This is a genomic window from Hyphomicrobium sp. (genome assembly GCF_035687085.1).
Taxonomy (GTDB): Bacteria; Pseudomonadota; Alphaproteobacteria; order Rhizobiales; family Hyphomicrobiaceae; genus Hyphomicrobium_B.
Genome location: NZ_DASRYS010000009.1, coordinates 1 through 56,968 on the forward strand (window position 1 = coordinate 1; position 56,968 = coordinate 56,968).

The 56,968-nt window shown below is 60.5% G+C and carries 51 protein-coding genes and 1 tRNA gene (1 of these 52 cut by a window edge); 25 read left to right on the forward strand and 27 right to left on the reverse strand.

Features of this window, described 5'->3' with window-relative positions; all coding sequences use genetic code 11:
• Positions 1 to 114: 114 nt before the first annotated feature.
• The 4 genes from rplM to argC all read left to right on the forward strand — a co-directional run bounded on the left by rplM (position 115) and on the right by argC (position 2,939).
• Positions 115 to 576 carry a 50S ribosomal protein L13 gene (gene rplM, locus VFG26_RS06870; protein ID WP_325023600.1) on the forward strand — a complete coding sequence of 154 codons (462 nt, stop codon included), beginning with the start codon at positions 115 to 117 and terminating at the stop codon, positions 574 to 576.
• A 5-nt stretch (positions 577 to 581) separates the two neighbouring features.
• Positions 582 to 1,061 carry a 30S ribosomal protein S9 gene (gene rpsI, locus VFG26_RS06875; RefSeq protein WP_325023603.1) on the forward strand — a complete coding sequence of 160 codons (480 nt, stop codon included), beginning with the start codon at positions 582 to 584 and terminating at the stop codon, positions 1,059 to 1,061.
• A 161-nt stretch (positions 1,062 to 1,222) separates the two neighbouring features.
• A complete protein-coding gene (locus tag VFG26_RS06880; protein ID WP_325023605.1) occupies positions 1,223 to 1,981 on the forward strand; it encodes a TerC family protein in 759 nt (252 codons plus the stop codon).
• 22 nt (positions 1,982 to 2,003) lie between these two features.
• Positions 2,004 to 2,939, forward strand: a complete 936-nt coding sequence (gene argC / locus VFG26_RS06885; protein WP_414653266.1) for an N-acetyl-gamma-glutamyl-phosphate reductase — start codon at positions 2,004 to 2,006, stop codon at positions 2,937 to 2,939.
• On the opposite strand, the gene VFG26_RS06890 is transcribed toward argC, so the two are convergent.
• Entirely contained in the window at positions 2,914 to 4,029 is a 1,116-nt protein-coding gene (locus VFG26_RS06890) for a COX15/CtaA family protein (protein ID WP_325023609.1), read from the reverse strand. The genes argC and VFG26_RS06890 overlap by 26 nt on opposite strands.
• Positions 4,030 to 4,150: 121 nt before the next feature.
• Here VFG26_RS06890 and VFG26_RS06895 point away from each other — a divergent pair, with 121 nt between their 5' ends.
• Entirely contained in the window at positions 4,151 to 4,360 is a 210-nt protein-coding gene (locus tag VFG26_RS06895) for a DUF2842 domain-containing protein (RefSeq protein WP_325023611.1), read from the forward strand.
• Here VFG26_RS06895 and VFG26_RS06900 read toward each other — a convergent pair.
• Together VFG26_RS06900 and VFG26_RS06905 are read right to left on the reverse strand one after the other, a co-directional pair.
• The gene (locus VFG26_RS06900) at positions 4,313 to 5,440 is read right to left on the reverse strand and encodes a polysaccharide deacetylase family protein (protein WP_325023613.1); all 1,128 of its coding nucleotides are present in this window, start codon (positions 5,438 to 5,440) and stop codon (positions 4,313 to 4,315) included. The genes VFG26_RS06895 and VFG26_RS06900 overlap by 48 nt on opposite strands.
• A gap of 33 nt (positions 5,441 to 5,473) precedes the next feature.
• Positions 5,474 to 7,720, reverse strand: a complete 2,247-nt coding sequence (locus VFG26_RS06905; protein ID WP_325023615.1) for a GumC family protein — start codon at positions 7,718 to 7,720, stop codon at positions 5,474 to 5,476.
• 194 nt (positions 7,721 to 7,914) lie between these two features.
• On the opposite strand from VFG26_RS06905, the gene VFG26_RS06910 reads away from it, so the two are divergent.
• The 4 genes from VFG26_RS06910 (at position 7,915) to VFG26_RS06925 (ending at position 12,131) form a co-directional block, all read left to right on the forward strand.
• Positions 7,915 to 8,598 carry a polysaccharide biosynthesis/export family protein gene (locus VFG26_RS06910; protein WP_325023617.1) on the forward strand — a complete coding sequence of 228 codons (684 nt, stop codon included), beginning with the start codon at positions 7,915 to 7,917 and terminating at the stop codon, positions 8,596 to 8,598.
• Positions 8,599 to 8,640: 42 nt separating this feature from the next.
• Complete coding sequence (locus tag VFG26_RS06915) at positions 8,641 to 9,807, forward strand: glycosyltransferase family 4 protein (protein WP_325023619.1); 1,167 nt, start codon at positions 8,641 to 8,643, stop codon at positions 9,805 to 9,807.
• A gap of 345 nt (positions 9,808 to 10,152) precedes the next feature.
• A complete protein-coding gene (locus tag VFG26_RS06920; protein ID WP_325023621.1) occupies positions 10,153 to 11,517 on the forward strand; it encodes a HAMP domain-containing protein in 1,365 nt (454 codons plus the stop codon).
• Positions 11,514 to 12,131, forward strand: a complete 618-nt coding sequence (locus tag VFG26_RS06925) for a response regulator transcription factor (protein ID WP_325023623.1) — start codon at positions 11,514 to 11,516, stop codon at positions 12,129 to 12,131. The genes VFG26_RS06920 and VFG26_RS06925 overlap by 4 nt, the downstream gene beginning before the upstream one ends.
• A 56-nt stretch (positions 12,132 to 12,187) precedes the next feature.
• Here the strand turns inward: VFG26_RS06925 and VFG26_RS06930 are convergent, their stop codons facing one another.
• Together VFG26_RS06930 and VFG26_RS06935 are read right to left on the reverse strand one after the other, a co-directional pair.
• Positions 12,188 to 12,724, reverse strand: a complete 537-nt coding sequence (locus VFG26_RS06930; RefSeq protein WP_325023626.1) for an SRPBCC family protein — start codon at positions 12,722 to 12,724, stop codon at positions 12,188 to 12,190.
• Between the two features lie 170 nt (positions 12,725 to 12,894).
• Positions 12,895 to 13,698, reverse strand: coding sequence for a response regulator (locus VFG26_RS06935; protein ID WP_325023627.1), 804 nt, complete (start codon positions 13,696 to 13,698; stop codon positions 12,895 to 12,897).
• A gap of 245 nt (positions 13,699 to 13,943) precedes the next feature.
• On the opposite strand from VFG26_RS06935, the gene VFG26_RS06940 reads away from it, so the two are divergent.
• Both VFG26_RS06940 and VFG26_RS06945 read left to right on the forward strand, forming a co-directional pair.
• Entirely contained in the window at positions 13,944 to 14,183 is a 240-nt protein-coding gene (locus VFG26_RS06940) for a NepR family anti-sigma factor (RefSeq protein ID WP_325023629.1), read from the forward strand.
• Complete coding sequence (locus VFG26_RS06945; protein ID WP_325023631.1) at positions 14,180 to 14,704, forward strand: sigma-70 family RNA polymerase sigma factor; 525 nt, start codon at positions 14,180 to 14,182, stop codon at positions 14,702 to 14,704. Before VFG26_RS06940 ends, VFG26_RS06945 begins: the two co-directional genes overlap by 4 nt.
• Positions 14,705 to 14,761: 57 nt before the next feature.
• Here VFG26_RS06945 and VFG26_RS06950 read toward each other — a convergent pair whose 3' ends face one another.
• A complete protein-coding gene (locus VFG26_RS06950; RefSeq protein WP_325023633.1) occupies positions 14,762 to 15,265 on the reverse strand; it encodes a ferritin-like domain-containing protein in 504 nt (167 codons plus the stop codon).
• Positions 15,266 to 15,519: 254 nt separating this feature from the next.
• On the opposite strand from VFG26_RS06950, the gene VFG26_RS06955 reads away from it, so the two are divergent.
• The 3 genes from VFG26_RS06955 to VFG26_RS06965 all read left to right on the forward strand — a co-directional run bounded on the left by VFG26_RS06955 (position 15,520) and on the right by VFG26_RS06965 (position 26,055).
• Positions 15,520 to 21,432 carry a HAMP domain-containing protein gene (locus VFG26_RS06955; protein WP_325023721.1) on the forward strand — a complete coding sequence of 1,971 codons (5,913 nt, stop codon included), beginning with the start codon at positions 15,520 to 15,522 and terminating at the stop codon, positions 21,430 to 21,432.
• A 10-nt stretch (positions 21,433 to 21,442) separates the two neighbouring features.
• Complete coding sequence (locus tag VFG26_RS06960; protein ID WP_325023636.1) at positions 21,443 to 23,371, forward strand: HWE histidine kinase domain-containing protein; 1,929 nt, start codon at positions 21,443 to 21,445, stop codon at positions 23,369 to 23,371.
• Between the two features lie 776 nt (positions 23,372 to 24,147).
• Entirely contained in the window at positions 24,148 to 26,055 is a 1,908-nt protein-coding gene (locus tag VFG26_RS06965) for a glycoside hydrolase family 15 protein (protein ID WP_325023638.1), read from the forward strand.
• Here VFG26_RS06965 and VFG26_RS06970 read toward each other — a convergent pair.
• Positions 26,048 to 27,106, reverse strand: coding sequence for an HWE histidine kinase domain-containing protein (locus tag VFG26_RS06970; protein ID WP_325023640.1), 1,059 nt, complete (start codon positions 27,104 to 27,106; stop codon positions 26,048 to 26,050). The genes VFG26_RS06965 and VFG26_RS06970 overlap by 8 nt on opposite strands.
• A 306-nt stretch (positions 27,107 to 27,412) precedes the next feature.
• Between VFG26_RS06970 and VFG26_RS06975 the strand changes: the two genes are divergently transcribed.
• From VFG26_RS06975 to otsB, 4 genes are read left to right on the forward strand one after another with little or no spacing between them, the layout of a single operon-like run.
• Complete coding sequence (locus VFG26_RS06975; RefSeq protein WP_325023642.1) at positions 27,413 to 28,888, forward strand: alpha,alpha-trehalose-phosphate synthase (UDP-forming); 1,476 nt, start codon at positions 27,413 to 27,415, stop codon at positions 28,886 to 28,888.
• Positions 28,888 to 29,688 (forward strand): ROK family protein, encoded by an 801-nt coding sequence (locus VFG26_RS06980; protein ID WP_325023644.1) that lies wholly within the window; start codon positions 28,888 to 28,890, stop codon positions 29,686 to 29,688. Before VFG26_RS06975 ends, VFG26_RS06980 begins: the two co-directional genes overlap by 1 nt.
• 2 nt (positions 29,689 to 29,690) lie before the next feature.
• Positions 29,691 to 30,785 (forward strand): carbohydrate kinase family protein, encoded by a 1,095-nt coding sequence (locus VFG26_RS06985; protein WP_325023646.1) that lies wholly within the window; start codon positions 29,691 to 29,693, stop codon positions 30,783 to 30,785.
• Between the two features lie 22 nt (positions 30,786 to 30,807).
• On the forward strand, positions 30,808 to 31,638 hold the full coding sequence (otsB, locus tag VFG26_RS06990; RefSeq protein WP_325023648.1) for a trehalose-phosphatase: 831 nt from the start codon (positions 30,808 to 30,810) through the stop codon (positions 31,636 to 31,638).
• 4 nt (positions 31,639 to 31,642) lie between these two features.
• On the opposite strand, the gene VFG26_RS06995 is transcribed toward otsB, so the two are convergent.
• The 4 genes from VFG26_RS06995 to VFG26_RS07010 form a co-directional block, all read right to left on the reverse strand.
• Entirely contained in the window at positions 31,643 to 33,442 is a 1,800-nt protein-coding gene (locus VFG26_RS06995; protein WP_325023650.1) for a hypothetical protein, read from the reverse strand.
• Between the two features lie 170 nt (positions 33,443 to 33,612).
• Positions 33,613 to 35,388, reverse strand: coding sequence for an ABC transporter ATP-binding protein (locus tag VFG26_RS07000; protein ID WP_325023652.1), 1,776 nt, complete (start codon positions 35,386 to 35,388; stop codon positions 33,613 to 33,615).
• A gap of 224 nt (positions 35,389 to 35,612) precedes the next feature.
• Entirely contained in the window at positions 35,613 to 36,455 is an 843-nt protein-coding gene (locus tag VFG26_RS07005; RefSeq protein WP_325023654.1) for a glycosyltransferase family 2 protein, read from the reverse strand.
• 398 nt (positions 36,456 to 36,853) lie between these two features.
• Positions 36,854 to 37,333: an ester cyclase gene (locus VFG26_RS07010; protein ID WP_325023656.1), complete on the reverse strand. Its 480-nt coding sequence runs from the start codon at positions 37,331 to 37,333 to the stop codon at positions 36,854 to 36,856.
• Positions 37,334 to 37,440: 107 nt separating this feature from the next.
• On the opposite strand from VFG26_RS07010, the gene VFG26_RS07015 reads away from it, so the two are divergent.
• Entirely contained in the window at positions 37,441 to 38,358 is a 918-nt protein-coding gene (locus tag VFG26_RS07015; protein ID WP_325023658.1) for a LysR family transcriptional regulator, read from the forward strand.
• A 105-nt stretch (positions 38,359 to 38,463) separates the two neighbouring features.
• On the forward strand, positions 38,464 to 38,967 hold the full coding sequence (locus VFG26_RS07020; RefSeq protein WP_325023660.1) for a DUF6790 family protein: 504 nt from the start codon (positions 38,464 to 38,466) through the stop codon (positions 38,965 to 38,967).
• Positions 38,968 to 39,004: 37 nt separating this feature from the next.
• Here the strand turns inward: VFG26_RS07020 and VFG26_RS07025 are convergent, their stop codons facing one another.
• From VFG26_RS07025 to VFG26_RS07035, 3 genes are all read right to left on the reverse strand, one after another.
• On the reverse strand, positions 39,005 to 39,751 hold the full coding sequence (locus tag VFG26_RS07025) for an SDR family oxidoreductase (protein WP_325023662.1): 747 nt from the start codon (positions 39,749 to 39,751) through the stop codon (positions 39,005 to 39,007).
• Between the two features lie 174 nt (positions 39,752 to 39,925).
• Positions 39,926 to 40,003, reverse strand: a tRNA-Pro gene (locus tag VFG26_RS07030).
• A gap of 194 nt (positions 40,004 to 40,197) precedes the next feature.
• Complete coding sequence (locus VFG26_RS07035; RefSeq protein ID WP_325023664.1) at positions 40,198 to 41,229, reverse strand: alpha/beta hydrolase; 1,032 nt, start codon at positions 41,227 to 41,229, stop codon at positions 40,198 to 40,200.
• 331 nt (positions 41,230 to 41,560) lie between these two features.
• On the opposite strand from VFG26_RS07035, the gene VFG26_RS07040 reads away from it, so the two are divergent.
• Both VFG26_RS07040 and VFG26_RS07045 read left to right on the forward strand, forming a co-directional pair.
• Positions 41,561 to 42,883 (forward strand): APC family permease, encoded by a 1,323-nt coding sequence (locus VFG26_RS07040; protein ID WP_325023723.1) that lies wholly within the window; start codon positions 41,561 to 41,563, stop codon positions 42,881 to 42,883.
• Between the two features lie 23 nt (positions 42,884 to 42,906).
• Positions 42,907 to 44,166, forward strand: coding sequence for a hypothetical protein (locus VFG26_RS07045; RefSeq protein ID WP_325023666.1), 1,260 nt, complete (start codon positions 42,907 to 42,909; stop codon positions 44,164 to 44,166).
• 5 nt (positions 44,167 to 44,171) lie between these two features.
• On the opposite strand, the gene VFG26_RS07050 is transcribed toward VFG26_RS07045, so the two are convergent.
• The 7 genes from VFG26_RS07050 to VFG26_RS07080 form a co-directional block, all read right to left on the reverse strand.
• Entirely contained in the window at positions 44,172 to 44,888 is a 717-nt protein-coding gene (locus VFG26_RS07050; protein WP_325023668.1) for a phosphopantetheinyl transferase, read from the reverse strand.
• 25 nt (positions 44,889 to 44,913) lie between these two features.
• Complete coding sequence (locus VFG26_RS07055; RefSeq protein ID WP_325023670.1) at positions 44,914 to 45,432, reverse strand: MerR family transcriptional regulator; 519 nt, start codon at positions 45,430 to 45,432, stop codon at positions 44,914 to 44,916.
• A 71-nt stretch (positions 45,433 to 45,503) separates the two neighbouring features.
• Complete coding sequence (locus VFG26_RS07060; RefSeq protein WP_325023672.1) at positions 45,504 to 45,809, reverse strand: integration host factor subunit alpha; 306 nt, start codon at positions 45,807 to 45,809, stop codon at positions 45,504 to 45,506.
• 128 nt (positions 45,810 to 45,937) lie between these two features.
• Entirely contained in the window at positions 45,938 to 46,915 is a 978-nt protein-coding gene (locus VFG26_RS07065; protein WP_325023674.1) for a beta-ketoacyl-ACP synthase III, read from the reverse strand.
• Between the two features lie 2 nt (positions 46,916 to 46,917).
• Positions 46,918 to 48,003: a phosphate acyltransferase PlsX gene (gene plsX / locus VFG26_RS07070; RefSeq protein ID WP_325023676.1), complete on the reverse strand. Its 1,086-nt coding sequence runs from the start codon at positions 48,001 to 48,003 to the stop codon at positions 46,918 to 46,920.
• Positions 48,004 to 48,240: 237 nt separating this feature from the next.
• A complete protein-coding gene (locus VFG26_RS07075; RefSeq protein WP_325023678.1) occupies positions 48,241 to 48,762 on the reverse strand; it encodes a DUF177 domain-containing protein in 522 nt (173 codons plus the stop codon).
• Positions 48,759 to 49,526 carry a ubiquinol-cytochrome C chaperone family protein gene (locus tag VFG26_RS07080; protein ID WP_325023680.1) on the reverse strand — a complete coding sequence of 256 codons (768 nt, stop codon included), beginning with the start codon at positions 49,524 to 49,526 and terminating at the stop codon, positions 48,759 to 48,761. The genes VFG26_RS07075 and VFG26_RS07080 overlap by 4 nt, the downstream gene beginning before the upstream one ends.
• Positions 49,527 to 49,543: 17 nt before the next feature.
• Here VFG26_RS07080 and VFG26_RS07085 point away from each other — a divergent pair, with 17 nt between their 5' ends.
• Both VFG26_RS07085 and VFG26_RS07090 read left to right on the forward strand, forming a co-directional pair.
• Positions 49,544 to 49,981 (forward strand): outer membrane protein assembly factor BamE, encoded by a 438-nt coding sequence (locus tag VFG26_RS07085; protein ID WP_325023682.1) that lies wholly within the window; start codon positions 49,544 to 49,546, stop codon positions 49,979 to 49,981.
• 178 nt (positions 49,982 to 50,159) lie between these two features.
• Entirely contained in the window at positions 50,160 to 50,414 is a 255-nt protein-coding gene (locus VFG26_RS07090) for a hypothetical protein (protein ID WP_325023684.1), read from the forward strand.
• An 88-nt stretch (positions 50,415 to 50,502) separates the two neighbouring features.
• Here VFG26_RS07090 and VFG26_RS07095 read toward each other — a convergent pair whose 3' ends face one another.
• The gene (locus VFG26_RS07095; protein ID WP_325023686.1) at positions 50,503 to 52,659 is read right to left on the reverse strand and encodes a sodium-translocating pyrophosphatase; all 2,157 of its coding nucleotides are present in this window, start codon (positions 52,657 to 52,659) and stop codon (positions 50,503 to 50,505) included.
• Positions 52,660 to 52,918: 259 nt separating this feature from the next.
• Positions 52,919 to 53,281 carry a VrrB protein gene (locus VFG26_RS07100; RefSeq protein ID WP_325023687.1) on the reverse strand — a complete coding sequence of 121 codons (363 nt, stop codon included), beginning with the start codon at positions 53,279 to 53,281 and terminating at the stop codon, positions 52,919 to 52,921.
• 259 nt (positions 53,282 to 53,540) lie between these two features.
• Here VFG26_RS07100 and VFG26_RS07105 point away from each other — a divergent pair, with 259 nt between their 5' ends.
• The gene (locus VFG26_RS07105) at positions 53,541 to 54,374 is read left to right on the forward strand and encodes a DUF937 domain-containing protein (RefSeq protein WP_325023689.1); all 834 of its coding nucleotides are present in this window, start codon (positions 53,541 to 53,543) and stop codon (positions 54,372 to 54,374) included.
• An 80-nt stretch (positions 54,375 to 54,454) separates the two neighbouring features.
• Here VFG26_RS07105 and VFG26_RS07110 read toward each other — a convergent pair whose 3' ends face one another.
• The 4 genes from VFG26_RS07110 to VFG26_RS07125 all read right to left on the reverse strand — a co-directional run.
• On the reverse strand, positions 54,455 to 54,802 hold the full coding sequence (locus tag VFG26_RS07110) for a hypothetical protein (protein ID WP_325023691.1): 348 nt from the start codon (positions 54,800 to 54,802) through the stop codon (positions 54,455 to 54,457).
• Between the two features lie 197 nt (positions 54,803 to 54,999).
• The gene (locus VFG26_RS07115) at positions 55,000 to 55,347 is read right to left on the reverse strand and encodes a RidA family protein (protein WP_325023693.1); all 348 of its coding nucleotides are present in this window, start codon (positions 55,345 to 55,347) and stop codon (positions 55,000 to 55,002) included.
• 78 nt (positions 55,348 to 55,425) lie between these two features.
• Complete coding sequence (locus VFG26_RS07120) at positions 55,426 to 56,013, reverse strand: GDYXXLXY domain-containing protein (protein ID WP_325023695.1); 588 nt, start codon at positions 56,011 to 56,013, stop codon at positions 55,426 to 55,428.
• Positions 56,010 to 56,968, reverse strand: partial view of a DUF2157 domain-containing protein gene (locus tag VFG26_RS07125; RefSeq protein ID WP_325023697.1) — the 3' portion only. 148 nt of this gene lie beyond the right edge of the window; 959 of the gene's 1,107 nt are visible here — the last part of the coding sequence; its start codon lies off the right edge, out of view; the stop codon is at positions 56,010 to 56,012. Before VFG26_RS07125 ends, VFG26_RS07120 begins: the two co-directional genes overlap by 4 nt.

The window sequence follows — 56,968 nt, forward strand, 5'->3', positions numbered from 1 at the left end:
TAAATTCTCCTTGCAACGCTGCGGTGATTTCGAGTATGCACGCGGCTTCTCGGAATGCAGCGCGCAGTGGACGATTGAAGCGTGCGCAGCCATCCGCCAAGGAGCTTCAACATAATGTCTACCTATGTCGCCAAGCCGGCCACGGTGGAGAAGAAGTGGGTTCTCATCGACGCCGAAGGGCTCGTTGTCGGCCGACTTGCCGCTCTCATCGCGACCCGCCTCAAGGGCAAACACAAAGCGATTTACACGCCTCACGTCGATTGCGGCGACAACATCGTCGTCATCAACGCTGAGAAGGTCGTCTTCACCGGCGCCAAGCGCGAAGACAAGGTCTACTACCGCCACACCGGCTATCCGGGCGGCATCAAAGAGCGCACGCCGCGCCAGATCCTCGACAGCAAGCATCCCGAGCGGATCATCGAGAAGGCCGTCGAGCGCATGCTTGCACGCGGTCCTCTGCACCGTCAGATCATGCGCAACCTCCGAGTCTATAAGGGTGGCGCGCATCCGCACGAAGCGCAGAACCCGGAGAAGCTCGACGTCGCGAAGCTCAACCGTAAGAATGTGAGGGTCTGAGATCCATGGCTACTGAAACAAAGACCCTGGCCGATCTCGCCGCCGTCAAGGGCGACGAACCGCAGGCCGCGCCTGTCCGGACCCAGAAGCTCGACAAGCTTGGCCGCGCCTACGCAACCGGCAAGCGTAAGAACGCTGTCGCCCGCGTCTGGCTGAAGCCCGGCAAGGGCCTCATCACGGTCAACGACAAGGACTTCAAGGCCTATTTCGCCCGTCCGGTTCTGCAGATGCTTCTGCAGCAGCCGCTGAACCTCGCCAACCGCTCGACGCAGTACGATATTCGTATTTCGGTCGCAGGCGGCGGACTTTCCGGCCAGGCCGGCGCTGTCCGTCACGGCATCTCGAAGGCCCTCACCTATTATGAGCCGGATCTTCGTGGCGTGCTGAAGAAGCAGGGCTTCCTGACGCGCGACAGCCGCGTTGTCGAACGTAAGAAGTACGGCAAGGTCAAGGCTCGCAAATCCTTCCAGTTCTCGAAGCGCTAGTCGCTCGGGACCTCTGGAACGTTCAAGACGAAAGCAGCCCGTCCATTTGGCGGGCTGTTTTATTGTGTGGCAGGAGGGTTGCGGGTGCTCCGCAGCAATGCCACATACCGTCGACAAGCAAGCGCGGCTCGGCCGTTTCGGCGAGGGGATTTGGAGACACTATGGACTGGCTGCTGAACGGCATGCACGAGCTTATCTCGACGCTTGTTACCGATATTGGCTACCTCGTGACGCCCGACTGGTGGCGCACGCATTGGGTCGCCCTCTTCAACATCCTCATGATCGACCTGACGCTTGCCGGCGACAACGCGATTGTCGTTGGTATGGCGGCTTCGCGCGTTCAGCAGTCCATGCGCACCAAGGTGATCTTCTGGGGCATCCTCGGTGCCGTCGTCCTCCGGATCCTTTTCTCAGGTGTTGCGCAGCAGATGCTGCAGGTGATCGGACTGACTCTGGCGGGCGGTCTTTTGCTGCTTTTCGTCTGCTGGAAGATGTGCCGGCAGATCGTCGAAGGCGAAGAGCATTCCATCGACGAAGTGGAAAAGAAGCTCGCCTCGGGCGCGCCTGACCCAGCCCATCAGGCGACGTTCTGGAGCGCGCTCTGGACGATTATCCTCGCCGACCTGTCGATGTCGCTCGACAACGTGCTGGCGGTTGCCGGCGCCGCGGGCGAATCCACCCTGGTTCTGGTCATCGGCTTGGCGGTTGCCATTATCCTGATGGCCGTCGCCTCCACCTACATCGCCAAGCTTCTGGCTAAGTATCCCTGGATCGCCTGGATCGGCCTTCTCATCATCCTCTATGTGGCGCTCGACATGATCTATCGCGACAGCCACCGCATCGTGTGCGAGGCCTACGGCGTCGGCTGCTCCGAGACGATCCTGCAAGGCATCAAGCACCGGCTTGGGTTCGGCGGATAGTTTGGCGGTTAAAGCTATGACCATGACGACGGCAAACACCAAGCTGGCCCGCATCTTCATCGACGGGGAAGCGGGTACGACCGGTCTCGAGATTCGGGACCGGCTGGCAAACGTCGGCCAGATCGAAGTTCGCAGCATCGACCCGGCGAAGCGGAAGGACCGCGAGGCGCGGGCTGAGATGCTGCGTAATGTCGATCTCGTCGTGCTGTGCCTGCCGGACGATGCGGCCAAGGAGACGGTGGCGCTTGCCGATGAGCTGGGTACGAACGCGCCCAAGATCGTCGATGCTTCGACGGCGCATCGTGTGGCTGAAGGCTGGGTCTATGGCTTCGCCGAGCTGGCGCCGAGCCAGGCTGAGGCGATCCGCAATGCGACGCGTGTTGCCAATCCCGGCTGCTATCCGACTGGCGGCATCGCGCTCATCCGCCCGCTCGTCGAAGCCGGGCTCATCGAGCCCGATTACCCGATCAGCGTCAACGCGGTGTCGGGATATTCGGGCGGCGGCCGCAGCATGATCGAGGCCTATGAAGCGGGTACCGCGCCTGCGTTCGAGCTGTACGGGCTTGGCCTTGAGCACAAGCACGTGCCGGAATTGCAGAAGTATTCAGGCCTGACGCGGCGGCCAATCTTCGTGCCGAGCGTGGGCAACTTCCGCAAAGGCATGCTTGTGTCTCTGCCCCTCCACCTCGATACGCTGACAGGGCGCCCGAGCGTGGCCGATATCGAAGCCACGTTCCGCGCCTACTACAAGGGCGCCGCGCTCGTTAGCGTTGGCGCGGCCCCGGCTGCCGGACGGATTGTAGCGGAAGGCTTGAACGATACCGACCGGCTTGAGCTCTTCGTATTCGGGAAGCCTGAGCTTGGCCAAGCCGTGCTGGTTGCGCGGCTCGACAATCTGGGCAAGGGGGCCGCAGGTGCGGCCGTTCAGAACATCAAGCTGATGCTCGGCCTCGACTAGAGAAGTCGCGGGGCACGATGCCGGCGCGGCGCGTCGCATAGAGATGCACTACGGCGGCCGCGAAGACGATGGCGCCGACGGCCTGGTGGGCAAGCCCCAGATCCAACGAAACGTGGCTGAGAAGCGTGGCGATACCCAGCGCGACCTGCAGGATGATCGCGCCGCCGAGCCAGACGGCCGTCAGCCGGATGCGATCATCGACCGGCTTCAGGTAGGTCAGTCCGATCTGCACCAGGACCAGCGCGGTGACGATATAAGCCATCACGCGATGATTGAATTGCGTAGCGGCATGTCCTTCGAAGAAGCTGAGGTATGCCGGATTGGTCCAGTAGTCGCTCGGGAACCACTGGCCGTCCATGGTCGGCCACGTGTTGTAGATATATCCGGCCCGAAGGCCTGCGACGAACGCGCCGAGAACGACCTGCAGGGTGATGGCCGCGAGGATGATCACGGCCATGCGCTTGATGAGCGGGGTCGCAACTTCGCCGGTGACGTGGGGTTCTGAGGGCCACTCCTCGAGTGCCAGCCAGACGAGCAGGCCGAGGATCAGGAAGGCAGTCGTGAGGTGCAGCGCGAGCCGATACTGGCTGACCTCGGTGCGGTCAACCAAGCCGGACTTCACCATGTACCAGCCAATCACGCCCTGAAGCGCGCCGAGCGCGAGGATGCCCAGAAACTTGATGCCCGTGCCACGGTCGAGACGCCCGGTCCACCAGAAGAACGCGAGCGGCAGCGCGAAGACGATGCCGATAAAGCGGCCGAGGAACCGGTGGCTCCACTCCCACCAGTAGATGAACTTGAATTCCTCGAGCGACATGCCGTGGTTGAGGGCGGTGTACTGAGGGATCTGCTTGTACTTCTCGAAGGCGGCTCTCCAGTCGGCTTGGTCAAGCGGGGGGAAAGCGCCAAGCAGCGGCTGCCATTCGGTGATGGAGAGGCCGCTCTCCGTCAGCCGGGTCGCTCCGCCGACGACGACCATCGCAAAAACGAGCAGGGCGACGAACCATAGCCATAGGGAAACGGCCCGGTTGCCCGCGTCACGCGAAGGGGCTGCGAATTCCCGGGTTCCGGAAAGTTGCGTCATCGTCATCGGTCGGACATATCCTCAAAGCCGTCCCAGTGCGGGTGTGATACTCAATCACCCGGTCAGGACCAATGCGCCTATCAGCGCGCCGTCGCAAAACCCAAAGTTCGGGGGCAAATTCGAAAATATGACGCAACGCAAAAGGAAGCTTGTGGGGACGGTCGCGCTGCTTTTGCTGATCGCCGGTTATGCGGTTCTGGCTGTCGCAGTGGCCGTCGTCCTGCAAGTGCGCAACGTCAGCAAGGCCGCCGAGCTCGTTTACTACGTCGTGGCTGGACTGCTCTGGGTTCTACCCGCCGGCTGGCTCATTTCCTGGATGCAGCGCCCCGACGCGTGAGTCCCCTGCCCTTCCCGGTCCCAGCAACGCCCGCGCGCGCTTCGCGCGATCGCGAAGGGCAAACGGCAGGCCGGACAAGAGGACGCTGACAAAGCGCTGATCCTGGAAGTCGCCATTGAGGGAGAGACGTGGCAGCGCCGTGAGCGCTTGGGTGTGCGCCGGCTGGATCAGTCCCTTACGTGTCGTGACTGCAGTTTCGAGCCCTAGGCTTTCAGCAAGTTCGAATTCCCGTTCACCCGCACTCGTCTCATCGCCGTAGGGATAACTGAAATGGCGGCAGGGCTTGCCCAGCTCTTCACTGACTCGGGCGATGCTATCGGCCATTTCTCGCGTTGCATCGGCCAGGGGCAATTTGGCGAGCGCGAAATGGTTGCACGTGTGCGCGGCGATCGTGACGAGCGGGTCCTTCGCCAGCGCGCGGATTTCGTCCCAGTTCATCACCAGCTTGCGGCAGAGTGCGATGGGATCGAAGCCAGCCTGTGAGGCGAGGTCGCGAGTGATGGCGCGCGCCCGCGCTTCCGGCATTCGGCGCAGCCACCAGTAAATGTCTTCGAACGCGGCCGTCTTTTGCGCGTCGTCGACCAGCGTGTAAATCTTTGGAACGCCGTCGCGGTCGATCTTGGCGTTTGGAAGCAGCCTCAGTGCCTCTTCGAGCACGAGCCACCAGAGATCGCCCTCTCCATCCGCGTAGGCTGCCGGCACGTAGATCGTGAACGGAACGTTGTGACGCTTGAAAATCGGATAGGCGAAATCGCGGTTATCCCGATAGCCGTCATCCAGCGTGAAGACCGCGAATGGCTTGTCGTTGATGGACGGGCTCTCAAGCCGCGCCTTGACCTCGTCCAGACTGATAATTTCGAAGCCCTCGCGGCGGACAGTGGCAATGACCTCTTCTAGAAAATCGGGCGTGACCTTCAGGATGCCATTTGGCTCAAAGCCACGGGGCGCATCGGGCGTCACGTGATGCAGCATCAGCACAACGCCGCTAGGCCGGGACTTGCGGGCCGCGAGTTTCGCGAAGCCGGAATAATGGAGGGCGCCAAGAATAGCTTTCAGCACCTTGGTTGTTTGACGCCCCATACTCCCCGCTCCCTACATGTTGACCGGATGGTTCTAGGCTTGGCGCGCCACTGGCTCGCGCGGTTGCGTGACGCGCGCAAGGCGCTGTACCAGCGTGTCAGGGAATTCCTCCTGCCGCTCGTAGCGGATGACATCGATTTCGGCGACCTCGAAGCCGAGGAACATGTTTGCCTGTGCTTGGCTCGGGGGCCCGCCTCGATATGAGGTTGCGACGGCAATGCCCGCATCAAACCGGCCTTCCATGTCTTCGAAGAGGTTTCTCGCCTCCTCGTGGCGGCCGGCCACGACGATATGATCGTAGGTCTCGTCGAGCGCGTCGAGAATGAGGTTCAAACGGTCGACATCAATCTCGTTTTCATCGCTCAATGCCTCGCCGCTCGCGACGACGTGCGCGTGCGTTCCCGGAAGGCGTTGGATGATCTCGTCGAAGCCTGCGTTACCGGCGAGCAAATCGTTGAAGCCTGCGCTCATGTCCAGGCCGGCTTCACGTGCAAGGCCGTCGCCGCTCGGGCTCCAATCGATGAGGATGGGCTGAGCGCCCCCTCTCGCCAGTTCCTTCACGAGTTCGATCGCCTCGGTGTAGGGCGTAATTTCGTCGGTCTCACTCGTAATCAACGTACGATAGCCGCCGCTCGCGGTGCGCCGTTCCTTGATCCGTTCGGCCAACTCCCGCATCTCGCCGCCCTTGAAGACGACAGGCAGCGGGCCGTGCTCCGGCATCTCCAGGTCACCTGCCAAAGTCTCCAGCTCCGGCGCTGCGGCGGTAGCGGGCTTTGCAAACACCGGCGGCTCCGGAATGACTGGCTCGACGGGTTCGTCGGGCATTTCGGTGATGAGCGGCTCGTCCCGGCCGGCGGGCAGCATCGGTTCGCGATGACGCCGGTCGGTTGCATCCTTCCTGCGATATCCCTGCGGCGGCACAGTTTGGAACAGGGCGCCCATGACGATCCAGGCCGTTCCGAACATCAGCGTGGCAAAGGCGACGAGCGCGGAAAGCTGGCCTTTCTTCGGGAAGATCGGCACGCTTTCAGGCTGCGCCTTCGAGATGATCTGCGCCTCGACAGGCTGGGCGCGCGCATCGAGCTTCTTGCGATTGGCCTCGAGCTGCGCCTGCAGGTTTTCAAGCTCGGTGCGCTTGGCTTTGGCGTTGGCTTCCAACTGACGAAGCTGCGCCTCTTCCGGCGCATTCGTCACGATGCGGGTTTTGATGTCGGCAAGGCTTTGGGCAATGCTCGTCTCGCGGCCTTGCGCAACCTTTGCTTCCTTTTCGAGGCTCGCAACGATCTTGCGAATTTCAGAGTCGATCTGCAGTTTCAGGCCGGCCAGATCCGCATTGAGCTGACGCATGCGGGGATGGCCTGGAAGGAGCGTTGCTGAAAGCTCCGAGATCTGGCGTTCGATGCGTACGCGCTGCTGTACGAGATTTTGAATGAGCGGGGATTTCTGCACGTCGGCCAGGGCATCGGCGGAGCCCGCCTTCATCATCTCGCGCGCTGATGCGGCGCGCGCTTCCGCCTCGCCGCGAGCCGCCTTGGCCCGCGTCAACTCTGCGGTCAGCTCCGACATCTGCTGCTCATTAAGACCCGTATTCTGAGAGCCGCCGCGGAAGCCGTCGATCTTGCCGCGATAGCGGTCAACCTCAGTTTCCGCGCTTGCGACCTCGGCCGACAGCTTGTCTATTTTCGTCTTCAAGACGGTCTGCAGATCGTCGATCTCGGTCACGCCCTGCTCGGCGAGCGACGCGCGGTAGGTTTCCGTCAAAGCGTTGGCAATCTGGGCCGCGAGTTCGGGATCGAGCGACGTCATGCGGACGCCGATGAAGCGGCTTTCCTTCGCCGAGTAGACTTCAAGTCGGCTGCGAAAGGCCGACATGACGCGGTCGCGTTCGCTTTCGCCGCTGCGCGGTCCGCCGATGCCAATCATGCGAAGCGCGGCGTCGATCTTATCCACCGGCCCCAGCGCACTGTTGAATTCGGGGCGCTCGTTGAGCTTCAGTTCGCTTGCGATCTGCTGCATGAGATCGGGCGATTGGAGCGCCCGCACGTGCGTGTTGATGGCTTCTTTGTCCATCCGCGTCGTAACGAGGTCCGGACCCGCCGTTGCGCTGCGAGGATCTGAGAACGTGCTCGATGCACCCTTCGCCACGATGGCCAGCTCGGCTTCGCTTTGATAGCGCGGCGCCATCATCGTCAGCAGGAAGAATGTTGCAGCGCCGAGCGCCAAGCTTGAAAGGACAAGCCAACGGCCCTTGCGTAGCAAGGCGCCGAAGACAGTCGACATTTGGATTTCGTCGGGCGAAGCGGAGGTTCGCGGCGGCATATCTGTGCTCGGTCAAAGGTTTCAGCGCACTGCCAATAAGCGGTTGCCGAGGTTAGCAACTGCTTAAGCGCGTCGAAAAAATACAGCCTCTCAGATTTTGTTAACCTCACCCTCCTAATGTTCCGGCTGTTCATTTAGTGCCGGAAATGTTGCCGATGTCAGTCCGCCTGCTTTCGATGTTTGTAGCCACCCTATCGGTGCTCGCAGGCGCCTGCTCGCCCGGGGACTTCATCGATCCACGCATCGCCGGCGATGTCGCGATCTACGATGACGGGGCTTCGGTGAAGGATGGATATCCGCTTCCCGTTACGCGAGCATCGGCAGAGACGGTCGTATGGGGCACGCCTGCCGTCTACACGGAAGTTGCAGGGCCCGCCGAGGGTCCATACCTGCTGGATACCGGCGACCGGCTGCGCATTTTCGTTTATGGCCAGCCAAATCTTTCCCGCCTCTATATCGTCAATCAGGAAGGCAAAATTTCAGTGCCGCTGATCGGCAACGTAACCGCGCGCGGCAAGACGACGAACGAATTGCAAGGCATCATCCGTTCGCGGCTCGGCAGCGAATACGTCAAGGACCCCCAAGTCACCGTCGACATTCAGCAGAACCGCCCATTCTTCATTCTGGGAGAGGTGAAGAATGCGGGCCAATACCCCTATGTTTCGGGAATGACGGTTGAGACCGCTGTCGCCATCGCTGGTGGCTATACGGAACGCGCGAGCGAACGCAGCTTCCGCGTGAAACGGCGCGTCAACGGCTTCGTGCAAGACCTCGAAGTGCCCGGCGACTTCCCCGTGAGACCCAGCGACACCGTCTACGTATTCGAGAGATTTTTCTGATCGCTCGTCCCCTCCCCCGAATAGAAGTCGAGAAAGCAAGAGATGCGGATACTTCACTGCTTCCGGGCACCCGTCGGTGGTCTATTCCGTCATGTTCTCGACCTTGCTGAAGCGCAGGCGAGCCGTGGGCACGATGTCGGCATTCTCGCCGGGAGCACAGCCGAAGATCGCTTGACGGCCGGAAAGTTCGCAGCGCTCGCGCCCAAACTCACCCTCGGCATCGCGCGAATCCCGATGAAACGCATGCCGGGTATGGGCGATTTTGCGGCCGTGCACGCGACCTTCCGGCATGCGCGCCAACTTGATCTCGACGTCATTCACGGACATGGCGCCAAAGGCGGCGCGTATGCGCGTCTCGCGTCCTATGGGCTCTCGGTTTCGGGCCGCGATGTCAAATCATTCTACACGCCGCACGGCGGCAGCCTGAACTTCAAGCCAGGCACGCTGGAGAGCAAATTCTTGCTCTCAGTCGAGCGTAACCTCGACTCGATGACGACCGGCATCATCTTCGAGAGCGAGTACGCGGCGCAGAAGTATGCGTTGCACGTCGGAGGCATGGTGGCTCCGCAACGCATCATTCCGAACGGACTTGGAACCAGCGACTTCACGCCTGCTGTTGCCGACGCCCATGCGAAGGACGTGCTTTTCGTCGGCGAACTCCGGCAACTCAAGGGCGTCGACGTTCTCCTGAAGGCCATTGCAGACGTGAGAAGATCGCGCGCGATCACAGCGGCAATCGTAGGCTCGGGTCCCGAGGGCGAGGACTTGCGCAGCCTTGCGACGAGCCTCGGCCTTGATGACGTCGTGCATTTTACCGGTGCCATGCCTGCACGCGAAGCATTCAAGCTCGGCCGCGTCATGGTCGTCCCGTCTCGTGCCGAAAGCTTCCCGTACATCGTGCTTGAGGCGTCGGCGGCCGGTCTGCCGCTGATTGCAACCAACGTCGGCGGCATTCCCGAGATTGTTGCCGGCATGGATACTCAGTTGATCGAAGCTGGCGACGTCGATCAACTCGCGCGCGCTCTCATCGATACACTCGACAATATGGAGGCGGCGCGGGAACGCGCGAGCCGCCTGAAGGCGAAGGTCCAGACGACATATACGGTTTCTGCAATGACCGATGCGGTTCTGGATTTCTATGAGAAGGCTGAGATCCGACGCGCGCAGCTACCGCTCCGAGCTTCCAAGCTTCTGGGCCAGCGTGGTTAATTCCCGAGGCTCTGCCCGCAGGTCAGAACCTCGATTCAACTCGTCTCGGGAATTTTGCTCGAAGGGTTCGCCCACGATCGAAAGCCGAATGTTGGCCCGCCGTGCCAAAGCCGCTTGTTCCGCAATCAACTGCGCACGCAGCACTCGGTTCAAGTTCGAGACATATAAATTAAAATTCGACATAAACCGGCACAGCCCCGTGCAATGATCATCCCTCAAGGGAGAAACATGCAGAAACTCTGCCAATCGGGCGGACGGGAATTTTTCCCTTCACGTTCTAGAACTTGACGGCAAACTCAGTGTAGCTCAAAGCTACAATATTACACAGCTTCGGCGAAATTTAGGATGCCACTGAGACGCCGCCTTCTCGCGTTTGTCGCGCTCGTCCTGGCGCTTTGCCTTCTCGCCGGAGGCGCCCTTTCCTATTGGAATGGTCTTCGGAAGGTTGACCTCGAAATGTCATCCGCGGTCGACGTGGCTGCGAGCGCCGTCAGCGATGCGCTTTTGACGATTACTGCCGGCAGCGACGCCCGCTCGCAGGTGCTTCGGCTGGTTTCGTCGTTCGACGGCGACCGCCATGTCAAGGTAAGCCTCATCTCTCGCGATGGAAAATTCGTTCATGCCTCCCGCCTACTGCCGCCGGCGGACCCGCCGCCGCGTTGGCTCTACCGGCTGCTTTCGGGTGCGCCGCGAGAGCGCACGTTCGATCTTCCGGGCGACCTGAGGAACATCGGCACGATCACGATCGCTGCGGACTCGCACAGCGAAGTGGGCGAGGTCTGGGAAGATCTCCAACTCAAGTTCGCCATCATCGGTAGCTTCTGCACAATCGTCCTGGCGCTGATCTACGCATCGCTCGGCCGTGCACTGCGGCCGCTCGAGCAGCTCTCATCGGCGCTCGATCGCGTCGGAGAAGGCGATTACACCGCGCACGTTGCCGAAGACGGGCCCGACGATCTGAAGCGTATCTACCGCGCTTTCAATCGCATGGCCGAGCAACTGCGGGACGCCGAGCAGCAGAACCAGCGGCTCAACGAGCAGCTTTCGACCGTGCAGGAGGAAGAGCGGTCCGAAATCGCGCGGGATCTCCACGATGAGATCGGCCCATTTCTTTTCGCTGCAGATGTCGATGCGCAGTCGATCCCCTTACTCGTATCGCGGAATGCATCCGACGAGATCATCGATCGCAGTCACGCCATCCGGCAGTCTGTCCAGCATATGAAGGTACATCTGCGCGGGGTGCTGAGCCGATTGCGCCCAGCCCATCTGATCGATCAGGGATTGGCAATCGCGGTCGAGCAACTCGCCGGCTTCTGGAAGGCGCGGCATCCGCAAATCAATTTCCAGTTGGACATCGAAGATGAGCGCTTTCCGACAGCGATCGAAGAGGTGGCCTTCCGCGTTCTCCAGGAAGGCACCAGTAATGCCGTTCGCCACGGACAGCCCAGCGCGATCGGACTTTCCGTGCGGCGTACCGAAAGCGGAACACTGCGCATCGTCGTCGCCGACAATGGATGTGGGATTACTGCGAAGACCGGCAGAGGTTTCGGCCTTACTGGAATGCGCGAACGCGTGGGCTCTCTCAACGGAAGGCTCAGCATCGCCGATCAGGAGGAAGGCAAAGGCGTCATGCTGATCGCTGAACTCCCCCTCCCCGCCACGAACGGCAAGCCGAACAGACAAGAACCACTAACAACGAGTGCGGCATGAAAATTCTAATCGTCGACGATCACGGCGTAGTTCGTGAGGGTCTGAGGAAGCTCTTTGTTGCGCATTTTGAAGCCGAAGTGCTTGAGACAGCCGGCATCGACGATGCGCTCGCCGTCTATACTGCGCAGCGTCCCGATGTGGTCGTTCTCGACCTCAACCTCGAAGGCGCGGGCGGGCTTGAGGTCTTGAGACGGATCATGGCCGCCGACAGCGCAGCGCGCGTCGTGGTCTTCAGCATGCATCATGAACCGCTTTATGCCGTTCGCGCGCTTCGCGGCGGGGCTCGCGGCTACGTCAGCAAGAGCGCGCCTGTCGAGGAGCTGATCAGCGCCATTCGTAAAGTGCGGACGGGCGAGCAATACATCGACCGCGATCTCGCCTCGCGCATTGCGGTCAGTCAGATTTCCTCCGACGATCCCCTGCAGGCGTTGTCGATACGCGAGGTCGAGATCCTTCGCATGCTCGGCCAAGGCAAGAGCATGACAGCCATTTCCGACAGTCTCGGCATTGCCTACAAAACTGTCGCGAACATCTGCACGCAGATGAAGGTCAAGCTTGGCGTCAATCGTACGGCTGATCTCATCCGCCTCGCGCTTGAGACTTTAAAGACCTGAAGCAGAAAAGGCGCTGCATGAGCAGCGCCTTTCTCACAATCCGGAATTGACAGCGATCAGTCGTTGTCGGGCACGCCGCCTGCGGTTGCCTTGATGTTGTCGAGGCCCGCCTTGAAGACACCGTCGATCACGTCCTTGGCTTCCTTGTCGGTGCTGCCGTCCTTGGCATCGAAAACGGCCGACCAGGCGAAGTTGATTTCGTCCTCGTCGTCGTCGTCGGGCGTCAGCGCAAACTGGGCCTGATAATCTTTGACCGGGAATGGGCTTTCTAGGATTTCGTAGCGGTAGAAGTTCGGCTTTTCATCGAGGAGCTTTTCCTTGATCTTACCGCCGTCCTTCAGCGTCAAAATGCGCAGCTTCGCGTCGCCCTCAGTCAGTTCCTCGCACTCCGCTACGGCCGGGTGCCAGTCTTTGATCGAACACCAGCCACCGAACTGGGCCCAGAGCCGCTGGCGCTCTTCGTTCATCTTCTTGGCATCAACCCGAAGCTCCAGCTTCTTGCCAACAGCAATGCCCGCGGCGTCCGCCAGCGGGGCCCCAATGAGCATCCCGGCAACCGCGCCAGCGATCACCAAGCCCTGAGCGAGTTTCATCGATGTTCTCCCCTTCATTTCTACCCTCCGCTCTTACCGAAGAAACCACGGCGGGCGGATTCACATCTGTGTTACTGTATTACAAGGGGAGATGCGCACAACGGTCAAGTTTGGCCTGCCAGCTCCGTGAACGGCTTGCCGAAGAATTGCCCAAGCTAACCACGCGCCCGTTAAGCCGCAGCGGTTCGCGGGTGCGCTTTGGTGTCAAAAAAAAGAGCCTGGCTGATAATCGCCATGACCGTGTCGCGCTGGAACGGCTTGGAGATGAGGAATGTCGGTTCTGGCCGCTCGCCAGTCAGGACCTTCTCAGGGTAAGCCGTTATGAAAATGATCGGCACTTCGTTTTCCGCAACGATCTCCTTGGCCGCCTCCAAGCCACTGCTGCCGTCAGCGAGCTTGACGTCGGCAAGGATTAACCCCGGCATCTGACGCTTCACCGCCGCGAGCGCCTCGGCCTTCGTGGTGGCAACATCTTGCACGGTGTGACCGAGACTGGTCACGATCGTCTCAAGGTCCATTGCGATCAACAGCTCGTCTTCGATGATGAGGACGTTGGTCGCAACCTGATGTGCGATCTCCTGCCCTGCAATCTCGAGCAGCTTTTCAACCTCGGGTTCGTCAACCTCCAAGATTGCAGCCGTCTCCGCTGACGTGAAGCCTTCCACGGCCACGAGCAGGAAGGCCTGACGCGGCAGCGAGCTGATAGAATTTATGCGTTTTTGAGCAGTCCCAATTCCGTTGGCACCGTCTTCTGCCCCGTTGCCGTCAAGACGGACTGAATTCCAGACGCGAAGAAACAGATTATAGAGCGCCATTCTCGCCGGCATGTTCGCCGGAAAATCGGACGGAGTTGAAACCAAGCTCTCCAGCAACGTCGCAACGTAGGCATCGCCCGTTTGCTGAGCCCCCGTCAACGTGCGCGCAAACCGCCGCAAATACGGCAAATGCACACGAATTGTCTGGGCAATCGACATTTATTCTGCGCCTCCCGAACCAGCCAGGGCGAACTTTTCCGAATTCCGGAACCGCCTAATGCGCGGCGTGTTTAGCCAGCTGGCCATTATGCACCGGAACAACAACTTGCAAGCGATCGGGATGGTTCCGCCACAGGAACAATTTCTACCGAGCGACGTTCGCCTCTCGAGCCCCCAACAGAACTTTCTAGAAGGAGTTTGTTCCAATCGGGGCCAATCAAAAACTTCAAGGGCATAAGGCTATCATGCAGCAACGCCTCGATACGCCGGATGATCGTGCGCGGCCTGATGACGAATTTCCAGAATCAGAGCGCCATCCGGAACTCGAAGCCGCACGTCCTTCGGTCCCGCGGCTGCCCGGCTTCGCTGCCCAGCTCATAGGCCAACGTATGCGTGCCATGTACGAGAATATCGCTCAAGAACCCGTACCAGATGACCTCCTCGAACTCGTTCGCAAGCTCGAGGGCAAGGAGGAATCAGAGTGACCGAAACCCCTAGTTTCGGGGATGCCCTGATTCAGGCCATCCCAAATCTCCGAGCGTTTGCTCATTCGCTCAGCGGCGATGCGCAACTTTCCAACGATCTTGTGCAGGAAACGCTGCTGAAGGCCTGGACGCATAAAGACTCTTTCGTCCCAGATTCCAATTTGAAGGCGTGGCTTTTTACGATCCTGCGCAACACCTATTTCACACATTACCGCAAGTCGCAGCGGGAAGAACTGGACGAAGATCATGCAGCCATGAACGCGAGCGTTCCGGCGACTCAGCTGACGCACCTCGAATTCGACGACATGCAAAAGGCGCTCATGCGCCTGACCGCTGACCACCGCGAAGCCTTGCTACTGATTACGGCGGAAGGTTTCTCTTACGAAGACGCAGCAAAGGTGTGCGGGTGCGCGGTCGGCACAATGAAGAGCCGCGTCAACCGCGCCCGCAGCCGTCTGCTCGAAGAGATGACGGGGCGCTCTTCGAGCGAAGAGCACGAACCCTTCAGCCTCCGTAAATGAAGAGAGGAACGACGCGCCGCCCGGCGTGCGGCGCCGCCTTAATCCCTCTTTGGACTGTCATGCGGCCCTACGATTGAGGCTCGCTTCCGCCAGCGACGTCAGCTTGGCGTCCGTTGCTTTCTCCTCTTCTAGGTTCTGCCGCAACAGCGCTGCGCAATCGTTGCGGCCGAGCAGTTCTGCCCAAGCGATCAGCGTACCGTACCGCGTGATTTCATAATGCTCCACGGCCTGCGCCGAGGCTATTAGCGCGGCGTCGAGCACCTTTTTATTCGAGACCTCGCCCACAACCTCTTTGGCTTCCTCGATGATCCCGTCGATCGCCGGGCACGTCACGCCTTTGACCTTGGCCCCACAAAGCTCGAAGACGCGTTCCAGCCGCTTAATTTGGCCTTCGGTTTCCTTGAAGTGCCTCTCGAAGCCCTGCTTCAGCGTCGGATCGGTCGCCTTGTCCATCATGATCGGAAGGGCTCCCAAGATCTGGTGTTCAGCATAGTAGATGTCTTGCAGCGTGTGGACGAACAGATCGTTGAACGATTTTATGTCCTTCGAAAAGAAGCCCATTTTTCTCACTCCTCCTGAGCTAAAAATGGTTTCGCCTTTCAAGCCCAACCGGGCCTCGGGTGCGAGGTTCCCCGCTCAGCGGCTGGCCGCGCGGCGGCGGTCCTTTGGGCCTTGATGAAGAGATTAAGAGACTGGGAACCAAGCCCACTCCCCGCGCGTTGGGTGAGGTTAAGCGTACGTGAGGGGAGTTTTTCATGTCCGAGCAGCTCGGAGCCGTTGGGCCCGATCGCATTTCTTCGGGCCCGGGCAGCATCATGTTCGAGATGCTTCAGACGTTGCAGGCCGTGAAGGCCGGCGACTTCAGTGTCCGTATGCGCGGCGATTGGGACGGGCTTCCGGGCAAAATCGCCGACACGATTAACGACATCATCATTACGAACCAGCGCATGGCCGACCAGTTGCAGCGGGTGGGTCATGTCGTCGGCAAGGAGGGCCTGACGAACCAGCGGGTCACGCTGGGCCTCGCGCACGGCGCTTGGGGCGAGATGGAACAATCGGTGAACTCGCTCATCGACGACCTGTTGCAGCCGACAACCGAAGTCACGCGCACCATCGAGGCTGTGGCGCAGGGCAACCTGCTGCAGCCAATGCGTCTCGATGTGGATGGCCGTCCCCTTAAAGGCGAGTTCCTGCGGTCCGCCACCATCGTCAATACGATGATCAAGCAGCTTTCGGTCTTTACGTCCGAGGTGACGCGCGTTGCGCGCGAAGTCGGCACGGAAGGCAAGCTCGGCGGTCAGGCGCAGATCCGAGAGGTGACAGGCGTCTGGAAAGACCTGACCGAGAGCGTCAACTCGATGGCTTCGAACCTCACGGCACAGGTTCGCAACATTGCCGACGTGACGATCGCGGTTGCGAATGGCGACCTGTCCAAAAAAATTACCGTGGACGTGCGCGGCGAGATCCTGCAGCTGAAAGAAGCCATCAACACAATGGTGGAGCAGCTGCGCTCGTTCGCCGCCGAAGTGACGCGCGTGGCGCGCGAGGTCGGCACCGAGGGCCGTCTCGGCGGCCAAGCCGTCGTGCCGGGCGTTGGCGGCACGTGGAAGGACTTGACCGACAACGTCAACCTCTTAGCGGCCAACCTCACGACGCAAGTGCGCAACATCGCCGAAGTGACGACCGCGGTTGCTCGCGGCGACCTCTCGCGCAAAATCACCGTCGACGTCAAAGGCGAGATTCTCGAACTGAAAAACACCATCAACACGATGGTGGACCAGCTCAATGGCTTTGCTTCGGAAGTTACGCGCGTGGCGCGCGAGGTCGGCACCGAAGGCCGTCTTGGCGGACAGGCGACCGTGCCCGGCGTTGCGGGCACGTGGAAGGACCTCACTGACAATGTGAACTCGATGGCGGGCAACCTGACGGGTCAGGTCCGCAACATCGCCGAAGTCGCAACAGCGATCGCGCGCGGCGACTTGTCGAAGAAGATCACCGTCAACGTGTCGGGCGAAATCCTGCAGCTGAAGGAGACCATCAACACGATGGTCGATCAGTTGAACGCGTTTGCTTCGGAAGTGACGCGCGTCGCGCGCGAGGTGGGCACGGAGGGCCGTCTGGGCGGACAGGCGCAGGTGTCCGGCGTCGCCGGTACGTGGAAAGACCTGACCGACAGCGTCAACTCGATGGCGTCGAACCTCACGACGCAGGTTCGCAACATCGCCGAGGTTTCGACGGCTATTGCGAGCGGCGACCTTTCGAAGAAGATCGACGTCGATGTTCGCGGCGAGGTTCTGGAACTCAAAGAGACCATCAACACGATGGTCGATCAGCTGAATGCGTTCGCCGGTGAAGTGACGCGCGTCGCACGCGAGGTCGGCACGGAAGGCAAGCTCGGTGGACAAGCGAATGTCCCAGGCGTCGCCGGCACGTGGAAGGATCTCACCGACAACGTCAATCTCCTCGCGGCCAACCTTACCACCCAGGTGCGCAACATCGCCGAGGTCACGACGGCGGTCGCGCGCGGCGATCTCTCGCGCAAAATCACCGTGGATGTGAAAGGCGAGATTCTCGAGTTGAAGAACACCATCAACACCATGGTGGATCAGCTCAACGCCTTCGCCTCGGAGGTGACGCGCGTCGCCCGCGAGGTCGGGACGGAGGGCCGCCTCGGCGGCCAGGCCGCCGTTCCCGGCGTCGCCGGCACCTGGAAGGATCTCACCGACAACGTCAACTCGATGGCCGGCAATTTGACGGGCCAGGTTCGCAATATTGCCGAGGTGACGACGGCTGTGGCGCGGGGCGATCTCTCGCGCAAGATCACGGTCGACGTCAAAGGCGAAATTCTCGAACTGAAAAACACCATCAACACGATGGTCGATCAGCTGAATGCGTTCGCCTCGGAAGTGACGCGCGTTGCGCGCGAAGTCGGCACGGAAGGCAAGCTCGGTGGACAGGCGCAGGTGCCCGGCGTCGCCGGCACGTGGAAGGATCTGACCGACAACGTCAACTTCATGGCCGGCAACCTGACGGCGCAGGTTCGTAATATCGCCGAGGTCGCGACCGCTATTGCGAGCGGTGACCTTTCGAAGAAGATCACCGTGGACGTGCGCGGCGAGATTTTGCTCCTCAAGGAAACGCTGAACACGATGGTCGAGCAGCTGCGTTCGTTCGCAGCCGAAGTGACGCGCGTCGCACGCGAAGTTGGCACAGAAGGCCGTCTTGGCGGGCAAGCCGTCGTTCCGGGTGTCGGCGGCACGTGGAAGGACCTGACCGACAACGTCAACCTGCTCGCGGCGAACCTGACCGCGCAGGTCCGCAACATCGCCGAAGTGACGACCGCCGTGGCGCGCGGCGACCTTTCGCGCAAGATCACCGTCGACGTCAAAGGCGAAATCCTCGAGCTCAAGAACACCATCAACACGATGGTCGATCAGCTGAATGCGTTCGCCTCGGAAGTGACGCGCGTCGCACGCGAAGTCGGCACCGAAGGGCGTCTTGGCGGTCAGGCGACCGTGCCCGGCGTTGCTGGCACGTGGAAAGACTTGACCGACACCGTGAACGTCATGGCGGCAAACCTCACCGAACAGGTTCGCGGCATCGTGAAGGTCGTGACGGCGGTGGCCAACGGCGACCTGAAGCCCAAGCTCACCGTGAAGTCGAAAGGCGAGGTCGCGGCTCTCGCCGAAACGATCAACGACATGACGGACACGCTCGCCCTCTTCGCCGATCAGGTGACCACGGTGGCGCGCGAAGTCGGCGTCGAGGGCCGCCTCGGCGGTCAGGCAAACGTGCCGGGTGCGGCCGGTACATGGAAAGACCTCACCGGCAACGTCAATCTGCTTGCGGCAAACCTCACGACGCAGGTGCGCGCAATCGCAGAAGTTACGACAGCGGTGACGAAGGGCGACTTGACGCGCTCCATTCAGGTGGAAGCGCGCGGCGAGGTGGCGGAACTCAAAGACTATATCAACACGATGATCGGCAACCTGCGTCTGACGACGCAGCTCAATACCGAACAGGACTGGCTGAAGACGAACCTGGCGCGCTTCACGAGCATGCTGCAGGGTCAGCGCGACGTCGTCACTGTCAGTAAGAAGCTTCTGTCGGAACTCGTTCCGTTGATCAACGCTCATCAAGGCGTGATCTATCAGTACGATGCAGTGGGACGCGAGCTCAAGATCCTTGCCAAGTACGCGGACGACGCGGAGACGCGCTATCCTGAGAGGCTCGAGCTTGGTTCGACACTCATCGGACAATGCGCGATCGAAAAGAAGCGCCGGGTTCTGACGGACATTCCGGAGCCCACGGGAAGTATCGACGCCGTCGTGTTCAAGGCCTCGCCGCGCAGCGTCATCGTGCATCCGATCACGTTCGAAGACCAGATCAAAGCCGTCATCTCGCTCAGCTCGCTTCACAATTTCGAGCCAGCACAGCTGACGTTCTTGGAGCAGCTGTCGGTCAGCATCGGCATCGTCTTGAACAGTATCGAAGCGACGATGCAGACCGAAAGCCTGCTGATGCAGTCGCAGCAGCTCGCCGCCGAGTTGCAGGACCAGCAAAAGGCGATGCAGAAGACGAACGAAGAGCTGGCGCAGAAGGCGCAGCAGCTCGCCGAGCGCAACGTCGAAGTGGAACGCAAGAACGAAGAAATCGATCAAGCTCGCCGTGCCGTGGAGGAGAAGGCCGCCGAGCTGGCGTTGACGTCGCGTTATAAGTCGGAATTCCTCGCGAACATGTCCCATGAGCTGCGTACGCCGCTCAACAGCATCCTCATTTTGGGACAGCAGCTCACGGACAATCACGACGGTAATTTGACCGACCGGCAGGTTGAGTTCGCCCGCACGATCCATGGCGCCGGCACCGATCTTTTGAACCTGATCAGCGACATCCTCGATCTGTCGAAGATTGAATCGGGCACGGTGTCGGTTGATGCCGAAGAGATCGCGTTCAATGGCTTGATCGAAGCCGTGGCGCGGCCGTTCCGTCACGAGGCTGAACGGCGCGGTCTCGACTTCCAGGTCACGTTCGATGCCGATCTCGGCAAAACGATTTTCACAGACTCGAAACGGCTGCAGCAGGTTCTGAAAAATCTGCTCTCCAATGCCTTCAAGTTTACGCGCGAGGGCCATGTTCACCTTGCCGTTAAACCCGCGGCAAGCAAATGGAACAGCGATCATCCGATCCTCTCGACGGCGCAGACGATCGTGGCATTCGAAGTGCAGGATTCCGGCATCGGCATTCCCGCCGACAAGCAAAAGCTGATCTTTGAAGCGTTCCAGCAGGCCGACGCCAGTACGAGCCGCAAGTATGGCGGCACCGGACTTGGCCTTGCAATCAGCCGCGAGCTTGCTCACCTCCTCGGCGGCGAGATCCAGCTCAAGAGCGAACCTGGTGTCGGCAGCATTTTCACGCTTTACCTGCCGCTTCGCTACGCCTCGCTGGGGAATGAGACGCGGACAAGGTCCGACTCCCCCTCCTCCGTTCCGCTGCCACTCTCTCTCGCCAGCCCCTTGCCGGAGCCGATTGCGGATGATCGCGATAATATTGCAGCCGGCGATCAGGTTCTTCTGATCATCGAGGACGACATCAATTTTGCGCGCGTGCTGCTTGGAGCGGCGCGAGAAACAGGTTTCAAAGGTATCGTTTGCCAGCGTGGTGCGGACGCGATGACGCTTGCCACAGACTATAATCCCACGGCGATTTCTCTCGACATCCATTTACCCGACGTGCTGGGCTGGTCCGTTCTCAGTCAGCTCAAGCACAATCCGCTTACACGGCATATTCCGGTGCAGGTGCTGACGCTCGACGACGACCGTCATCACGGGTTGGCGCGCGGAGCCTACTCCTATCTGACCAAGCCGCTGCACGTGGACCAGCTAAGGGCCGCCCTGCGCAAAATAGGAAGTTTCTCGGCCTCGCCGACCAAAAAGCTCCTGATCGTAGAAGACGATGACGCCGAACTGTTGAGCGTTTCCGCCCTGCTGGAAGACGACGACGTCGCGATCCTCGGCGCATCCACGGGCGAAGAGGCGATCGAAATTTTGAAGCGCGAAGACGTCGATTGTGTCGTTCTCGACCTCAAATTGCCCGACATGTCGGGCTTTGAGATCCTGGAACATATGAGCCGTCAGGAGACGATGCGGGATATCCCCGTGATTGTTTTCACTGGGCGCGAGCTGTCGAGTGAGGAGAACTTGCAGATCCGGCAATACGCCCGTACCGTCGTGGTCAAGGGCGTAGAATCTCCGGAACGGCTTTTGGATGAGACTGCATTGTTCCTGCATCGTGTTGTGACCGGACTACCGGCCGAGAAGCAGGAGCTATTGTCAAAGCTACACGACACGGACGATTATCTCGTCGGACGCAAGGTGCTTCTGGTTGACGACGATGCGCGAAACATCTTTGCGCTGAGCAGTCTTCTTGAGCGACGGGGGATGGAAGTTCTGACGGCGACCACCGGCCTTGAAGCTATCGAAATCTTGAACTCCACCGATGTCTCGATTGTCTTGATGGATATCATGATGCCGGAGATGGACGGTTATCAGACCATGCAGAAGATCCGGAGCAGCGAAAAGAACCAGCGACTTCCCATCATCGCGCTTACTGCGAAGGCGATGAAGGGCGACCGCGAGAAGTGTCTCGAAGCCGGCGCATCCGACTATCTTGCCAAGCCCGTCGACACCGAGCAGCTGATTTCCGCGCTTCGCATGTGGCTGCATCGGTAACGGGGAAACCATGCCAAGCGAAGCCAGTACAATCGATACCGTAAACATTCTTCTGGTTGACGATCAGCCGGGTAAGCTGCTCACGTATGAGGCCATCCTGGATGGCCTCGACGCGACGCTCATCAAGGCGACAACGGCTGAAGAAGCTCTCACCGCGCTTTTGAAGACCGATATCGCGGTGATCCTGATGGACGTCTGCATGCCGGACCTCGACGGGTTCGAGCTTGCAGCCATGATCAGAGACCATCCCAGACATGAAAAGACCGCGGTCATCTTCATCTCGGCTGTCCGTATCGAGACCGACGATCTCTTGAAGGGCTATCGAACTGGCGCTGTCGACTACGTGTCGGTTCCGGTTGTGCCTGAAATCCTCAAGGCCAAAGTTCAGATTTTCGTTGAGCTCTATCGGAAAAGCCGCCAGCTCGACGCGCTCAATTCCGAACTCGAAGCGCGCGTGCAGCAGCGCGCACAACAGCTGGAAGAATCCCACGCGCGACTGCAAGAGAGCGAAGAACGGCTGCGTCTGGCCAGCGAGGCGGCTAAGCTCGCGACCTTCGAATTCGATCAGAAGGCGCAAACGCTGCAGTGGTCGGCGAACATTTCCGAGGTGCTGCACAGTAACCTGCCCCAGCATCAAACCTTCGAGTCGTTCGTGGGCTTCGTCCATGAAGACGATCGGGAAATGGTTCGCAGCTACGTGCGCACGGCAAACTACGCTGACACCACGGAAGAGCTGGAATTTCGCGTCACGGGCTCGCGAGGCGTGGCCTGGATTTTGGCTCGTGCGCGGGCCTTCAACACCGGCAACGCCGGCCCCCCGCGCGTGCTTGGCACGCTGCTCGATATCACCGACCGCAAATCGGCCGAAAGCCATCAGCAGCTGCTCATGGCCGAACTCGATCATCGGGTGAAGAACATTCTCGCCAACGTGGCGGCTATTGCGCGTCTGTCGAGTTCCAACGCCGTCTCCGTCGGGTCGTTCGCGTCAGCGCTCGATGGGCGCATCCACGCGATGTCCGCAGCGCATGATTTGTTGCGGCAGAGCAGCTGGACGGGGGTTGATCTACACGAACTCGTGCAGGGCGCACTGGCGCCTTTCCGTTCGCGCTCGGACAATGACGTTGTGGTAGATGGCGAGCGCGTGCGGCTGACCTCGAAGTTCGGCCAGTCGATGGCGCTCGTACTGCACGAACTCGTGACGAACGCTGTGAAGCATGGATCGCTTTCGCAGCCGGGCGGACGTGTGGCCATCAGCTGGCAGCGCATCGTGACCCCCGATGGCGACAAGATCGGGTTCTCGTGGCAGGAGAGCGGCGGGCCGCAAGTCTCCGAACCTGCACGCAATGGATTTGGCCTGGCCGTCATTCGCAGCGCCGCTTCCGAATGCGGCGGCGTTGCCGAGATGAGTTTTGCGCCGGAAGGTTTCCAGTTCGACTTCCTCGGCGAATTGTCGTCGCGCGCGCATATGGTCGGCACACGCCACATCGCGATCGTGCCGAAAGCGCGCGGTCCGATGCCTGCCGCAAACATGGCGGCGCCCAGGCCGTGCCGCATTCTCCTTGTGGAGGATGAGGCGCTTATCGCCATGCAGTTGCAGCTCGACCTCGAAGCCGAAGGCCACACGATTGTTGGTCCCTTCGGGCAGCTTTCAGAAAGCCTCAAGGCCGCAGCGGATTTGAACTTCGATATCGCGCTCATCGATATCAATCTCGGTGCGGACAACAGCGCGCCGATTGCCGAAATCCTGGACCGTAGAAGAATTCCGTTCGCATTCACGACGGGCTACAACGATCTCGTGTTCTTGCCGCCGCGGCTCAGGGATTATCCGCATCTAACCAAGCCTTACAATCCCGCGGACGTGAAGGATCTTGTTACGCTCCTCGCCTACGATGCCGAACAGCGGCGCTCCGCAGGACACGCATCCAATCAGGTGGCCTGAATGGCGGCTCCGGATCTGCTGTGCCCCGATTCCGGACGCTTTTGATCAAGCGTCTGGCGGTCGATGCGCAGCAGATTCTGCGTTCCGTGGTGAATGACACCGTCTTCACCGAAATGCCGGGACATCCCGCGCGCGCTTAAAGTGCCAGCCGAAAGCCCAACTTTCTGGTGCACTTTCCAAGATCGCGGATGGAATCCGCCATGCGCGCGATGATGTGTTTCTCATCCCTTCTTGTCGCCATGGCGCCAGACATAGACTAACCGGGCCTTGGCCTTAGCAACCATGCCCTCGCGGTCGAGTTTGGATTTTACAATTCCGCAACGAACATTTGAGCTGCCGATAACAATTGCGAGGAACGCGTTATACTTCTCGAAGGAGCGAAGGACGCGGACCAGCGTCTCGGAAAGATCGTCGATGGCGCTATGGATAATGGCACGCGCTGTTTGGAGTCGCCCGTCAGAAGCAACACGTCCAATTCGGATTTCGAGATCACGCCTTCTGAGGGCAGATGGCCGAGCGGATCTTCCGTCCTATTGTCGAAGGCCGAGCGCTACTCCTGGATGCGCTCTTGGAACGCCGACTTATTGGCCCGATTGTAGGAGTCGATAGGAACACCCTGAACCAAGCTCATGCCATGATGTAGATCACGGAGCTTCGTGGCTTACTCAGCCTCGCGGGGGACGCCGTACATGGGAATCTCGTTGTCCGTTGCGGGAAACCAACGTCGTTCCTACGGAGTTGTTCTCATTTGCAAATCGCTCCTTATGGGGGACCTGATGACCCTTACGACCTCCCAAACATATCGCTCTTCACTGGATGTCGCGGCAATCGGCAACGGCCGCGTGGCAGCACTCATCGATCAGGGCGCACGCATTGTCTGGTGGTGCTTCCCGCGGCTCGATGGCGATCCGATCTTCAGCCGTCTGCTCGCAGGCGATGAGGAGAAGGGCTTTTGCGATGTGGTGCTGGAGGGGCAGGTCTCCGCACAATCCTATTACATTCGCAATACCGCTATTCTCGAGACGATCCTCGTCGCGGAGAACGGCGCGAGCGTGAAGATCACCGACTTCTGCCCGCGCTTCTGGCGCTTCGACAGGTCCTTCCATCCGACGCAGCTTATCCGGCGCATCGAACCTCTCAGGGGATTGCCGCGCGTCACCATCCGCGTGAGGCCGACTTATAACTACGGTCAGCAGGCCAGCAGCGCATCGCACGGCTCAAACCACATCCGCTATCTCTGTGGGTCAGCCGCCGTTCGCCTGACGACCGATCTTCCCGTCTCCTATGTCGCGCACGAGACGTCGTTCACATTGACGCATCCTGCGACGCTCGTTCTTGGTTCGGATGAGCCGATCGAGAACTCTATCGACTCGATGTCCCGGGAATTTCTCGAACGTACGCGCGATTTTTGGGTGACGTGGGTACGCGGCCTTGCCGTCAGTTACGAGTGGCAGCCCGAGATCATCCGCTCCGCGATTTCGCTCAAGCTCTGCACGTTTGAGGAGACGGGCGCGATCACCGCGGCCTTGACGACGTCGATCCCCGAGGCGCCGAATACGCCCAGAACGTGGGATTACCGGTTCTGCTGGTTGCGTGACGCCTACTTCGTCATTCGCGCGCTCAACCGGCTCGGCGCCACACAGTCGATGGAGAACTACCTCGACTACATCACCACGGTCGTCTCCGATACGCAGAGCCCGTTGAAGCCCGTCTACGGCATCGTTCACAACGACACGGAAGCTGAGCGGATCGCGCCGCATCTGCAGGGCTATCAAGGCATGGGCCCGGTGCGCGTCGGCAATCTCGCCTCCGACCAGCTGCAGCATGATGCCTATGGCAGCGTCATTCTCGGCGTCGCGCAGATGTTCATCGACCAGCGCTTGCCGCGCATGGGTGACGTCAGCCTGTTCCGCGAACTGGAATTCCTGGGCGAGCACGCGCGGCGGCTCTATCTGGAGCCCGACGCTGGCATTTGGGAATATCGCGGTCGCCTCCGCATTCACACGCACTCGGCGCTGCTGTGCTGGGTTGCGTGCGACCGTCTTGCTCGCATCGCCCAGCTTCTCGGCTTGCATGACCGGGCCGTCTACTGGAAGGAATCCGCCGACAAGATCCGCGCAGAAATTCTCAGCCGGGCGTGGAGCGACAAGCGTGGTTCCTTCACCGGCGCGTTCGACCACGACGAGCTCGATGCCAGCGTGCTGCTGCTCGTGGATCTGGGCTTCCTACCGGCGGACGACCCGCGCTTCGTCAAAACGACAAACGCCATAGGCCGCGAACTCATGCGCAACGGCTTAATGCTGCGCTACGCGGCGGAAGACGATTTCGGGCTGCCCGAGTCCGCGTTTCTGGCCTGCCAGTTCTGGTACATCGACTCGCTTGCCTCGGTCGGACGCAAGGACGAGGCTCGCGAGCTCTTTGATGACCTGCTCAAAAAGCGCAATGCGTTTGGCATTTTGAGCGAAGACCTCAATCCTTCGACCGGGGAGCTGTGGGGGAACTTGCCCCAGACGTATTCGATGGCCGGAATGATCAACTCGGCGATGACGCTGTCGCGGACGTGGGAAGACGCCTGGTGCGGATCGCCGGCCAAACATGACACGACTCCGATCACCCTGGAGCGGGGCCATGAACTGACGCCAGGCGGGCTTGCCATGCCCCGCCGCTCGCTGAACGTCAGATAGTTGAGGCCCCGCGTCCGCGCGTTCGCCGCGTCGTCGGCTGTTTCAGAACGGCGACGATGCGGCAACGAACGCCGGTCTCGTGAAACTCGCGCTCGACCTGGGCGCTCGGAAAGCCGTTGTCAATGAGTGTGGTTCCGAGTCCCCGCCGTTCCGGCGCGTCGACCCGCGGACCTCCTCGCTCGTCCCAGTCGAGCTGGAAGGAAAGCTCGTCATCATCGAGCTTGCTGAGCATCCACTTGACGCCAACGGCTCCTCCCTCCTCTGACCATGCGCCGTATTTGATCGCATTCGTTCCAAGCTCATGAAGTGTGAGAGCCAGCGCACTCGCAACTTCGCCCGGGATTATCGTATCGGGGCCTTCCATCTCGATGCGACGGTCGCCCGGTGGAACCAGGGGCTTCAAGGTCTCCTCGATCAGTTCCTTCAACGAGGCGCCGACGAAGCTGCGCGTGGCGACCAGATCCATCGCATTGCCCATGGCCGAGAGGCGGCCCGATAGCGACTGTGCGAAGGTCCTCACGTCAGGGCTATAGCGAGCCGACTGGCTGACAAGGCCGGCAATGACAGCGAACGTGTTCTTCAAGCGATGACGAAGTTCGACATTCAGTTGCTCCAGGTGCAGTTCTCCGAGCGCGCTGTCCTGGAGCAGCGCTTCGCTGCGGGCGCGCTCGTTCATCAAGCCTTCCACCTTGCGGTTGAGAAGATGAACGATTGCGATGATGAAGGACGCAAGGATCGTAAAGATCGTCAGTGGGACGATCGTTGTGATGTCCAAGGTCCAACCGATGTCAGGAAGGTAGTAATACCAGCTGAAAAGAATGGCCCCTGCCGCCACGACTATGGCGGGGCCCGTCCCTGCTACGAGCGACGACAACAGGATCGCCAGAGAGAAAGTCAAAAAGGGAAAATTGCCCTGCAGCCACCGCGACAAGGCCAGACGCAAACATACGGCGATGACAAAAATCGCGATGGCGAGCGGATAGGCGAGATGCGGCCTGCGCCGAATTCGCGGAAAAACACGTTCTAAAAGATTATCGACCAGCTGAACCATTCGCCCCAAGAACGGCCCCTAGCAATTCCATCCGGTATTCCGGCGGCGCGATAGAGCCGTCGCCGTCCCCCCAATTTGCACGTATCACCGAATACCATTAATCAGGTCCTCAAGCGAGAGGCGACGATCGGATGTGGCAACAAATACCGCCATCGGGCGCATCCCAATTCGGGGAACATCGCGCGAACGCCGCTCAGCCGTAAAATGATGGAACCTACTGCAATACCGGGGGTTTATCATTAAGTTCAATGCCACGCGGGGGCTGGCTGACCTACATAGCTCTCGCGTCGGATGGAAGGAGGTCTCGTGGCCCGGCTCGTCATGGTTTCCAACCGTGTCATCGATTTCAATGCGGCTCAGCAGGCCGGCGGTGTCACGGTTGCAATCTACAACACACTCGCCCAGCAAAACGGCTTTTGGTTTGGTTGGGACGGGCAGATCGACGATTCAGATTCACCGGAAGTAAAGGTTACCAGCGCTGACGGCCACACGACGATCACTCAGCCGCTGACGACGGACGACTACAACGAATATTACCTGGGATATTCGAATTCGGTCCTTTGGCCGGTGTTTCACAACCGGCTCGACCTCGCGCAATTCGAAGCCGGTTACTATTCGCGCTACGTCGCGGTAAACGAAAAGTTCGCGCGTAATCTAGCGCCCCTCATCCAGCCTGACGACGTCATTTGGGTGCACGACTATCACCTGCTGCCGATGGCGCTTGAGTTGCGCAAGCTCGGTATCGAAAATCCGATCGGCTATTTCTTGCATATCCCTGTCGGGCCTGCGCAGGCGCTCCTCGCCATTCCAGAGAACAAGGAAATTGCAAAGGCGCTCAGCGCCTACGATCTCATCGGGCTGCAGACCCAGTCCGACGTGCGCAATTTGATCGATTTCTTCCAGCAAAGTGTTTTTGGACGGCTTTTGCCTTCCGGCCGCATTCGCGTTTTCGAGGCGGAACTCGACATTGGATGCTTCCCTGTCGGCATTGATCCCAACGATTTCGCTTTCGGTCCGGGAGAAGCGGAAGCTCTAAAAGCCGCTGATACGTCGGAGACGAACCGGATCATCGGCATCGACCGGCTCGACTACACAAAAGGACTTCCTCAAAAATTCAAGGCTTACGGCAAGTTTCTCGAGGAATATCCCGAATACCGCCGCAACATCGTGCTCTCACAGTTTGCGCCGCCGACCCGCGAAAGCGTGGAAGCGTATGCAGACATCAAGGCCGAGCTTGAATCGCTCGCCGGCTCGATCAACGGCCGCTTCGGCGAACTCGACTGGGTGCCGATCAACTACATTCACCGGACTATTCCGCGTGCTGAGCTTCGTGACGTCTACCGGTTGTCGCGGATCGGATGGGTCACGCCCCTGATGGACGGCATGAACCTCGTCGCGAAGGAGTACATTTCCTGCCAAGATCCGCGCGATCCCGGCGTTCTCATTCTGTCGAAGTTTGCGGGCGCGGCGGCGCAGCTCTCCGAGGCCGTTCTTGTCAACCCCTATGACCTTGGCGACCTCGTACAAGGTTTGCGCATTGCGTTGGAGATGCCGCTCGAGGAACGCCTTGAGCGCCATAGCCATCTTGTCGAAACGGTCAACAAGAGTGACTCGCACGCGTGGAGCCGCAGCTACTTCGCCGCGCTCTTGAAGGCAGGGCAACGCCGGTTGGGGCGCTCGCCGAAATCGTCGCCGGAAATGGGAAGGGCGCTGGAGCGTTTGCAGAGCAGCGCTAAAAAAAACAGTCCCGCTAGCCGGCTGGCGGCCAATGCGGTGACATAATGAGTGCCATCATTCAAAGGATAGAAGCTTCCGGCGGGGATGACGCGATGTCCAATCCCAACATCCTTTGCGTGGACATTGGAGGTACGCTGGTCAAAGCGGCCACCGTTAATGCCTCTGGCGCGCTGATTTCGGATTTCATCACGACGCAAACGCCCAAGCCGAGTACTCCGGAAGCGCTGGTCGACCTCATTGCAGACATCGTGAAGACATTGCCGACGTTTGGCCGCGTTTCGGTGGGCTTTCCAGGCGTTGTCGGGCGCGAACACATCAAGACCGCGCCGAATCTCGGCACTCATCACTGGAGCGAATACGACCTGGAGAGCGCCCTGCAGCGCACCTTCGGTGTGCCAGTGCGTGTGCTGAACGATGCTATCGTTTATGGGCTGGGGATTGCCAAAGGCCCCGGCCGCGAGTGCGTTTTGACGTTCGGCACTGGCATGGGCTGCGCTCTTTTCTGCAACGGCTCTGCCTTTTTCGGCCTCGAACTTGGCCAGCACCATGCCACCGACGATTTGAATTACGATCGATTTATCGGGCACGCTGCCTATCTGGAATTGGGCGATGAGGCCTGGAACGAGCGGGCCAAAATTGTTCTAACCAAAGTACAAGGCCTGACGAACGTCGATCACCTCTACATTGGGGGTGGCAATTCGCGGCGTATCAACTTCGCACTTCCGGCCTGGGCGAGCATTGTGCCTCCGTCGAGCGGAATTGCCGGCGGCGCGCGCCTATGGCGCCCTGAGATGGATCAGTGGTTCAGACAGACGAGCGACCTTCTCGGAGCCCGCACGGAGTAGCGATGAACGTTCTCACCATTGGCGGCGCAATGGTTGATACGATCGTCACGATCGCCAGTGATAAGATCGAACAGGTCAAGATGCGCAACGCCGAGAGTTCGTTCCTTCTTCTTGAGGAAGGACACAAGACCGAGGCGGAGGAAATCGTATCGAGCGGGGGCGGCGGCGCCTTCAATGCAGCGGTAGCGGCGGCGCGGCTCGGTCATCAAACGTCAATCATCGCCAAGATCGGACGCGACGGCAAAGCGGAAACACTTCTGAGCCTGCTGCGAGCTGAAGGTATCGATCTTTCATGGCTCGCGACCGACGAGACCGAGCCGACTGGCTCATCCGTCATTATCTCGTCGCACGATCGCAACGCAGCCGTGTTCACGTATCGTGGCGCCAATACGAAAGTGATTGCGGAGGACCTGCCGCCGGAGGCTTTCGCGGGCCGAGATCTCGTCTATGTGGCCAATCTCAGCAATCAATCGGCCGATCACTATCCGCTTGTGGTGCAACGGGCAAAGGCCGCGGGCGCGCGGCTCGCCGTCAATCCCGGCATCCGGCAACTCACCGCGCGCTTTGACGACGTCTGGCATAGCCTCAAGCACATCGACATTCTCTGCGTTAACCGCCTCGAAGCCCAGACGTTAATGCCGCGTCTCTTGCAGACCTTCGGTGATGGCGGTGCCCCGCTTGCCGCTGCAGAAGACATCGTCATTCCCCCTCTGGCGAAGCGCGGGCTGCGAAGCGGCGGCTATGAAATGTCGTTGGTCAAATTTCTCGGCGCGTTGATCGAGCTCGGGTTGGGCGTCGTCGTGTTAACAGACGGTGCGAACGGCGCATTCATCGCGCGCGGGCAAGAACTTTACTATCGTGCAGCGCAACACGTCGTCGCAGCGGCAACAACAGGGGCCGGCGACGCGTTCTCGGCTACATTCGCATGCTATCTGTCGGATACGAATGATCCAGCGCGCGCACTGAGCGCGGCAGCTATTAACGCTGCAAGCGTGGTCAAGTTCATCGATACCCAAACGGGCCTCTTGACCAGGGCTGCACTGGAACGAGAAATCGAAAGGACAAGCGAAGCCGCGCTCTTCAGCTTCTCCATTTAAGTATCTAAGCAGAGGTTCGATTTTGACGCAGCAATTGAAGAACAGCTCAGCAAGGAACAACATTGCATTGGCGACGCACGGACGAGCCATTGCCACTCGCGGAACCGTAGAGCAGCTCATTGCGCGCGACGAGCCTGTCGCACTCTTTCTCGACATCGACGGCACGCTTCTGGACGTCGCGCTGACGCCATCGTCGGTGCACGTGCCACCGAACCTTCCGGACGTGCTGCATGCCTTGTCGAAACGCTTGCACGGCGCGCTGGCGATCGTGACGGGGCGCCCATTGCATGAAGCCGACCACCTGCTTCAGCCGGCAAAATTCGTCGGCGGCGGCGTGCACGGCGGGCAAATGAGATTTGCCGACAACGGGGTTATCGAAACGCTCACGCCCAAATTCTCGCCTGCGCTGATGGCTGACATCCGGCAAATTGCAGACGTGCTGCCGGGCATCGTCTGCGAAGACAAGGGAGCGGGCATCGCGCTTCATTACCGCTTGGCGCCGGAGCTTCATGGGTCCTTGATGGCGATGGTCGAAACCCTCGTTCCCAAATATCCGAACCAGTTTTCAATTTGCGAAGGCCGCAAAGTCGTCGAACTTCTGCCTCTCGGTTTTTCGAAAGGCCGCGCGCTCAGAAAGCTCGCGTCATTGCCGAATTTTGCGAACAAAATACCTGTGATGATCGGCGACGATATCGCTGACCTCGATGCCTTTCGCGCGGCCGAGGCCCTCGGCGGCTACGGCTTGAAAGTCGCCGGCGAAAATTTCTCTGAGGCAGAATCGGCTTTCCAGGGGCCTTCAGATGTCATCGATTGGCTTCAGAAGGTCGCCGGCTCTGGCCTCCCTTCGGCGTAAGGTTTCAGGCAGCCTCCGATCGTGCCGGTGCATCAGCGCGTGGCCGGTTGGGTTCGTTCAGAACCATGAGCAGCGGCGTCAAGCCTTCAGCATCAACGAGCTTGAAGATCTCGATGTCGCTGCGCGCTTTTTCGCTCCATCCGGCGATTTCCAGGGCGCGTTCCGCTTTCGAGAAGAGCCCGTGATTTCTGACCGCGCGTTTATCAAGGTAGTGCTTCAACTCTTCGCCCGTCAGCCCCTGCTCTTCCGCCCATTTTTTGCGGATTGCCGTCAAGTCGGTGTCGCTGCCCTGCGATTCCTCCTTTTTCAGTTTCTTCAGTTCGTTTTCTTGCAAGAGCCACCACTTGCCGCCCTTCGGCCAGCGAACGAGTTCTAGATCGCTCAGCACGCCCGCCAGCTGATTGACGGCCATGCCCTTGGCTGCCTCGTCTTCGTTCTCGGGATCGCAACTGTAGAGGTTCGGAATGACGAGGTATGAGGCCTTGTTGTGATGGACGAAGTGCCGGCGCACCCACTCGAGGTCGGCACCGGGGGCGCGATTGATTGCCGTGTCGATGGCATCGCGGATCTGGCGCGCGAGCGTGCCTGACGGGCGGACCGAGGGCGGCTCGCGCGGCGGATTGATAATGGCCATCGCCAGGAGGCCCATGTCGATGCCGATTGTTGCCAGGAGAGCGATGACGTCCCGGCCCGTGATCGGCTCACCCGATTCGGTATGGCCCGCCGTGATGACCTTGCCGCCCGAGACCACATAACGAAACGCGCTCGCGGTGTAAGCGCCGATGTTGCTCCAAAGGTTCTTGACGGCATTGGCGACGCCAGCCGGTCCTTCATTGAACACAGCTTCGCGCAACTTCAGTTCGGCCGGCTGCTCGGCCTGTGCGGCGGCATCACGCAACCGGTCCGCGAGCGTTGGATCGAAGCACGACGAGCCGGACCTGCCCGGGGGCTGCGATACCGACTCTGCAAGCGCGCGCATTTCGGAAGCTGTCGCTTGTCCTAGCTGGTTGCTGCGCGCAGCAATGTTGCGGGCCAGTCCACGAATTTCAGAGGCCTTGTTCTCGAAATTGCGCTGACGCTCCTCGATCGTGGCGCCCCCCAGCACATCGGCCGCCTGACGAAGCGCCTGCACATCCGCCTGCACGGGCTCCAGCCACGATTTCGTCATGCCGTCGCGCAGTGAACTGACGGCATCGCGCACACTTTTGCGCGCATTGTAGAGCGGCCCTCTGCCCGCACCCGATGCCACGCCGCAGCTGCCGCCGCTCGTTTCTTCGCGCGACATCTGGCTGTCGGACCACGAGACGACACTATCGAGTTGGCCGCGTACCGCGTCGAGCCTTGCGGCGACAGCGGCGCTGGCGTCGCGAGCATCCTCCTGCAATCCGGCAAGGCCCGTCTTCGTCGCTTCCTGGCCGGAGATGAGGCTCCACCAGAAGCCGTAGCCGAAGCCAATCGACCAGATGGCAAGGAACACGTAGAGCGGAAATGTTACGAGGCGTTCGCGCAGGCGGCGCTTGGCGCCGAACGTCTCGCGCAGGGTCAACCACATCAAAAAGGTGAGCGCGACCACGACGGCGGCGACGAGAACGTCGTTGGAGACCGACATGCTGCCGCTCTGGCCCGTAGGCGTTGCGGAGACGCCAACGATAAAGTCGCGCATGCCGTGCCACGTTGCGTAGCCGGAGATGATCAGCAGCATGAACGATGCAACGCCGATCAGGGTGTTCCGGCCGAGAACGTAATCGATTGTCCGGCTGATGAGGCTTGGCTGGGCTGGGTTCGGCTGGGCTGCATCAGGCATACTCAATCCCCACTATCTCGCGTGTACTGAGATAGCCGAATTGCCGGGATTGAGCCGTGCTCCGGAAGCAACACTCCGTACAATCACGAATCAGGGGGCAATGCGCGCAGACGCCCTTTTCGCCCTAGTCCCCCGCGGCTTTCCTGCCCGTGAGGCGCAGAAGCAGGAAATCAGACCGCCTGCGCGAGCGATGCTGGCTTGCTCTCGAGGTACTTCGCGAACTGGAGCTTGAACAACCGGTTGTAGGCGCCGGCATTCGCAATCAGCTGGTCGTGCGTCCCGCTCTCGATCACGCGGCCACCCTCAATCACATGAATGAGGTCGGCGTGAAGAATGGTCGACAGACGATGAGCGATGACAAGCGTCGTCTTCCCCTTCGTCAGGTTGCGCAGCTCCCGCTGGATGGCGTCTTCGGTTTCGCTGTCGAGCGCTGACGTCGGTTCGTCGAGAAGAATGATCGGCGCGTTCTTGAGGTACGCGCGGGCAAGCGCGATGCGCTGGCGCTGGCCGCCCGACACCTGGCCTCCGAGTTCGCCAACCGGGCTGTCGTAGGCCCTCGGCAACGACATGATGAACTCGTGAGCGCTCGCCGACTTTGCGGCCTCGATGCATTGTTCGTCGGTCGCGCCTTCAAGACCCGCACGAATGTTGTCGATGATCGTACCTTCGAAGAGGAACGAATCCTGGCCAACGACAGAGATCTGGCTGCGGAGCGATACCAGCGAGACATCGGCGATCGTCTGGCCATCAATCTTGATGACGCCGGAATCGGGCTCGCGAAGGCGCTGCAGCAGCGCGAACAAAGTCGATTTGCCACCACCCGAATGGCCGACGAGCGCCGTCACCTTCCCCGCGGGAACATCAAAGCTCATGTTGTTTATAACAGGCTTATTGGGCGAATACCGGAACGAGACGTCCTGCACCTCAACGTGGCCCACCGTCACCTGAAGGCTCGGCTTTCCTGGCGGTTCGTCCTCGCGGGCGGGCGTATCGATCAATTGATACATCATGCGAACGCCGACGGATGCAGTCGCCAAGTTCAGCTGCACGCGAGATACGCGGCGCGCAGGATCGGCGCACATCAGAAGCGCGGTGATGAAGGCGAAGAATTGGCCGGGGCTTTCGCCGTAATAGAGGTTCCGCCATCCCGCGTAAAAGACGACGGCGGCGACGGCGCAGCCGCCGATCGTTTCCATTAGCGGGTTCACGCCGGCCCCAATTGTCAGCATCTTGTTGGCGACGCGCTGGACCGCCTCGATCGCGTCGAACATCCGCTTGCGCATCTTATTCTCAAGCTGGAACGACTTTACGACCTGGGCGCCTTGGCTGACTTCGCGGGTAATTTGGATGATGCCGGACATCGAGTGGACTTCGCTTTGCGTCGCCTTCTTGATGCGCGCAACCATTTTGCGCGAGGAGAATGCAGCGATCGGGCCGCCGATCAGAGCGATAGCGGCCATAATCGGGTCGAGCACGATCATCGTGATTATCAAACCAACGATCGTTAGCACGTCGCGGCCGAGATTGAGCGAAACCATGTTCAGCATGTCTCTAACGGCATTGGCGTTATGAGACATCCTGGTCACGAGTTCGCTTGAAGTGACCTGCTGGTAGAAGGCCATATCGACCTTCATCAAATGGTCGAACATGCGCTTCTGGGTTCGCGCAACCAGCTGGCTGCCGATCTTACCGAGGATGACCTCAGAGAAGTAAGCGGCAAATCCCTTGGCGATAAAAATTGTCACAATGCCGATCGTGATGCCCACGAGGGCAGCACGATTCTGATGCACGAAAATCGTATCGATCACGTACTTCAGAACATAGGCGCTGAGCGAGGTCATGCCCGCCACCAGCATCATGCACACGACCACGAGAACATACTGCGGGATGAACTCGCGGCCGTTTTCCCTCACCAGCCGCTTTATAAGATCATAGGTCGTCGGCATCCGTTCTCTGTATCGCCCCGTTTCAAAAAATGAGCGCGTCTAGCGCCCGGCGCTATTTTGAGTTGCCCTGCGAACAACCGTCAACGCAAGCCCATTGAATGGCGGAAAAGGCGCCCTCGTCCCCGGGCTACCAAGTTCTCACTTCGTAGGCCCATCGCCCTTACCCGTATAGCGCCAATTCGGCCCCGGAGGAATTCGAAGCATCGCCGGAGCTCGATTGAGCGTCAAATTTCGTGGACGGCCATGTCGTCGGAAGCTTCTGGCGACCGACTGCTCCTGGAAGTTCTCTCGCGCCACATGTGGAAAATTTTCAACAGCCGGTAGTCGGCTTGAATCCAAGAATAGCGCAGCCCGTTCAGGCCTCCCATGAAGTGCCTTCTGTTGATGTAATACTTGAAGAAATTCACCGGAAACTCAAGGACTATCCGCGCCGCCAGCGCGGCTGTGGATGAGTTGGCATGCCGGGCCGACAGCAACATCCTTTCACCCATCTTGCGCTTCAAGTCTTCGAAGCTGCGAAACGAATAATGATAGGCCGGGGCACGAAGAATGCCGACGGCGTGCCCATCAGTCACAACCGTGTCATGCACCTTCGAATTGCGGAATCTCACAAAGCGCCGATCGTACAGCCGCACGTACCAGTGGTCTCGCGCCCACAGCCGCGGCCTCTTGGTATTGGGATAAACGAGTTCCAAGGGCATGCCATAGGCGACGCGCGACGGCGGCGCGTGGGCGAAGAGCGCCATGATTTCGCGCCTCAACCTCGGCGTTATGACCTCGTCGGCGTCAAGATTGAGGAGCCAGTCATTCCGGCACTGTTCTTCGGCGAAACGCTTCTGCCCCCCAAAGCCTAACCACTTCTGCGTGATTACCCGGCAGCCCTCTGCCGCGGCCACCCGCGCGGTATCATCAGTGCTCTCGCTGTCGACAACAACGACTTCATCGACCCAGGGCCGCACAGAACGGATGGTACGCGCGATGCGGTCGGCTTCGTTCTTGGCAATGATGAAACAGGAGATCGGCAATTTATCCATGAAAAAATGCCTTTCAAAAATCGCAGCAAACATGACATCCGCACAAGGACCGCCGTACGCCGATTACCAAAAATTCCGCCGGCCAAATGCTCGGCTTCATGACCGAGAACATTCGAACTAACGCGAACATGAAAAGAGTAGGCCCGCCCCTGACGCTTGAAATGAAGCCGGATCGCAGGGCGCATGCATCGCATACACTGGGCGCTGTGCCATTGACAGGCTCAGACGATATTTACACCCATATATCGAGCGCTCTGTGTTGTTGTCGCCGCATTCGCGTGAGCGCGCGAGTAGTATTTTTTAGTGTCTCTCCGAGCATATGTCGCCTGAACGCACCTCGCGCGCCAGGACATGAGTGCTGGGCGCAATGAGAGGACGCCAGGAAGCGGCCCACGGGGGCGAAGGGCCGCTTCCGGCGCAACGGCTCAGAGTTACTTATTTTGGATCTGGCCGTGCACTTCCCAGGCGTTTCGTTCGACCCAATTATGCTCAAGCTTGCCCTCGGCGTTGACAGCCCAGACCGCCGTTGCCGTCAGCACGAACGGCTGCTGGTTCGCTTCCACGCCCATCATCCCGTTGTTCTTGCCGGTAACGCGCAGCCTTGAGGCAACGCGGCTACCGTCTGCATTCTCGAACGTCTCGATGATCTCGACTTTCATGTCCGAGATCTTCGATTGAAAGTCCGCAATCCACTTCTTGAATGCTTCGCGCGAACGGATGTCCTTGCCGCCGGAGGTGATGATGAAATCGTCGATGACATAGTTGTCGACGGCGGCTGGGTTTTTGTTCTGCCAGACATCCCGCCAGAAGCCTTCAACGATGGTGCTGGAAGCATGCTCGGGGCCAGCGAAAGCGGGCGATGACGCGAGAAGAAAAAGGGAGCAGAAAGCGGCGAAACTGCGAACGTGCATGACGTATCCTTTGGCGATGTTGACACGCTCCGGAGATACGTCGGACCGTTGCGCCGGCGGAATAGCTATACTAGCTATGCAGGCCATAACTGCCGGTTATGGGAGTCGTGGATTTGGATACCGCTGCAGCGTTACGTGCATTCGTGAGAACCGTTGAGAGGGGCTCTGTCACGGCCGCAGCGCGGGATCTCGGTGTATCGCAACCCGCCATCACAAAGCACCTGCGCAACCTTGAACGGGAAGTCGGCGCACGGCTGCTGGAGCGCTCTGCGCGTGGGGTGCGAACGACACCGCTCGGCCAGAACCTCTTCGATGCAAGCCGCCCGGCGCTCGCGACCATCGAGGCCGCCCTCGAGGGCGTCAGTCGCGACATGGGTGAGATCGACGGGCTGTTGCGCATCCATGCTCCATCCTGCATCGGCGCCAAACACATTCACCGCATCGTCACCGAGTTCCAGAGCAAATATCCGCGCGTGACGGTCGACCTTTTCCTGGAAGACCGGCGCGTGGACATCGTCTACGACAACTTCGATCTATCGCTGAAGTATGGCCGCCCCGACGGGCAAGACATCATCATCCGCCGGATCGGCCATGTGCGCCGCATCCTCGTCACGTCGCCGCGATACAAAAAGCGCTTCGGCGAGATCAAGACGTTGAAGCAGCTGGCTGAGGCTCAACTCATAACGACGGCTGCTGTGCTGACTCCGCGGGACGCGCTGAAGCTCGTACGTCAGGGTAAAACAGTCGAGGTGCCGGTGAAGCCCATCATCCGCACCAACAATGCGCAAGTTCTCGAAAACACACTTCTCAGTGGCCGGGCTGTAGGTCCGATCCAGGAACTGCTCGTCGCCAAGGACCTGGCAGCGGGTCAGCTCATCCGCATCCTTCCAGAGTACGAGGTCGAGTCGACGGACATCTACCTCGCGCTTTCGTCAGTGCGCCACATGAGGCCGTCCGTACGCGCCTTTGTTGACTTCGCGGTTCCCGCCTTGCGCAGCATCAAGGGCGTCGATGATGCCGGCTGACGAATGCAGCCTTGAAAGGCGACGCGGCGTGGAGAGAGCAGCGTTGACTTCAGCCGCGGGGCGCATGCAAATGCTCGATAGCAGCATTCGCAGCGGGAGAATCAGATGATCGGCGAAACGATTGCCTTCACGCTGCGAAACCTCCCGGCATTCCTGTTCATCATTGCGTTAGGCGCGACTGCGCTTGGCATTCGGCGCGGACCGGTGCCGCACAGGATGCTCACGTGGCTTCTCCTGCTCCCCATCGGCTTGTCCGGTTTCTGGGCAGGCATCGGCCACGTATTCTTTCCGGCCATGGCCGCCTCGTACATCGGATGGCAAACCAGTCCATTTCAATTGGAAGTCGGCATGGCCGATCTGGCGATCGGGATCACCGCCTGCATAGCGGCCTTTCGCTCGTGGGAGTTCCGTGCGGCTTCAGTGTGTGCGGCCTCCGTCTTCCTGCTGGGCGACGCCGTGGGTCACGTGCATCAGATGCTCACCGCAGGAAACTTCGCTCCGGGCAATGCCGGAGTGCCCTTTTTCATGGACGTCATCTGTCCGCTGCTTGCGATCGGCCTGCTGATAGCGACGCGCGAGCCTGCTCAGAGCGGCGCGGTTCACGCCTAAGTCATTGGGTGGCGCTCGCCTGCTCGGCTGATCAATCTCAGAACACCTGAGCCGTGGGCCGGACGACGATCTCGTTGACATCGACGTCCGGCGGTTGCTCCATGGCAAACGCAATGGCGCGAGCAATGGAATCCGATCCGATCGAAGTCTTGTAGACCTCTTCTACGGCAGCGCGGGCTGCCTTATCCGAAGTGCCGTACTTCAGCTCAGTATCGATTGCTCCCGGCTCGATGGTCGTGACACGAATGTTGCGGCTGGCAAGCTCCTGACGGAGCCCTTCGGAAATGGCGCGCACGGCAAATTTCGTCCCCGAATAGACCGCACCGCCCGGAGAGAACACCTTAATCCCGGCAACCGAGGACATGTTGATGAAGTGGCCGCTTCCCTGCTTCAGGAATTGCGGGAGAGCGGCGGCGATGCCGTACAGGACGCCCTTGATGTTGATGTCGATCATCCGGTCCCATTCGCCCGTCAGTCCTTCCTCCATCGGGGCGATTGCCATGAGCCCAGCGTTGTTGATCATGGTGTCCAAGCGGCCGTAAGCGGAAATCGCTTCGGCGATGAGCGCGCCGACCTCGTCCTTGCTGGTGACATCCACAACGAATGGGCGGGCTTCGCCTCCGGCGGATTTGATGCTGCCGACCACGCCTTCGAGCTTGTCCTTACGCCTGGCCGCGACAACCACCTTGGCGCCACGCGCAGCAAGACAGTGCGCCGCCGCCTCGCCGAGGCCGCTGCTGCCGCCTGTGATCACCACGACCTTGCCCGCAATCGGATCTGCCATAGTCAAATGCCCGCTTAAGCGGGGCCTGACGCCTGGGCCCTGCCCGCATCTGCTTGCGCCCCATAGGTTGCAAATGCATGCACGGCGGGGCGCGGAATTTCAGCAATGTCGAGAAAGCGCGGGAGCAGCCTGCCCGCGATGTTCGATGACTTTGTGGGGTGGCGTCGAAAAGAATGGTCGGAGCGAGAGGATTTGAACCTCCGACCCCCAGTCCCCCAGACTGGTGCGCTAACCAGGCTGCGCTACGCTCCGATTTGAAAATGCCGATGGCGCCTGCCTTAACATCGTGTCAGGAGGCCACCCGGTCGATCGGCCGGTCGATCTGAGGGGTTGGGTACCTGGAACGGCCACCCCCGTCAAGGACGATGTACCCGATGCCCATGCTTCTCACCACTCAGACGCAGAAATGACTTGCATGGCCCAGCTTTATGCCGCGGCACCCACTCTTAACGACGATACTCGGGCAGCCGTTTCAAGATATCGACGATCGGGTTCTCGACCCAGGCGCGGGTCACGAGATCGCGGTGCCGGACATCGCCTCCCGGCACGACAGCGACGCCGCCGGCAGCCAGCCGCTTGTTGATCTGCGGGCTCACATCCACGTCGTGGGCGGCGAGCAAATCCTCGAACCGTGCATTCTGGTTACGCGTGGAGCCGAGATAGACGCTGACGAAGAAGGCGGAGGGATCCTCCTCGATCCAGCGGGCGAATTTGTCGAGGTCGCCATAGAGCGAATCCAGAAGGACGACGCCGCGGACGCGCTTCTTCAGGCCACCGCGCTCGATGGCGGAGGCGGCTGCGACGTATCCGCCGCTGTAGGCGACGACGATGACGGGCATGCTCGCGAACGTGCGCAATGATTTGCGGTCGCCGTGCAAGCGGGCGAGCTGCTGTCCGGCTTCACCAATGAAGCGCCCGAAGACGCCCGGCTGCCAGAACTTGCCGGCGCTCGAGTCTTTAGCATCGACGGCGAGCTGAGGTGCGACGAGCACGACGTTCGCATTCGAAGCCGAGATTTGATCGGGCACCTTCTGGCGTGCGAGCACATCGCGCTGAAGGGTCGCGCCGTGTCCGTGGAAGAAGACCATCATCAGCGCCGGACGGCGAATGTCGAAGCCCTTCGGAATGTGCAACAGCACCCGATTGTCGCTGTAGGTCTCGTCCTCCCAATAGACGCGGCCCGAACCGGTGCGATGGCCCTTGCGCCCGTTTTCGTAGACGTTGAGAAACGGCGCGTTCGAACCCGGCATCGTTCCGCGGTAGGGAAAGGGCGCGGTATCAAACGGCACAAGCGCCGTCTTCGCGCTCTTCGTCGGACCGCTTCGCGATTGGACTTGTGTCTTGGATGGTGTCAGCGGGCGCTTGCCCGCCTTGGCTGCTGCGAACGCACTTGGAAGATCAATCGTCAGTGCGAGGCTCGCGCCGAGAGCTTGCGCCAGAAATTTCCGTCGCCCGCTGTTTAATGTCGCCGGCGCCATGCGCTACGACGCTCCGTCTTCGATCATTTGAAACGCATTTACCTCACGCAGAACAGTCAGCCACGATTCCGCGGCATGAATGTGTGGCTCTAAAGCCCAAAGTTGTTCAATTCGTGAGACCCGAAAGCGCCAAATTGATGCGGTTTACCAACTCTGATGAGCACTCTTGAGAGAATGCTTCGCGCACGTTCTAGATGCATTTTAGTCACTGACTTTGAACATGTTCCGTCAACGGTTGTTGGCATGCATCCGAGTCAATACTGTCCGACGAATCCGCCAGGGTTAAGCTCGCTCAATGACTTCTGCCGCCAGCATCCCCGCATCGCCGTCAATGGGTTCGGCCCTAGACGTGCGAACGGTTTCTACAGTGACCGCTACGGCACTTGCCGTCGCCGATATGATCGGCATCGGCGTTTTCACGAGCCTAGGATTTCAGGTCGCGAGCATCCCTTCCGCGTTCTCCGTACTCTTGCTCTGGATTGTCGGGGGCGTTGCGGCACTTTGCGGCGCGCTGGCCTATGCGGAATTGGCTGCGGCGTTTCCGCGCTCTGGCGGCGAATATAACTTTCTCTCCCGGATCTATCATCCTTCCGTCGGCTTTCTCGCGGGCTGGATCTCCGCGACACTGGGCTTCTCAGCGCCGATCGCGCTCGCGGCAATGGCGTTCGGCGTCTACTTCAAAGCTATCATTCCCGGCGTTTCGCCGCTGCTTCTGGGGCTCGGTGTCGTCTGGATCGTGACCGCGATCCATCTCAGCGGGATCAAGCACTCGGCCAAGTTCCAGAACGTCTCGACGGTCATCAAAGGCGCCCTCATTCTCGCACTGATCATTGCTGGTATCGCCGTCGGGACACCGCAACCCATCTCCTTTGCGCCCTCGGCTGACGACATGAGCTACATCGCCAGTGCGCCCTTCGCGGTCAGCCTTGTCTTTGTGATGTATGCCTACTCTGGCTGGAACGCCGCGACGTACATCGCCGGTGAAATTCGCGAGCCTGCCGTCAGCTTGCCGCGCTCCATCGTTGCAGCAACCTTGATTGTCATCATGAGCTATGTCGCGCTCAACGCGGTGTTTCTCTACACGACGCCGATTTCGGCCATGGCAGGACAGATCGACGTTGCGCTCGTTGCCGGCAAACACATCTTCGGCGAGGTCGGTGGACGGATCGTCGGCGCCCTCATCTGCATTGGCCTCATCTCTTCCATCAGCGCCATGACGTGGATCGGCCCACGCGTCACCATGGCGATGGGGAAGGATCACGCCATGCTTGGCATTCTTTCGCGCACAACGAGCGACGGTGTTCCCAAGCCCGCAATCCTGTTGCAACTCGCCATCGTCAGCCTGCTGCTCATGACGCAGAGCTTCGAAGCCGTTCTCGACACGATCCAGTTCAGCCTGACGCTCTGCTCATTTCTCGCCGTGCTCGGTGTCATCGTGCTTCGCTGGACGTCTCCCGGCTTGCCGCGCCCCTACAGGACGTGGGGCTATCCGATCACGCCATTTATCTTCCTCGGCGTGACCGCTTTCATGATGTACTATCTCGTCATCGAGCGTCCTCTGCAGTCTTTGGCGGGCGTCGCCATCATGCTGACGGGTTTGGCCGTTTATGCCATTTCCCAGCAGCGTTCGATGATCGAAGCAAGGCCTCGATAGGATCAAACATGCCCAGAATGCGCATGACCATTGCGATCGCCGCCGTAGTGGCCGTTGCATTCTCCATTCTCTCGCCGTCGCTCCGCGCGGAACCCAGCGCCAGCATCAACGATACGGCGCGCTTCATCGCGGGACTCCCGCCCTCTCCCGGATCGCCGCTCACTGCCTACACCAACGATGGCTACTGGAAGCAGTACGCGCGTGGCTTTGACGAGGCTTGGAACAATCTTGAGAAGCGGCAGCTGTCGAAGATCAGCGCGATGGTGTCGCGCGATTTCCATACGCGTCAGTCCGTACTGTTTTATTTCTTCAGCGGCCCTGACTTTCTTTATGCGGATGCCTTCTTCCCGTCTGCCGATACCTATGTGATGGCGGGCCTTGAGCCGCCGGGCGACATCCCCGATTTGCGCAAGTTTTCGCGGGGCGAGATCGCCACCTCGCTCAGGGCGCTGCGTTCGTCGCTGAGTTCGGTGTTGAGCTACAGCTTCTTCCGTACGAAATCCATGAGGGTCGATTTCAGCCGCGCCAAGCTCAATGGCACGCTGCCGGTGCTGATGACGTTCCTCGCGCGCTCGGGAAAGACGATCTACGATGTCTCGCTGTTCGATCTCCAGAGTGACGGCACACTGCATCCGGCCGAAGACAAGATTGCAAACCCGACGGGCAAGGGCGTGAAGATCATTTTCGGCGATGCGAACGTCGGCCGGAAGCGCACGCTCTATTACTTCAGTACCGACCTATCCGACGGCGGTATCAAAACAAGCGGGTTCCTGAAGTTCTGCGATGGATTAGGGCATGGCGACAGCTTCCTCAAAAGCGCGTCGTATCTGATGCACTCGGACAACTTCTCTACTGTTCGCGACTACCTGCTGTCTCACAGCGTGTCGCTGCTTCAGGACGACTCCGGCATTCCCATTCGCTTCTTTGCGCAGGGATGGCAGCTGAAGCCCTATGGCCGCTATGTCGGCCCGATCAGCCTCTTCGGCGGGAAATATCAGGCGAAGCTCAACGAAGTTTTTGGCAAAGGGCGTGCGACGCCGATCGATTTCAGCCTCGGCTATCGGTGGCGGCCGAGAGAGTCCAATATCCTGCTCGCTATCCGGGATCCTTCGGCGACTGCCTTTGAGGCAGCACCTGCTGCGGGCATGAAGAAGAGCGACTTGGACAGCGGGGATGCGCTTGGTTCGCAGGCGAACGCCGATGTTCCGCAGCGGCCGAAATACCGCCGCCACAAGGAGCAGACGGTCAACAAAGACTTCCAACTCTTCGGCTATTTGCCCTGACGCGCCTATGACCGCGTGGGGATGAACCCGTCAAGATTGTCAGCAGGGAACGGAAGCACTCCAATTTTTTCAGGCAGGCGTTCGGCCGCGACGGCCGCCACATAGTCATCTCCGAGGTCAAGCGTTCTGACCTGGAGATTGTAACTGCTGCCTGCGGCGTTGCCGCCTACGACGCCTTGCTCGGTCAGCAGCCGGCCAATGCCGATGCCCAGCGCCTTGGCGGCAGCTTCTAGGCATACCCAAGCGACCATGACGTCGCTATCGCGGTCAGCAGATAGCACGTGTTCCGGACCAAGCCGTCCGGCCGCCGCGATGACGCGCTGCCGCCGCTCGGCCGGCATCTTGAGGCTGCGATGCCTTCGTTCCAGGTCCACACCCACCGGCACCGATTTCGAGGCTGCGATGAGCGCCGCTTCACCCGTGTGGGAGATGTTGAACCAGGGCAAGCCGGCAGCGAGCCTTGGCCGGCCTCCTGGCTCGATGGCGAAGTCCGCCTGTCTGATGCTTGGGCCGCATGCGCGTTCGAGCACGATGCGGGTTGCGATGCGTGACGCACGCCACAGCCGGCGCGCTTCGGGATCGCGGGTCGCCGCGGCACGCGCATTGTCGGAAGCGGACAGCCGGGGCGATCCCGATTCCTCGGCCTCCAGAATGGAAGCCGCTTTCGCGAGATCGAGGAAGAAGACTTCGATCTCGCCCAAAGCGAAGGGATGTGCAGGCATTGTGTCTGCTGCAGCGCGTTGCGTTTCAGGCTCCGCCTGCACGCTGCTTCTTCAATTCCGCGGCGCCGTCGGCGGTGTTGAGTTGCTGCCCGAGGAGGATGGCGCGCGCGATCTCGAGTTCGCGTATCGCGGTTGAGATTTGAACCTTGATTGGAATGGGTCCTTCTTCACGCGCCTTAGGCTGCGGCTCGGGAGCTACGGCCTTCACGACCGGCTTTCTGCCGCGCTTCCGGCTTTGAGGCTCGACGGGCATTGCTGCCTGAACCGCGGCCGCGCGATGCGCTGCAGCCTTGACCTGCTCGATGCCGTGCTCACGCAGGATCTTCTGGACGCCACGTATCGTGTAGCCTTCCGCATGAAGCAGCGCGCGGATGCCGCGCAAAAGCTCCATATCCTCGGGGCGATAGTAACGCCGTCCACCGCCACGCTTCATTGGCCGGATCTGCGGGAACCTTCCTTCCCAGAAGCGCAACACATGCTTTGGGATTTGCAGTTCGTCCGCCACTTCTCCGATCGTGCGAAATGCCTCCGCCGACTTGTTCATGAATCACCGCCCTCACGCCTGCCGCATAAAATGCGATTGAACGCGCAGTTCCCTCACGATGCAATCGGAACTCAGCGCTTCGCGTGACCTTTATTGATACGGTCCTTCATAATGTTCGAAGGACGGAAAACGAGAACGCGCCGCGGCGTGATCGGGACTTCTTCACCCGTCTTCGGATTGCGGCCGATCCGCTGGCCTTTTTGGCGAATGCCGAATGAGCCGAAGGACGACAGCTTCACCGCGTCGCCTTCCGCCAAGCTTCCTGAAATTTCATCGAGAACGCGCTCTACGAGCTCTTGGCTCTCGTTGCGCGGCAATCCAACTTTCTCGACGACGGCTTCCGCAAGATCAGCCCGCGTCAACGTCTTGCCCACCATCTCGTTCTCCCAGCCGAACTCTGTGTTCTGACCAGTTATGCTAGCGGCGGTTGGTCGCGGGGTCAACGGGAGGCGCAATCAAGCGACTGAAAAAGCAGGGCTTTCCACGCTGCAGCGCACCAATTTGGTTACCAGCGGGCGAGAACGGCGCCCCATGTGAAGCCACCGCCCATGGCTTCCATGAGCACGAGGCTGCCTTCCTTCACCCGATGGGCCTCGAAGGCATCGTTAAGGGCCAGCGGAATTGAGGCCGCCGACGTATTTCCGTGGCGATCCAAGGTGATAACGATCTTTTCGGGCGCGACGCCGAGCTTTTTGGCGATGCCGTCGAGAATGCGTTTGTTGGCCTGGTGCGGTATGAAGAGGTCGATCTCATCGGGAGCATAACCCGACTCGACCAGCGTTTCCTCGATCACGCCCGAGATCTTCTGAACGGCATGCCGGAAGACCTCACGGCCGTTCATACGGACGTGGCCGACGGTCTTGGTCGATCCGGGGCCGCCGTCGACGTAGAGCAAGTCTTCGAATCGGCCATCCGAGCGGATTTTGGTCGCCAGGATGCCCCGATCCTCCCGCGCGCCGTGCTGCGTCTGGGCCTCGAGCACCACGGCGCCCGCGCCGTCGCCGAACAAAACGCACGTCGAACGGTCCGACCAGTCGAGGATGCGCGAGAACGTTTCGGCGCCGATGACCAGGGCGCGCTTGGACTGCCCGAGCTTCAGGAAGTTGTCGGCAACTGTGAGCGCGTAGACGAAGCCGGAGCAGACAGCCTGCACGTCGAACGCCGCGCCCTTCGTGATGCCCAGCATCTGCTGGATTCTGACGGCTGTCGCGGGAAACGTCCGGTCCGGCGTTGCTGTTGCGCAGATGACGAGGTCGATATCGACGGGATCAATTCCTGCGCGCACCAATGCCTGCTTGGCCGCGGCGGCTCCGAGGTCCGACGTCAACTCGTTCTCATCGGCGATGTACCGGGTGACGATGCCGGAGCGCTCTTGAATCCAAGCGTCGCTTGTGTCGACGATTTTCGCGAGATCGTGGTTTGTCACGACGCGCTTGGGAAGATGCGCACCGACGCCGCGGATGACAGAGCGGAGAACTGCCAAATCTATGCCTTTCCGAGCGGGCTACCGGCCGCGCTCTGCGGCGGCGAACCGCCGCCAGCAGCCGAAAGCTTGTGATGAAAACTGTCGATGTCGGCTGTCAAACGCCCGATCAGCCCCGAATCGGCCATCTCGTACGCAAGATCGACTGCGCTCGCAAATCCAAACGCGTCCGTGCCGCCGTGGCTCTTCACCGCAATGCCGTTGAGCCCAAGAAACGTGCCGCCATTAACGCGGCGCGGGTCCATCTTGTCCTTCAGCACGCGGAACCCGCCTTGAGCGAGTAAGGCGCCGATCTTGGTCAGCAGAGAACTCGTCATGGCGGCGCGCAGGTAGGTACCGATCTGCTTCGCGGTGCCCTCTGCGGTTTTCAGAGCGATGTTTCCGGCGAAGCCTTCAACGACCAGGACATCGACCGCACCGACACCGATCTGATCGCCTTCGACAAACCCTTTGTATTCCAAGGGCAAGGCATCGATCGACTTCAGCAGCGCATGCGCGGCCTTCACGTCCTCGTTGCCTTTCATCTCTTCCGTGCCGACGTTCAGCAGGCCAACGGACGGCCTTTCGATGTGGAACACGGCGCGCGCCATTGCTGCGCCCATGAGGGAGAAATCAGCCAACTGATCCGCGGTCGCGCCGATGTTGGCGCCAACGTCGAGCACGATGCATTCCGATTTGATCGTCGGCCAGATCGCTGCGATTGCGGGGCGTTCGATCCCCTTGATCGGCCGAAGGACAAGCTTGGCGATTGCCATCAATGCGCCGGTGTTACCGGCTGAAACGGCGGCGTCGGCCTCGCCCGTTTTCACGGCTTCGAGCGGCAGCCACATGCTGGAGCCCTTGCCACGGCGCAGCGCCTGGCTCGGCTTCTCCTCCATGGCGATCACGTGATCGGTATGGACAATGCGGGACTTGGCGCGAAGCGCCGGGTGCGGGGCCAGCGCGGCTTCAATGCGCGCTTGGTTGCCGTACAGGATGAAACTCAACGCCGGCTGGCGCTCAAGTGACAATGCCGCCCCGGGGATGACAACCTCCGGGCCGTGATCGCCACCCATTGCGTCGAGTGCAATAGTCTTTGGGCTCGCCATTTGTCGTCGATTGCCGCTCAGGTCGTGTTGGCACAGAGGAATAGTGCCAGACCCGGCAGGGCCTATCTCTCCCCGAAATTCGGCGAGACCATAGCCTTTTGCGGCTCGCCCACAAGGCGAAAACGCACCTCGTGACAGAAGCACTCACATCTATTGGTATTCTCTTGACTTTTTCCGCACATATCGCGGCCGGATGCCGTCAATGAGCACGAGTCCGGGGCGGCAGGGGAACGTCGATCAGCTGCCGGGCTTCAGCTTCGACAGCGCTGCAAAGGGGCTGACCTTTTCGGGCTCCGCGGCCTTCGGGTCCTGCCAATTGAACTCGGCGTCCGGACGGCGCGGATAAGGATTGAGGGAAGCAGCCAACGTCTCATAGACGATCCGTCCGACGGGGATAGCTCCATTCTCGAGCAGCTCGACTTCGGCGGCATCGAGAATTTCGGCTTCCTCCTCGTCAGCGGGAAGATCAATCTCGGGGAAGAATTCAACCTCGTACTCGGCGTTTACATTGCCGTTTACGGGCTCGAGCGACACCACGCAGGCCTGCTCCACTGCAGCGACGATCGTTCCACGCAGCCGATAACCGTCGCCCGCTATGGCGTTGATGCGATAGCTCGTGGAGAGGCTCGTGACCTTCAGGATGTCGAGGGCCTGCGCAATCGCCTGGCATTCCTCAGGCGTTGCCTCGCGCGACCGCTGCAGTCCGCCGGCGGGAATATCGATTGAGCGTTCGCTCCAGTTCAATGGTTGGTCGGTCACGTCGTTGATACCTTAGGTTTCGATGTGGCGGCCGCGAGCAGCCGGCTCGCCGTTCCATCGTTTACGAAGACTTCGAATTCCAGGTCCGATAGAGCGCTGGACGCTGCTTGCATATAGTGAGCGAGCGCCACGGCGTCTTCTTCCCGCTCCCCGGCACCATCATAAACATAGCCGCGGAGCGCCTCCGTCAGCTTGGGCGAAGCAGTGCTGAGCGAGCCTGCGCCGCTCAATCCACTGCGGTAGCTCGCGGCGCGCTCATAGAACCCTGCGGCTGCGCGCTTAACCTTCTTGGGGACCGTTAGATCCCCTACCCCCATCTCGCGCATGCAGTCATCCATGTCGACGACGAAGGCTTCGATCGTTCTCCTGGCCAGCTCGTCGGCCTCGCCTCCTTTTCCCCGCAGCGCTTCGAGCGCGAGAAAAAGATGAATTGCAACCAGCTCGAAGCGGCCTTCCGGTGTGTCCGGAACGCCGAGGCGGCCGTAAAACGCCTGCTGCCGCGCCGCGGTCACGACGCTGCCATAAAGCTCTTCTGCTTTGCGGCCGGTATCTGCTCGTTGCCTCAGCCATCGCAACATCGTGAGGGGTCCTTGGTTGGCGGCATGAGCAAATGTCTGGGGATCATGCCTGGCGGCAACGCCGTCGCGCAGTTGCCGGCCTTCGACGCACAATCTAAACACACGCCGGCGATAGGGCGAAGAGATTCGCGCCAATGAAAGTTCAAATGAGACAGCACGGCCAAAGAAGTCGGCATCTAAAAGCAATCGTCCGGTCGGGCGTGATGGCCGCGACCCTCGTCTGGCCAACGCTCATGCTGACGGCATGCGGGACGCCGACGATCACGAAGCATGGTCAGCAGTTCCGCGCGACCGACTTGCAAGCCGTGCAGCCCGGCATGAGCCAGGACCAAGTGCGCACCGCGCTCGGCACGCCGGCGACAACCGCCGTGGTCGGCGACGGGCGCGCGTTCTATTATATATCGAGCACCGAAAGCCAGAAGTCGTTTTTCCTTCCCACCGAGACCGACCGGCAGGTGGTGGCGGTCTACTTCAACCAAGGCGGCACCGTCGACACCATCGCCAACTACGGCCTGAAGGACGGCAAGATCTTCGATTTCGTCAGCCGCAAGACACCGGCCCCTGGCGGCAAGGACGAAGGCATCCTGAAGCAGCTCTTCCGCAACCTCGGCAAGCAGCAGCTCTTCGGCAGCAGCGGCTGATCCGGCCTATTTAGCCAAGTTTACCACAGCAAACGACCGCGATTTGCCGGGCGTGCCGCGTGCTATGATGCCGTTGCAGCGCTGCGATTGAAACCGCGCTGGCCAAGAAGCAGTTAGACGGGTGGCGGGCGCGCCGCTTCGGTGCCCGATCTTTAACGCAACCGCGGCTAGGTATCAGATGAGCGAAAACATCGACGTTGGCTTTATGGTCTTTCTGGCGGACGGCCAGGAGGGCATCGGCGCCGTCCGCGAGGTCACGCCGACCTCCATTGTCATCTACATCGAGAACGCCGGAGAATTCGTCGTGCCGCGATCGGCGATCAGGGACGTGCACTCGGAAAAGGTGATTCTAAAGGCTGAGCTTCTCGATAAGCGTTTGCTGCAAGCCATCGGCCACGAACACGACAGCGAAGATCCCAACCTCGTCGGTTGACGCCGCCTGCGGTCAAGCTGCGAACCGTCAAAGACAAAGGCCCCGGAAAATCGCTCCGGGGCCTTCGAGTTTTTGAGGTGCGTTGTAATTACCAGTGGGCCAGAACTGCGAGCAGCAGCAGCGCCACGATGTTGGTGATCTTGATCGCCGGGTTGACGGCGGGACCCGCCGTATCCTTGTAGGGATCGCCGACAGTATCACCGGTCACGGACGCCTTATGAGCTTCCGAGCCTTTCACGTGCTTGACGCCGTCCTTGTCGACGAAGCCGTCCTCGAAGCTCTTCTTGGCATTATCCCAAGCGCCGCCGCCAGACGTCATCGAGATGGCAACGAAGATGCCGGTGACGATCACGCCGAGCAGCATTGCACCAACGGCGGAGAAAGCCGCGCCCTTGCCCGCAATCGCGTTGACCACGATGAAGAGCACGATGGGCGAGAGAACCGGTAGCAGCGAAGGCACGATCATTTCCTTGATCGCCGCACGCGTCAGCAAGTCGACGGCGCGGGCGTAGTCGGGCTTCGACGTTCCCTTCATGATGCCGGGATTGGCTTTGAACTGACGGCGCACCTCTTCAACAATCGAGCCCGCCGCGCGGCCGACGGCCGTCATGGCAAGCCCGCCGAACAGGAACGGGATCAGACCGCCGAGCAGCAGGCCGGCGACGACATACGGGTTGTCGAGGCCGAAGTTCACCTGCACGTCCTTGAAGAACTGATAGCCGGTTGCGTCGGGAGCGTTGGCTGCAGCGATGAAGTGCTGCAGGTCATAGTTGTAGGCCGCAAACAGCACGAGCGCGCCGAGACCGGCGGAGCCGATGGCGTAGCCTTTGGTAACCGCCTTCGTCGTGTTGCCGACGGCGTCGAGCGCGTCGGTCGAGCGGCGGACTTCCTTCGGCAGGCCAGCCATTTCCGCGATGCCGCCGGCGTTGTCCGTCACCGGGCCGAAGGCATCGAGGGCCACGATCATGCCGGCGAGGCCGAGCATTGTCGTTGTTGCGATCGCGGTGCCGAAGAGACCGCCGAGCGTGTAGGTCGCGATGATGGCGGCGACGATGGCGATCGTCGGGAGCGCACAGGCCTCAAGAGAAACTGCGAGACCCTGGATCACGTTCGTGCCGTGCCCGGTCACCGATGCCTGACTGATCGACTTCACCGGGCGATAGCCGATGCCGGTGTAGTATTCGGTGATCCAGACGATCAGCCCCGTGAGCGCCAGGCCGACGATCCCGCACAGGAACAGGTTCCAGCCTGTGATCGTCTGCCCGGCCGCCGTTCCGACATCTCCCATGCCGCCAAGCACGTATTCAGTCGCGACCCACAGACCGAAGATCGACAGGACAGCGGATGCGATCACGCCGCGATAGAGCGCGCCCATGATCGAGCCGTTGGTGCCGAGTTTCACGAAGTAGGTGCCGATGATGGAGGTGACGATGCAGGCGGCGCCGATCGCGAGCGGATAGAGCATCAGCACGCCGAGGTTCGGCTGACCGGCGAAGAAGATCGCGGCCAGAACCATCGTAGCGACGACGGTCACCGCGTAGGTTTCGAAGAGGTCCGCCGCCATGCCGGCGCAATCGCCGACGTTGTCGCCGACGTTATCGGCGATGGTTGCGGGGTTTCGCGGATCGTCTTCGGGAATACCCGCTTCGACCTTGCCGACGAGATCGCCGCCGACGTCGGCGCCTTTCGTGAAGATGCCGCCGCCGAGACGGGCAAAGATCGAGATCAGCGAGGCGCCGAAGCCCAATGATACGAGCGCGTCCACGACATCCCGGCTGCCCGGCTCAAGGCCGAAACCCGCCGTCAGGATGGCGTAGTAGACGGCGACGCCGAGCAGCGCCAAGCCCGCCACGAGCAGGCCAGTGATTGCGCCCGCCTTGAAGGAGATGTCGAGGCCATTCGCGAGCGAAACGGTCGCCGCCTGCGCGGTGCGCACGTTGGCGCGAACCGACACGTTCATGCCGATGAAGCCCGCGAGACCCGAGAGAACCGCGCCGATCAAGAACCCGAACGCCTGAAGCGGCCCAAGCAGCAGCCATGCCAACACGAAGATCACGACGCCGACGATGCCGATCGTGCGGTACTGTCTGTTCAGATAGGCCTGCGCGCCTTCCCGTACCGCCGCTGCGATCTCCTGCATCCGGGCATTGCCCTGATCGGCGCTTAGCACGCTTCTGGCTGTGATAAATGCGTAGAGGATCGACAACGCACCGCAGGCGATGATCCCCCAGAGGATATTGCTCATTGAGTGGTCCCTTTTGCACGCTTCCATCGCGGTCCGTTGTCCGGACCGGCATCCCAGGTGCCTTCGGGCGCTGCCGTAACAGCTATCCAGCTCCCGGCATTATTCGCTCTCGCAGTATTGATTCGTGGGCGGAGAGCCGCGGCGGACCATGCCAAAAGTGTCGCAGTGTTGCAACTCGGACGACGACACTACCCGTAAAAAAGCGGCCCAGACGGATATTCCGTCCGGACCGCTCTATGCCGTCAGCCAAGCAGCCGTATTAGCGGCGGTGGCGCCGGTGGTGGTGACCATGGTGCCGATGGTGGCGATGGCCCCAGCCGCGGTGGTGGTGGTGATGCCGCCAGTGGCGCCGATAGCGATAGCCGTAGTACGGGCGGCCATAGTAGCCGTCGTAGTAGCCATAGCGCGGGCCGTAGAAGTAGGGTGCGCCAAAGCCGAAATAGATGTTGGGTCCCCAGTGGCGATGGCGATGGCGCCAGCGGGCTTGCGTTACCGGGGCCTCAGTCTGCTCGACCTTCGGTTTCGCTGCTGTCAGACCGGCCGCCGCGTTGGCAGACGACGGAAGTGTTCCCGCGAACAGAAGTCCCGCGAGAATGGACAGAGACATTATCAGTTTTCGCATTGATCTCTCCACAGGGGGGCATTCGCCCTCGAAGTGTTTTCTGGGCGCACCGCTTGAACGCGTCACCGTCTACATAGGTTGCGATTGTTTGTGGGGCACACCGCTGTACCATCTCTGCATCAGTGGAGCGGAGATCCACGCCGGTTCGACAGCCGGTAGCACAGCGTAGACTTGTATGCAGCACGCGAGGCAGAGACTGCTCGCGCATAACACGCCATGTTCATTATCGGGTTCAAGTTCAGCGACGCCGGAGGCCGGCATGACTATCGATGCGTACTTTCGAAGCGACGCGGGACAAGACATCATTGCCGAAATGGCGGCCGCCTTCGGCATCGACGAGCAGAGCACACGAAGCGCTGTTTATGCGCTCAGTGAGGAGCTTGAAGTTCGCATCCAGCGTTTGATGCTCTCGCGAAGTGGCGTCGCTGATGTCGTTTCACTTGTGACCACGCGGCACGCGCCAAATGTGCCGCCGAATTCTGCCGCTCTCACGTCGCAGGACGTTACCGCCAATGGCGACGACATCCTCAATGTGCTGATCGGCAACAAGCATGTGAGCCGCGGAATTGCAGCTCGCGTTGCTTCCCGCTCCGGGCTCGACGCGGCGACAGTTCAGAAGCTTCTCCCCGTTGTTGCAACGCTGGTGATCAGCGAACTGCAGAGACAAGCGGCCCCGGCCATCGCGAAGGTTGCGGGCACGATTTCGGGATTATCCGGCGCGGAGGCAAGTCCGTTGCCCCTGCCCGGCGATACACTTCCAGCCGAAGGAGAAAGGCGGCGCGGGCCGATCGATGCGGGGAGCCCTCTTCCCATTCCCGGCGATGACATTCCGGGCCTGGGGCGGCGCAACCGTTTTCCGGATCCCCAGTCCGGCGATAATCCCTACAGCCGGCTTCCCGATATCATCCGGCGCGGCGGCGAGCGGGTTCCGGGCTCCGGCGGCGACACTCTTGAAAGCGTCATCCGCTCGATCCTCGGGAATATTCTTGGATCGAATAGCGGTGTCATAGGCACCATGATCAAGCTGTTCGTGGTGCGCTGGATCGCGTCTCTCGTCCGCCGCGTGCTGGCGCAGGCAACCGGGCAGCGCTAGCTGAAAGAGCGTTCGGTGAGCAATAAAAAAGGCCGCTGAAAGAGCGGCCTTTGTCGAATCAAGCGGATGCTGGAAGCTTTTCAGCGGCAAGGTCTGGCGCTGAGATCGCAGCTCCAGGAACCGCCGATTCCCGCTTGCGAGCACTTCGCGGCCTTGCTCGCGGCGCGGCCCCAGTGAGCCCAGTTCGAGCCGTATTCGAAATCGGTGAAGTCAGCCCAGGACTTGATACCGGCGGCGAGTGCTGCCTTCTTCGAGGCCTGCCCCGAGCTGGAGCCGTAGTGGTAGTGGTCGACGAAGCATATGCGGCCCTTCTCACGCCGCTGCTCGTGAATAGCCGCCACGCCGGTTTCATCAGCGAACGCCGGTACTGCGCAGGCAAAAAGGGTGGCCACGGCAAGGCTCGGCCCCATCCATCCGAAGCGAATCATTTTGTTACCGTCTCCGAAGACTATCGAGGGCAGATCCCCCATCCCGCGTATTTCGCAGATTCAGCGAAGCTCTCGATAGGTTTTCGCGCGGCGTGAAAAGAATTTCCGGCCAAGAGGCAATCTGGGCACATGCTGAAATAAAGCGGGAGCGCAAGGCTGCCTCGCGCTCCCGCCATTTTGCGACTTAGACTGAGAGTTTACTTGACGGCGACAACCGAGATTTCGACGAGCATGCGCGGGTCGATGACCTTGGCTTCGACGCAAGCGCGGGCGGGCGCGCCCTTGCCGTCGAGCCATACGCCCCAGGCTTTGTTCATGCCGTCGCGATGGCGGATGTCGTTGAGCCAGACGGTCGCCTGCACGACCTTCGTCTTGTCGGTGCCTGCGAGCGCCAGAAGGCGGTCGATCTCAGCCAGCACTTCGGCGGTCTGGCCTTCGACGTCCTTGGAAAGATCTGTCGGGATGACGCCTGCGGTGAAGACGAAGCCGTTGGCCTCCGTGACCTTCGAATAGACGGGTGAAGTTTCATAGCGCGTGACGGTCACGGGTTATCTCCATTTCAGGTTTTGTCATTGAGACTTAGCGGGGCGCCTCATAGCAGCTGACCGGGCGCGCCTGAAGCCTCAAAGAAGCGGTGGGTCCTCGTGCCGCTCACCATCGACGATCAGACCCTTGAGAGCTGCCGTGCCGTCGGTTGCAACCGCGACGATGGCCTTGATCTCGTGAGACCTGACCTTGTCCTCGAGAACACGTCCGGTGCCCTCCGGAACGAAGTAGTTTTCGATGCCGTAGCGCACGTTGATGAAGGTTTGGCCCGCGCTCTCGTCTCTCCAGATCGAATTCACGCGGCCCTTGAGAACGGTCTCGCCCGGCGCCACTGCCGAGGGATAAGCGCTTCCCACACGCGTCAGCGTCCAGCTGCCATCCGTGGCTCCGGCGAGCGTAACGTACACGTCGGACCCAACCGAAGCCGCTCCCGGGGGGAAGTCCGTTTGGGCGTTCGGCGTCTTGAGCCGGCTGATGTCGTAGCCGAGCGTCACATAATCTCCGCGGAAGATGTCGCGCGGATCGACCGGCTGAACGGCGAGCGTGATTTCGCGGCCTGACTTCAGAAGGCTGTCGCGGGCGCGGACCATGTCGAATAGCGCCGCCGACTGGACGATGGCGACAAGCGCGAGCAACGGCCAGATGAGTTTGCGGTTGCTGATCATGCAGGCCGTCCTGTGCTTGCACTCTGTCTCGCCAGTCGTAGCGCCACGTAAGCGAGCAGCGAAACGATCATCGCGGCGATGAGGAAGAAGAGCGACGTTCCGAGTATGGTCCCGATGGTCACCCCATAAAGCGTGAGGATCTCAGCCGAGAAGCCGATGTAGCCGATCCACAGTGCGCCACGGTTTCCGGTCGACAACGCGTAGGCGATGCCTGCAAGGATCAGGATCAGCGCTACCGCAGCCAGCGCGATGAGCTTGCCGAGCGGCGGGGTTTCGAAAAACTGAAGCGCGAAGAGCCCGGCCAGCGCGACGGCGAGCGCATAGGCAAAACTGGGCGACGCAAAATGGCCGAGCGCCGCATCGACATCGGGCCGGAACTTCTCCAGCGCAACGGCAGCACCGGCGGCGATCACGCCGATCAAGACGACGAGATCATGCTGATGGCCATCGTCCAATTGATAGCCCAGTGAAACGACGAATGCGGCCAACGTCAGCGCCGAAAGGTGGAAGCCCGGCTGCCAGCGTTGCCAGATGAACGCTGCCGTCACCATGAACCAGCCGATGAGGAATGCCCAGTGCACGGCATGCCTTTGGGAGGTCTCGAAGAAGGACCAGAGGCAGACGAGGATCATCGCCAAGGCGAGCGCCGGGTTCGATCGTAGTGCGATGCCTGCGAAGAGCGCCCCGATCCACCACATGAGCACCCCGTCCGCCGGATCGCCGCCAATGTTGTACATTTGGCTGATCAGCATGATGCTGGCGCCGAACATTCCGACTGCGAACAATATGGCTGCGTCGGCGAACTGCGCGAGCCCGCGCGTGTTGAGCCAGCCGGCGGCGCCGTAGCCGGACCAGATGGTGGCGAGCAGCAACATGAGGCGGCCGAGCCGCGGCATCTCCTGCCAATGCGCGGCGACGAATGAGATGGCCGCAAAGCCGAAGAGGATGCTCGCTA

What these genes read in the sequence shown, in the direction of transcription:
- VFG26_RS07045 (WP_325023666.1), top strand. Translation starts at nt 42,907, where the DNA reads ATGACCATTGCGATCGCCGCCGTAGTGGCCGTTGCATTCTCCATTCTC.
- VFG26_RS07085 (WP_325023682.1), top strand. Translation starts at nt 49,544, where the DNA reads ATGGCCGCGACCCTCGTCTGGCCAACGCTCATGCTGACGGCATGCGGG.
- VFG26_RS07110 (WP_325023691.1), bottom strand. Translation starts at nt 54,802, where the DNA reads ATGATTCGCTTCGGATGGATGGGGCCGAGCCTTGCCGTGGCCACCCTT.
- VFG26_RS07120 (WP_325023695.1), bottom strand. Translation starts at nt 56,013, where the DNA reads ATGATCAGCAACCGCAAACTCATCTGGCCGTTGCTCGCGCTTGTCGCC.
- VFG26_RS07050 (WP_325023668.1), bottom strand. Translation starts at nt 44,888, where the DNA reads ATGCCTGCACATCCCTTCGCTTTGGGCGAGATCGAAGTCTTCTTCCTC.
- VFG26_RS07055 (WP_325023670.1), bottom strand. Translation starts at nt 45,432, where the DNA reads ATGAACAAGTCGGCGGAGGCATTTCGCACGATCGGAGAAGTGGCGGAC.
- VFG26_RS07095 (WP_325023686.1), bottom strand. Translation starts at nt 52,659, where the DNA reads ATGAGCAATATCCTCTGGGGGATCATCGCCTGCGGTGCGTTGTCGATC.
- rpsI (WP_325023603.1), top strand. Translation starts at nt 582, where the DNA reads ATGGCTACTGAAACAAAGACCCTGGCCGATCTCGCCGCCGTCAAGGGC.
- rplM (WP_325023600.1), top strand. Translation starts at nt 115, where the DNA reads ATGTCTACCTATGTCGCCAAGCCGGCCACGGTGGAGAAGAAGTGGGTT.
- VFG26_RS06955 (WP_325023721.1), top strand. Translation starts at nt 15,520, where the DNA reads ATGTTCGAGATGCTTCAGACGTTGCAGGCCGTGAAGGCCGGCGACTTC.
- VFG26_RS07090 (WP_325023684.1), top strand. Translation starts at nt 50,160, where the DNA reads ATGAGCGAAAACATCGACGTTGGCTTTATGGTCTTTCTGGCGGACGGC.
- VFG26_RS07000 (WP_325023652.1), bottom strand. Translation starts at nt 35,388, where the DNA reads ATGCCGACGACCTATGATCTTATAAAGCGGCTGGTGAGGGAAAACGGC.
- VFG26_RS07100 (WP_325023687.1), bottom strand. Translation starts at nt 53,281, where the DNA reads ATGCGAAAACTGATAATGTCTCTGTCCATTCTCGCGGGACTTCTGTTC.
- VFG26_RS06910 (WP_325023617.1), top strand. Translation starts at nt 7,915, where the DNA reads ATGTCAGTCCGCCTGCTTTCGATGTTTGTAGCCACCCTATCGGTGCTC.
- VFG26_RS06905 (WP_325023615.1), bottom strand. Translation starts at nt 7,720, where the DNA reads ATGTCGACTGTCTTCGGCGCCTTGCTACGCAAGGGCCGTTGGCTTGTC.
- VFG26_RS06930 (WP_325023626.1), bottom strand. Translation starts at nt 12,724, where the DNA reads ATGAAACTCGCTCAGGGCTTGGTGATCGCTGGCGCGGTTGCCGGGATG.
- VFG26_RS06940 (WP_325023629.1), top strand. Translation starts at nt 13,944, where the DNA reads ATGCAGCAACGCCTCGATACGCCGGATGATCGTGCGCGGCCTGATGAC.
- VFG26_RS06900 (WP_325023613.1), bottom strand. Translation starts at nt 5,440, where the DNA reads ATGGGGCGTCAAACAACCAAGGTGCTGAAAGCTATTCTTGGCGCCCTC.
- VFG26_RS06935 (WP_325023627.1), bottom strand. Translation starts at nt 13,698, where the DNA reads ATGTCGATTGCCCAGACAATTCGTGTGCATTTGCCGTATTTGCGGCGG.
- VFG26_RS06950 (WP_325023633.1), bottom strand. Translation starts at nt 15,265, where the DNA reads ATGGGCTTCTTTTCGAAGGACATAAAATCGTTCAACGATCTGTTCGTC.
- VFG26_RS07060 (WP_325023672.1), bottom strand. Translation starts at nt 45,809, where the DNA reads ATGGTGGGCAAGACGTTGACGCGGGCTGATCTTGCGGAAGCCGTCGTC.
- VFG26_RS06965 (WP_325023638.1), top strand. Translation starts at nt 24,148, where the DNA reads ATGACCCTTACGACCTCCCAAACATATCGCTCTTCACTGGATGTCGCG.
- VFG26_RS06880 (WP_325023605.1), top strand. Translation starts at nt 1,223, where the DNA reads ATGGACTGGCTGCTGAACGGCATGCACGAGCTTATCTCGACGCTTGTT.
- VFG26_RS06920 (WP_325023621.1), top strand. Translation starts at nt 10,153, where the DNA reads ATGCCACTGAGACGCCGCCTTCTCGCGTTTGTCGCGCTCGTCCTGGCG.
- VFG26_RS06925 (WP_325023623.1), top strand. Translation starts at nt 11,514, where the DNA reads ATGAAAATTCTAATCGTCGACGATCACGGCGTAGTTCGTGAGGGTCTG.
- VFG26_RS06980 (WP_325023644.1), top strand. Translation starts at nt 28,888, where the DNA reads ATGAGTGCCATCATTCAAAGGATAGAAGCTTCCGGCGGGGATGACGCG.
- VFG26_RS07025 (WP_325023662.1), bottom strand. Translation starts at nt 39,751, where the DNA reads ATGGCAGATCCGATTGCGGGCAAGGTCGTGGTGATCACAGGCGGCAGC.
- plsX (WP_325023676.1), bottom strand. Translation starts at nt 48,003, where the DNA reads ATGGCGAGCCCAAAGACTATTGCACTCGACGCAATGGGTGGCGATCAC.
- VFG26_RS06985 (WP_325023646.1), top strand. Translation starts at nt 29,691, where the DNA reads ATGAACGTTCTCACCATTGGCGGCGCAATGGTTGATACGATCGTCACG.
- VFG26_RS07005 (WP_325023654.1), bottom strand. Translation starts at nt 36,455, where the DNA reads ATGTTTGCTGCGATTTTTGAAAGGCATTTTTTCATGGATAAATTGCCG.
- VFG26_RS06960 (WP_325023636.1), top strand. Translation starts at nt 21,443, where the DNA reads ATGCCAAGCGAAGCCAGTACAATCGATACCGTAAACATTCTTCTGGTT.
- VFG26_RS07010 (WP_325023656.1), bottom strand. Translation starts at nt 37,333, where the DNA reads ATGCACGTTCGCAGTTTCGCCGCTTTCTGCTCCCTTTTTCTTCTCGCG.
- VFG26_RS07105 (WP_325023689.1), top strand. Translation starts at nt 53,541, where the DNA reads ATGACTATCGATGCGTACTTTCGAAGCGACGCGGGACAAGACATCATT.
- VFG26_RS06890 (WP_325023609.1), bottom strand. Translation starts at nt 4,029, where the DNA reads ATGACGATGACGCAACTTTCCGGAACCCGGGAATTCGCAGCCCCTTCG.
- argC (WP_414653266.1), top strand. Translation starts at nt 2,004, where the DNA reads ATGACGACGGCAAACACCAAGCTGGCCCGCATCTTCATCGACGGGGAA.
- VFG26_RS06895 (WP_325023611.1), top strand. Translation starts at nt 4,151, where the DNA reads ATGACGCAACGCAAAAGGAAGCTTGTGGGGACGGTCGCGCTGCTTTTG.
- VFG26_RS06970 (WP_325023640.1), bottom strand. Translation starts at nt 27,106, where the DNA reads ATGGTTCAGCTGGTCGATAATCTTTTAGAACGTGTTTTTCCGCGAATT.
- VFG26_RS07040 (WP_325023723.1), top strand. Translation starts at nt 41,561, where the DNA reads ATGGGTTCGGCCCTAGACGTGCGAACGGTTTCTACAGTGACCGCTACG.
- VFG26_RS06995 (WP_325023650.1), bottom strand. Translation starts at nt 33,442, where the DNA reads ATGCCTGATGCAGCCCAGCCGAACCCAGCCCAGCCAAGCCTCATCAGC.
- VFG26_RS06915 (WP_325023619.1), top strand. Translation starts at nt 8,641, where the DNA reads ATGCGGATACTTCACTGCTTCCGGGCACCCGTCGGTGGTCTATTCCGT.
- VFG26_RS07020 (WP_325023660.1), top strand. Translation starts at nt 38,464, where the DNA reads ATGATCGGCGAAACGATTGCCTTCACGCTGCGAAACCTCCCGGCATTC.
- VFG26_RS07035 (WP_325023664.1), bottom strand. Translation starts at nt 41,229, where the DNA reads ATGGCGCCGGCGACATTAAACAGCGGGCGACGGAAATTTCTGGCGCAA.